Consider the following 56,585-nt stretch of genomic DNA (forward strand, 5'->3'; position numbering starts at 1 on the left):
TCCTCCAATCGTTACCACGATCTTGCCGAACTGCTCGTTTGACTCCAGATAGCGATGCGCTTCGACGATCTCCTCAAACTGAAACGTTTTGGCGATGATCGGCTGCAATGCACCGTCCCGCAGCCCGTCGAGGATGAAGGTCTTCGCCTTAGCAAGCCGCGCGGGATCGCGGATGATCTCGTGCACGAGATAGCCGCGTAGCGTCAGGCTTTTGGTCAGGACGCTGAAAAGCGGAAATGGCGTCGGCTCGGGGCTCAGGCCGCCATATTCGATGAGAACGCCACCCGGCGACATCGCGGCGGTGAGCGGCTCAAATATGGGGCCGCCGACCGCATCGAACACCACGCGAACGCCGTTTGAGCCGACGATGTCCTCCAGGCGCGACCGGATGTCCTCTTCCACCGAGGCGATGACGTCGGCGGCGCCAGCATCGCGCAAGGCCTGCCGCTTGATCGAGGTTCGCGTCACTGCAATCGGGATCGCACCGATCCGGTTCGCGATCTGAATTGCTGCAAGCCCGACACTGCTCGACGCCGCCGTAATAACCACCGCCTCCCCTCGCTTTAGCCCAGCAATATCGACCAGAGCGCCGAACGCCGTTAGATATTGCATCCATACCGCGGCCGCCGCGTCGAAGCCGAGCTCGGGCGGGTGCTTCACGACGAACTCCGCCGGAAACGTTATGAGCTCGCCATAAGCGGGCCATCGCACCATCGACACGGGCGGCACGATGCTGACGGCCTCGCCCGGCAAAAAGCCGCTCACGGCTTCGCCGATCGCCTCGACGATGCCCGCGGCCTCGAGACCAAGGCCGGACGGAAACGTCGCGGTCTCGATATAGGTCCCCTTCCGCAAGAGCGCTTCCGCACGATTGAGCCCAAGGGCCTTGACCCTGATCTGCACCTCGCGCCTCCCTGGCGGCGCAACGTCGACGGTCTCGATGCGCAGCACCTCGGGGCCACCATGTCTGTGGAAGCGAACGACGCGCGCCATGAACACACTCCAAAACAATTGAATTGAATGGAGCTATGGCAACCGGGCGGCACTGGATAAAGGGTTCAGAGGGGCGAACAGTCGAAACCAGGAGTTTGCAATCATGGACCGCCTGACCAGCATGGCCGTCTTCGTCAAGGCGGTCGATGTGGGTTCGTTCGCCGCCGCCGCCGATGCGCTCGAAATGTCGGGGCCAATGGTCGGCAAGCACGTTCGTTTCCTCGAGGAGCGCCTGAGCGTCCGCCTCCTCAACCGCACCACACGGCGCCAGAGCTTGACCGAGACGGGCCAAGCCTATTACGAGCGCTGCCGCACTGTGCTCGCTGAAGCCGAGGCCGCCGACGCCGTCGCTTCCGACGAATTGTCCGAGCCGCGTGGCCGGCTCCGCGTGACCATGCCCGCCCTGCTCGGCCGGCACTGCATCGCCCCCTTGCTGATGAAGCTTGCGCGACGATATCCCGATCTGGAGCTCGATCTCTCGTTCGGCGACCCGATCGCTGACATCATCGAGGGCCGCTATGATCTTGCGATCCGGACCGGCGATCTGCACGATCAATCCGGCCTGAAGACGCGGCGCATCGCAAGCCAGCGCATGGTGGTGTGCGGCGCGCGCTCGTATTTGCGCGCCAACGGCAAGCCGAAATCGCTCGACGATCTTGCCCAGCATCAGGCGATCATCTATCGCCGCTCCGGACGCGTCCGGCCGTGGCTGTTTCCCCGCAAGGGCCAGCCTCCGAGCGAAATCATGCCGGCGGGAAGGCTCAGGTTCGACGATCTCGATGCGATTGCGGATGCCGCGACACAGGGGATGGGACTGGCCTGGCTGCCATACTGGCTGGTCCGCGAACGCCTACGCGCCGGTACACTCATCAATCTGTTGAGCGGTCAGCCGGGATTCCTCTACGACTGCCATGCGCTCTGGCCCCGCTCGCCCCGGATGCCGCCGAAAGTTCGCGCCGCCGTGGACGCCTTGGCGGCCGCCCTGCCGAAGCTCATGACCTGACGCCGGATGCCACGACGCTGCACGGCATGGCGCGCCCGTTAACCCCGCGTCCACCATCCGGCCCGGCCTTCCGCCGGTAACCACGAGAATTAACAGACCCTCAATTCGCCCCAGACAAGTTTAGCAATGTTTCTGAGGGGTTTTGCTGTGGATCTGTTGGTTTTCGAGTTCCTGGGACTGGCCTTGGTCGCCATGTGCGTGGTCGTGGTGGCCCTGCCTTGTACGCGCAAACCCTCCCGGCGGGTCCGCTACGAATAGGATTTTCGTCGGTAAATGCGATTCCGGCCCAAATGCAAGGCTCGAATTCGCTTCGAGCCCCTTGACATCACAGCGCTTTCGGCAGAACGGCTGATGGACTTGTCATGGGCCGTTCATGGATCTGATTACCACCACCGCTGACCTTGCGGCTGCCTGCAGCCGGTTGGCCAAGCACCCCGTCATTACCGTCGATACCGAGTTCCTGCGCGAGACCACCTATTACCCGCTGCTGTGCGTGGTGCAGATGGCCAGCGCCGAGGAAGCGATCGTCATCGACACCCTGGCGGCGGGCATCGACCTCAAGCCGTTCTTCGAGCTGATGGCCAATGAGGCCGTGCTGAAGGTGTTCCACGCCGCCCGGCAGGACATCGAGATCATCTGGCATCAGGCGGGCATCATCCCGCATCCGGTGTTCGACACCCAGGTCGCGGCCATGGTGCTCGGCTACGGCGACAGCATCGCCTACGACGCGCTGGTCGAGAAGGTCACCGGACACCGCCCGGACAAGACTCACCGCTTCACCGACTGGTCGCGCCGGCCGCTGACCAAGGAGCAGATGCACTACGCCGTGTCCGACGTCACGCATCTGCGCGACGTGTTCGCAGCCCTCGATGCCGACCTCAAGAAGCGCCGCCGCAGCGAATGGGTCTCGATCGAGATGGAGGTCCTGACCTCGCCCAAGACCTACGACTTCCACCCCGAGCGCGCCTGGGAACGGCTCAAGACGCGGGTGCGCAAGCCCAAGGACCTCGCGGTCCTGATGGAGGTCGCCGCCTGGCGCGAGCAGGAGGCGCAAAGCCGCGACGTGCCGCGAGGCCGCGTGCTGCGCGATGAGGCCGTCAGCGACATCGCGACCCACGCGCCAAACACGATCGAGAAGCTCGCGAACCTGCGCTCGGTGCCGAAGGGTTTTGAGAAATCCAAATGGGGCGCCGACATCGTCGCCGCCGTCGAGCGCGGCCTGGCGCGCGATCACGCCACGCTGCCGAAGCTGGAAAAGCCGCGCAACAATAACAATGGCGCCGCGATCGTCGAGCTGTTGAAGGTGCTGTTGCGCATGACCGCGGAGCGCCATGCGGTCGCCAGCAAGGTGATTGCGACCGTCGACGATCTCGAGGAGATCGCGGCCGACGACGAGGCCGACGTGCCGGCATTACGCGGCTGGCGCCGCGAGCTGTTCGGCGAGGCCGCACTGAAACTGAAGCGCGGCGAGCTGGCGCTGGCGGTCGAGAAAGGCCGCGTGATCGGGGTTCAGCGGGCGGAATAGGCCGCCATCTCTCCCCAGCGTCGTCCTGGCGAAAGCCAGGACCCATCACCCCAGGGAAGAGTTTGGCGAAGACTCGTCGTTCGGGGCTCCTACCATCCCCATCGAGAGACCTCGCGGTATGGGTCCCGGCCTTCGCCGGGACAACAGGGTGGGTGCGGCGGAACGCTCCGCCTGCATTGACGCTTCCCTTACGCCGGCGTCAGCTTCGCCACTTCCGGCTTCATGTCATCAAGCACACCTGAAATCGCCGCGACCAGCTCGTCGATCTGAGCTTTGGTGACGATCAGCGGCGGGCAGATAGCGATGGCGTCGAGCATGTTGCGCGAGATCACGCCGCGCTCCTGCAGCATGCGGCTGGCCATGCCGCCGACGGCGCCCGGCGTTGCCGCCGCGGTCTTGCGCGCCTTATCCAGCACCAGTTCGATCGCTGCGATCATGCCGACACCGCGGACCTCGCCGACCAGCGGATGACTGGTGAGTTCACGCAGCTTGCCTTGCATGTAGCCACCGAGCTCGGCGGCGTGCGCAACCAGTCCCCGCTCCTCGATGATCTTCAAATTCTCCAGCGCAATCGCCGAGCCGACCGGATGGCCGCCCGCGGTGAAGCCGTGGCCGAGCACGCCGATCTTGTTGCTCTCATCGGCGATCGGCTCGAACATGCGATCGTTCATCATGATGGCCGACAGCGGGAAATAGCTCGAGGTGATCTGTTTGGAGACCACGATCGCGTCGGGCTTGATGCCGTAGGTTTCGCAGCCGAACATCTTACCGGTGCGACCGAAGCCGCAGATGACCTCGTCCGCGACCAACAGGATGTCGTATTTGTTCAGCACCTTCTGGATTTTGTCCCAATAGGTCGCCGGCGGCACGATGACGCCGCCCGCGCCCATCACCGGCTCGCCGAAGAACGCCGCGATCGTGTCCGGGCCTTCCTTCTGAATCAACGCATCGAGCTCCTCGGCTCGCCGCGTCGCGAAGGCTTCCTCGCTCTCCCCGGGCGCGCCGTCCTTGTAGAAATGCGGCGAGCCCGTGTGCAGGATGTTCGGGAGCGGCAAGTCGAAAGAGCGGTGGTTGTTCGGCAGGCCGGTGAGGCTGGCGGACGCAATGGTAACGCCGTGATAGGCGCGCATCCGGCTGATCACCTTCTTGCGCTGTGGCTGGCCGAGCGCATTGGAGCGATAGGCAATCAACTTCAGAACGGTGTCGTTGGCCTCCGAGCCGGAGTTGGTGAAGAACACTTTGCTCATCGGCACAGGCGCAAGCGCGACCAGCTTCTCGGCGAGATCGATCGAGGGCCCGTGCGATTTGGCGGAGAAGGTATGATAGAATGGCAGCGCCAGCATCTGCTTGTGCGCGGCGTCGACCAGCCGCTTCTCGTTGAAGCCGAGCCCGACGCTCCACAGGCCTGCCATCGCCTCGAAATAGCGCTTGCCCGACGCATCGAACACGTAGGGGCCCTCGCCGCGCTCGATCACCAGGGGACCGGCCTGCTGATGGGCGCGCGCGTTCGTGTAGGGATGGAGCTGATAGGCCACATCCCGGGCCTCTTGCGAATTGGGCAACATGGACATTTGCGGGCATCCTTGAAAGCGTCACGTCGCCGGCGCGGCCAGCGTCATCACTCGATGATCCAGCTCCTTGGCTATTGCCACCGCGCAAAACTTGCAACGTCAATTCGTCGGCAGCAAGCGCTCACCAGCGTTGCACAAAGCCGCACATCGGGCAGCTGTCACGCCGCGCCGTCGTCATTCCCATCGCCATCGGCCGCAGCGGCCTCCCGCACCTCCACCAGCGCCATCGAGAGCAGATACACCGTCGTGGGCAGACCAAGACGGCGCGCCGCCTCGGCGGCACGCGACAGGTCGCTTGCCAGCTCCTCGAGCTGATCTCCCCGTGACAATGTCCCACTCCATCCGTCGATCGCGGCCGCCTACACCGCAACGGCGCCGCTAGTTCTGATCAGCTCGGCGCTGGACTGGATTGTAGCAAAATTCCCGATCACATTCACTACTGCATGCTTGTAGGCGGCAGCATCGCCTGTCCCCGGCTGCCGGCAGGCCACCGCGTCGGCCACCACCTGGAAGCGATGGCTGCGGTGAAACCCGTCGATAGCGGTGGCCAAGACAGTTTCGTCCAGGGAAAAGCCAGCGAGCACGCAACGGACATTGCGGATATTGGACATGTAGTCCACAAACCGCGACGAACTGTAGGCTGACGGCAGCGGGTGCTCGAACGTCATTTCTCCCGGCCGCGGCTTCGCCTCCGCGATCCAATCGGTCAGCCTGGATGCCGGATTGAACCAGGCCGCCTGCGCGATGCGCTTCAGATGCATCACCGGCCAGAGATTGTCGCGCCACAGCGTCAGCAGTTCCACGCAGCGCGCCGTGGCGGCATCGCCGTCGAGGATGACGTGGCGACGTCCGGGGGTCAGATATTCGACCTGGAGATCCGCGCAGACCAGGATCGGCGGATCGTCTGTGACGGAAACCAGCATGGGTTTGCGCGCAGCTGCAGCAGTTTCAACGGCCAGCGAGCGCGACGTCCCGCAGCGGCGACGTCACGGCCCGTCCTGCCGAGGCGTCGAGCACGCCCGGCCGGTCCCAATCGCCCTCGGGGCGGATGATCACGTACGGATCGCTGTCCAGCGTAATGGCATCCGGGCCCGGTTCGATCTCCAGCAGCATTTCCGTGTAGGAGAAGTCGGAAAAGGTGATCTTGCGATTGTGACCGAGCGGCTTGGCCCCGAAATGAGCCCAGAAATCGACCAGCCGGTCCTGCGCCTGGCCGTAGATCTTGCGAAAGCCCTTGCGCTTCACATAGTCGACGCTCGCCTGTACCAGCTTGAATGAGACCCGCGAGCGCCGATATTGGTGCCGCACCGCAAGCCGTTCCACCTTGGCGAAATCGCCGAAGAACCGCACCCGTAGACAGCCCGCAGGCTCGTTGCCGACATAGCCGATGAAATGCGCGGCGACCATGTCGTTCCCGTCGAACTCCTCGTCGAACGGGCAATCCTGCTCGGCGAGATAGACGGCTGAGCGGATCGAGGTGACCAGCATGAGATCGCTGAGATCGCGTGCGAGGCGAATGGTGATGGCGCGGGAATCGGGCTTCGCGAGAGGAATCCTAGTACCGTGCATCTGCAAAACTCCTTGCTTGGATGATCGCGCCCGGCATGCGCATCGGCTGCCGATGCCAGGGCCGCTCGTAGCACCAGAGGTCGGGTTGGAAGCTTGGAACAGGCTCGAAGCCTGTCGCCTTCATGATATCGCGTCCGGCCACGGTTGACGGCTGCGCATAGCAATCCGCGTTGCGAAACCTTAGCTGTCTAAGATGAGCCGCGGCCTTGCCGAGACCGGCGACGCCGCGCCCCGTCGCCGCGATCGCCCAGATGTAGATGGCGGAAACGTCTTCCTTCGCGGACGCGAGATGGCACGTCTCGGGCGCGGTGAGGCAGATCTCGTCGAGCAGCAGCGCATCATGCCCGCGATCGTTGAGAAACAGGAAGGCCATGCCGCCGACGAGCTTGCCCTTCCGGCTGAAAGTCAGGATGCTCTCGGGATCGAAGGCGAAATATTTTGCAAGCTCAGTCGCCCCGATCCGAACGCCCGGCACCAGCCGGTGCGCCAGCTGCGAAAGCGCGGCGATTTCGGAAAATTGGGCACGACGGACGTCGACATCCGGACTGAGCGGCAGCGCGTCGAAATCATGCCTTTCGGCAAACGAGCCCCTTTCCATACCCATGTCACCCCTCTATCGTTCGCGGCTTTCGTGCCCCGCTATGACCAAGAGCTTAGCGGCTGGGGATCAGGCGTATGCAGCAGTTATTGCACCGGGGTGCTGCGATAATGCAGCACCGTGAAGAAGCCCTGGACATGTCCTGGGACGATTTGAAACTGTTTTTAGCTTGCGCAAAATATAAAAGTTTCCGCAACGCCGCCGAGGAGCTCGGGCTCACCTCCACCACCTTGATGCGCAGGATCGATCGGCTCGAAGAGAGCATCGACTGCAAGCTGTTCCTGCGCGACCAGAGCGGGCTCACGCTCAGCGACGAAGGCAGCGCGATGATCGCCGACGTCGCGCACATGGAGCGTCATGCCTTCAACGTGTTCCGGCGAGCCTCGCGATCGTCGAACGATATGTCAGGCACCGTGCGGGTCGCGGTGACCGAAGGTCCCGGCAATTTCTGGATCCTGCCGCGACTGATCGACTTCCAGAAGACCTATCGCAAGATCACCGTCGACCTGCGCTGCGCGATGGAACAGGCCGACGTCGCGCGGCTCGAATCCGATATCGCGATCCAGCTCGAGCCGCCGACCAATCCCGATCTGATCGTCGCCAAGCTCGGCCGGCTGCACATCTATCCCTTCGTGTCCAAGGAGTACGAAAACCTCTACGGCGTGCCGGCGAGCCTGGCCGAGCTGAAGAACCACCGCATCATCAAGCAGAGCGCTCCGCAGGTCGACGACGGCGCTTATGCCCGCGTGCTCGGACTTAAGTCGCTCGAGGGCATCGTCGGGATCAAGACCAATTCCTCGGTCGGCGTGCTCTACGCGGTGGAGCGCGGCGCCGGCATCGGATTCCTGCCGACAGTTTCGATCGCGCTCGGCGCCCCGCTCGTCGCCGTCGATCTCGGCGTCAGCCACCACGCCGATCTCTGGCTCACCTATCACAAGGAGTTCCGCGCCTCCGAGCGCCACAAGATCGTGGTCGATTGGTTGAAGAAAATCTTCGATCCAAAGATCCATCCCTGTTTCCGCGACGAGTTCATCCACCCGAACGCGCTGGCGCCGATGATGACGGCCGCGCGCGAGGGTTTTGGATTGACGGGCTATGTCGCGGCAATGCCGACTTAAAACTCGAGCATGATCCTTTCGTAAAACCGCGTCGCAGTTTTCCGGATCCTCCTCTGGGCCGACGCGGGCAGGCTTCGCCTCACCATCGATGTTCGAAGCCGACCGTGCCCTGGTGCGACGTCAGCTCGTTGCGGAACTTGCCGTCGTAATTGACGTAGAGCCGCGCCGTGTTGGTCAGGCTGAGCGAGGCCGAGGCGCCGGCATCCGTGCCGTAGCGGCTCTCGCCGATGCCGGGCACGACGATGCTCTGGGTCCCGAGGCTGACCTGCACCGATCCCAGGTTCTGATGGAAATTGTCGACGAACTTGCCATAAGCGGACAGGTCCAGGATCTTCTGGTCGAAGATGAAGTAGCGTCCAATCTCGGCTCCGATCATGACGCGCGCGCGCGAGAGCGCAGTCGAGCCGACATTGAGTGGATCGAGGCCGCCAACCTCCTGGAACGCGACGCTAGTGGCGCGGACATATTCCAGTGCACCCTTGGGCACGATGCGCATCTGATCCTTGGTCCAGTAATAGCTGATCTCGGTCAGCGCGCCGTCGACTGCGGCGCGATAACCCGCGGTCGCAAGTCCCAGGCCGGTGTCCCGGCTGGAGCGGACCTTGCCGAAGCCGTGCACCACCGCGAACGCCCAGGTCCAGGGACCCTTGTCGACCGAGCCGCTGAAGCCGAGTTGCGTCAGGTCCAGCGTCGCGGACTGAAGTGCGAGCGGCACGTCGATGTCGGTGTGGCTCTGGTCGACGGAGAAGCCGAGATTGACACCCGGCGCGAGCCGCGCGCCGAAACCTGCGACACCGCCAAACGTCTTGCGCTTGTCGCCGACAAAGTCTCCTTGCGCATCCGTCCGGACCGAGATGCCGTAGCCCTCGAACCAGGTACGGTAGCGCGGATCTTCCGCGCCCGCCGATGCGCCGCCGCCGCCGGGATTGGTCCGGAACGCCCGGTTGACGCCGCCAGAAGCCTGGCTGCCGAGCCGCTCCAGGAAATTCGAGCCGAGATTGAGCGCGCTGTTGCCGGCCGACTGGTCGTAATTGGTCGCGGTCGGCATCGGAATCGGCGTCGGTGACGGCGTGGGTGTCGGGGTCGGCGTAGGCGTAGGCGTAGGCGTAGGCGTCGGACTTTGCGCAAAGCCTGATGTCGTCGACAGTACCATGATGAGCGCAAACGCCGCGGCAGCCGCGATCCAACGGACGCGGTTCAGCCTGATCGCCTGCCGTGTCTCTGAGGGCTGCGACGTGCAGCACATGGCGACAAATCCCGAAGCAAAGGGCGGCGCGCAAAAATGCAACAGGAGCGGCGCACGCGTGCCGCGATTTGTGCCGAACTGTTACTGAGGGTCAACCGGCTGGCGCGTCCAGGCAAAGGCATTGCTTCCGATTGTGGTTCCGCGGCCACAGGTCGCAAATTGCGGACGGGCGCTCCGGTCGGGCTCTTGAAATTCGCGCGCGGCTTGCTAACGGGCGATTTTCATGTTGCAATATCGGACACAATCGGAATTGGCCGCTCGACTGTGCGTTTCGCGACATTGAACTCAAGACTCGAACAGACTACCGGAGGCCCGTTTGTGGCGTGGCACGCGAAAAGCGGCCGCGTCGTTTTTGTATCTAGCGGAGGAGACTGAGGATGCCGCAAAAGGGCACCGTCAAATGGTTCAACCCGACCAAGGGCTATGGGTTCATCAAGCCGAACGGCAGTGATAAGGACGTCTTCGTCCACATCTCCGCCGTCGAGCGCGCCGGACTCTCGACCCTTAATGAAAATCAAGTGGTCGAATACGACCTCGTGGAGAACCGCGGCAAGGCATCCGCGGAGAACCTCAAGGTTTCCTGATTGCTCTCGCGGTCTGCGCAAGAGATCATGACGTTGCCCCCGGCTCTGCCGGGGGTTTTTGTTTGGGATGAAAGTATTCCGAGTGCGACGGCGCTTCACCGCACCAACGGCGCAACCAGAAAGTTCTCCGACGGCCCGCTGCCCGCGGTCTTGCACACATCGCCCTCGATCCGGACCTTGCCCGTCGCGAGCAGGCTCAGTGCTGCGGGATAGATGCGGTGCTCGACTTCGAGGATACGCTCCGACAGCGTGTCCGCCGTGTCGTGGTCGCTGACGGGAACGGCGCCCTGCATCACGATTGGACCGGCGTCGGTCTCGGGGATCACGAAGTGCACTGTCGCTCCGGACAGCTTGACGCCGGCGCGCAACGCCTGGCCGTGCGGGTCGAGACCGGGGAACGATGGCAGCAGCGAGGGATGGATGTTGAGCATCCGCCCGTACCAGGCCTTGGTGAATTCGGCCGTGAACAGGCGCATGAAGCCGCCGAGGCAAATCAGCTCGATGCCGTGCTGATCGAGCGCTGCTTGCAGCACCTTCTCGAAGCCGGCGCGGTCCTTGCCGAACGGCTTGCTTTCGATCACCAGCGTCTTCACGCCGCTCGCTTTGGCCCTTTCCAACCCCTGCGCATCGGCCTTGTTCGAGATGACGAGCGAAATCTCCGCCGGAAAATCCGGCGCGGCCGCGCCCTTGATCAGCGCAGCCATGTTGGAGCCACGGCCGGAAATCAGGATGGCGACGCGGCGTTTCATCACAGCGCCAGATCGAGATGGCCGTTATAGACGACGCGGTGCTCGCCCTCAGCCGGGATCACAGTGCCGAGCTGTGCCACGGTCTCACCGGCATCGGCGAAGACCTCGACGACCTCTTCGACCTTGTCCGGCTCGACGATTGCGATCATGCCGATCCCGCAATTGAAGGTCCGCAACATTTCGAGCTCGGCGATGCCGGCCTGCGCGGCCAGCCATTTGAACACCGGCAGCACTGGCAGGCGCGCCAGATCGATACCGACGCCGAGATGCTTCGGCAGCACGCGCGGAATGTTGTCGGTGAAGCCGCCTCCGGTGATGTGGGCAAGCCCCTTCACCGCGCCGGTCTCGCGGATCGCGCGCAGGCAGGATTTGACGTAGAGACGCGTCGGCGTCAGCAACGCGCCGCCGAGCGTCATGACGGGCGCAAACGGCGCCTGCGCCCCGAAGCCGAGGCCGGATTGTTCCACGATCTTGCGCACCAGCGAGAAACCGTTGGAGTGCACGCCCGACGAAGCGAGCCCGATCACGGCATCGCCGGCGGCGATGTCCTTGCGCGGCAGGAGCGTGCCCCGCTCGGCGGCGCCGACGGCAAAGCCGCCGAGGTCGTAGTCGCCGTCCTTGTAGAGGCCGGGCATCTCGGCCGTCTCGCCGCCGATCAGGGCGCAGCCGGATTCGCGGCAGCCTTCGGCGACGCCGGCGACAATCGACGCGGTCGCCTCCGGATCGAGCTTGCCGCAGGCAAAATAGTCCAGGAAGAACAGCGGCTCGGCGCCCTGCACCACGAGGTCGTTGACGCTCATGGCGACGAGGTCGATGCCGATCCCGCCATGCAGGCCGGTCTCGATCGCGATCTTGAGCTTGGTGCCGACGCCATCGGTCGCGGCCACCAGGATGGGATCCTTGAAACCGGCGGCCTTGAGATCGAATAGGCCGCCGAATCCCCCGATTTCGGCGTCGGCGCCGGGCCGTGCGGTGGCGCGCACCATCGGCTTGATCAGGTCGACCAAGCGGTTGCCCGCATCGATATCGACGCCTGAATCGGCGTAAGTGAGGCCGTTTTTGCGGTCGGTCATGCCCGATTTCCAGTGGGTTTGCGGCTGGTTACGTCGAATTCCGGGGACGCGCAATGGCTCGCATGGCGCGCCGCCGTATACTATGTAGAGATATCAACCGGTTCAGCCTGCAAAGGGCCGAATTCGAGGTCAGGCCGGGTGCCGGGAAGCGCCGTGTGAGTATACCGAACATCATTACTTTGGGCCGCATCATGCTGGTCCCGATCATCGTCTGGGCCATCGTGTCGAGCCAAATGGAGGTGGCGTTCGCCGTCTTCCTGATCGCCGGTATCAGCGACGCGGTCGACGGCTTCCTTGCCAAGCGCTTCAACATGACGAGCGAGCTCGGCGCCTTGCTCGACCCGCTCGCCGACAAGGCGCTGCTGGTCTCGATCTACATGGCCTTGGGCATCTGGGGCGCGATTCCGCGCTGGATCGTCATCCTGGTGGTCTCGCGCGACATCATGATCGTCGCCGCCGTGATCATATCGTGGCTGTTCGACCGCCCTGTGGAGATGAAGCCCTCGAAGGTATCCAAGCTCAACACTGTGGCCCAGGTGGCGTTCGCAGCGCTGGTGCTGGCCGCCCTCGCCTTCGGCTTCAAAGCCGGTCCTTATGATATAATCCTGATGGGCCTCGTCACGATCTTCACGCTCTCCTCCGTGTCGCTCTATCTCGTCGAATGGTTGCGGCACATGAGCACGATCGAGGCCAAGTAGCAGCACGATCGAGGCCAAATGAGTTGGGAAGCGGCCCCGCAAAAGGCCAACTCCCGCTCGATTAAGTGGCATCTCTTCTAACGAAGCCGGCACGCCGGCACGGAGCAAAGCAAGCGTGCCAGGCCGCGTTCATCCCCGACAATTGGCGTTTTCGCTTCCGCATGCGGAGAGCCTGAGCCGGGACAATTTCCTTGAGGGCCCCGTCAACGCCGCCGGTCTTGCCCTCATCGACGCCTGGCCGGAATGGCCGAACCGGATCATGTGGCTGGCCGGCCCGGAAGGAAGCGGCAAGAGCCATCTCGCCGCGATCTGGGCCGAGGCCTCAGGCGCCCGCTCGACCACGGCCAATGGGCTGACCGCCGAAGCCGTCCCGGCTGCGCTCGCCACCGGCGCGCTGGTGGTCGAGGATCCCAAGGCGAGGGAATGCGATGAGCGCGCCCTGTTCCATCTGATGAATCTGGCCCGCGAGGACGGCGCCTACGTCCTCTTCACCGGACGCGAGGCGCCCGCCTCTCTCGAGATCGAGCTCGCCGACCTGCGCTCGCGGCTCCGCGCTGTCCCCGTTATCTCGCTGCTGCCGCCTGACGACCAGCTCTTCCGCGGCCTGATCGTCAAATTCTGCGCCGACCGCCAGCTCGCCATGGACGAGAGCGTGGTCAGCTACCTCGCCACTCGCCTGGAGCGGTCCTCGGCCGCCGCCCGACGGGCTGTGGACCTGCTGGACAGCGAGGCCCTGCGCCTCGGCCGCCCCGTCACCCGGGCCCTGGCGGCCGAGCTGCTCCGGGATGTCTGACCAAGGCGGCTTGACGCGGCCGGGCCGCGGAACATCAATGTCATCGAAACGTCATCGCTCTAACACATGCTCCCGCGGGTTTTGCGCGTAAGTCGCAAATTGGGGCGAACTGGATGGATCGACTTCTGATGGATTCTGCGCAAGCTGTTGAAGTTAAAGAGAAAGCCCCGGAAGCCGAAGGCCCGCCGGCGATCGCATCGAGCCCCGAGCGGTTCATCAATCGCGAGCTCTCCTGGCTGCACTTCAACCGCCGCGTCCTGGAGGAATCGGTCAATCCCAGCCACCCCATGCTGGAGCGGGTGCGATTCCTGTCGATTTCAGCGAATAACCTCGACGAGTTCTTCATGGTCCGCGTCGCCGGCATCAAGGCCCAGGTGCGCGAGGGCATTGCCGAGCGCAGCCCCGACGGTCTGACGCCGTCCGAGCAGCTCGCGCTCATCAACCGGACCGTTTCGCAGCTTGCCTCCGACCAGCAGGCAATCTGGCGCGACCTGCGCGGCACGCTCGCCGACGAGGGCATCGTGCTGGTCGAGGGCAAGGAAGTCACCAAAGCGGAACGAACCTGGGTCGAGGACTACTTCCTCAGCAACGTGTTCCCGCTGCTGACACCGCTCGCGATCGACCCGGCCCACCCCTTCCCGTTCATTCCGAGCCTCGGCTTCACCATCGCGCTCCAGCTCACGCGCGCCGCCGACGGCAAGCAGATGAACGCGCTGATCCGCATGCCCGGCAAGATCGACCGCTTCATCCGCCTGCCGGCCGAGGGCAAGATAGTCCGGCTGATCTCGCTGGAGCAGGCCACCGCGCTATTCATCAACCGCCTGTTCCCCGGCTACAATCTTCACGGCCAGGGCGCCTTCCGTGTCATCCGCGACTCCGAACTCGAAATCGAGGAAGAGGCCGAGGATCTCGTCCGCTTGTTCGAGACCGCGCTGAAGCGCCGCCGCCGCGGCTCGGTGATCCGGCTCGAGATCGATGCCAAGATGCCGGAGCAGCTGCGCAGCTTCGTACAGCACGCGCTGTCGACCGCCGACGACGAGGTGTTTTTGGTCGATGGCGTGCTCGCCATGAACGAGCTCTCGCAGCTCACCCGCCTCGACCGGCCCGATCTGGAATTCACCCCTTACGTGCCCCGCCATCCCGAGCGCGTGCGCGAGCAAGGCGGCGACATCTTCGCTGCGATCCGGCAGAAGGATCTCGTCGTTCATCACCCCTATGAATCCTTCGACGTCGTGGTGCAGTTTCTCCAGCAGGCGACGCGCGACCCCGACGTCGTCGCCATCAAGCAGACGCTCTACCGCACCTCGAGCAACTCGCCGATCGTGCGGGCGCTCGTGGAAGCTGCCGAAGCCGGCAAATCCGTCACCGCGCTGATCGAGCTGAAGGCCCGCTTCGACGAGGAGGCCAACATCCGCTGGGCACGCGACCTCGAGCGCGCCGGCGTGCAGGTCGTCTATGGCTTCCTCGAACTGAAGACCCACGCGAAATTGTCGATGGTGGTGCGCCGCGAGGGCGGCAGCCTCACGACTTACGTCCACACCGGCACCGGCAATTACCACCCGGTGACCGCGCGCATCTACACCGACCTCTCCTACTTCACCTCGGACCCGACCATCGGCCGCGATGCCGCCCGCGTGTTCAACTTCATCACCGGCTATGCCGCGCCGAGCGATCTTGAAAAGATGGCGGTCTCGCCGCTGACCTTGCGCAAGCGCATCATCGAGCACATCCAGGGCGAGACCGCGCATGCGCGCCACGGCCGGCCCGGTGCGGTCTGGATGAAGATGAACGCGCTGGTCGACCCCGACATTATCGACGCGCTCTACGAGGCCTCACAGGCCGGCGTGCAGGTCGAGCTTGTGGTGCGCGGTATCTGCTGCCTGCGGCCCGGCATTCCCGGCCTGTCGGAGAACATCCGCGTCAAGTCGATCATCGGACGATTCCTCGAACACGGCCGAATTTACTGCTTCGGCATGGGCCAGGGCCTGCCGAGCGCGAAAGCGGCTGTGTATATCTCCTCGGCCGACATGATGCCGCGCAATCTCGACCGCCGCGTCGAGGTGCTGTGTCCGCTGCAAAATCCCACGGTGCATCAGCAGGTTCTCGAACAGATCATGGTCGCCAATCTCAAGGACAATGAACAGAGCTGGCAATTGTTGCCGGACGGGTCCTCAACGCGTATGAAGACCGCGAAGGGCGAGGAGCCTTTCAACGTCCACAACTACTTCATGACCAATCCGAGTCTGTCTGGCCGTGGTAAGTCGCTCAAGGAATCCTCGCCGCGCCGCCTCACGCGCCGTAATGAACGTCATCAATCCTGATCCGGGATCGTCGACGTGAAGCGGCCGCGCAAGCGCGGCTCGAGCGTCGCGGTCATCGACATCGGCTCCAACTCGGTCCGTCTCGTCGTCTACGAGGGACTGACGCGGAGCCTGATTCCGATCTTCAACGAGAAGACGCTGTGCGGGCTCGGGCGCGAGGTGCAGAGCACGGGCCTGCTAGCGCCCGACGCCGTCGACAAGGCACTGACCTCGCTCAAGCGCTTCCGTGCGCTGTGCCGGGTGATGCAGGTCGGGCGGGTGTTTGCGATTGCGACCGCCGCTTGCCGCGACGCCTCCAACGGCCCCGACTTCATCGCGAAAGCCGAGCGCATCTGCGCGGTGAAGATCGAGATCCTGTCGGGCCCGCGCGAGGCGCGGCTGTCGGCGCTTGGCGTGATCTCCGGCATCCATCATCCCGACGGCATCGTCGGCGACCTCGGCGGCGGCTCGCTCGAACTGATCGACGTGCGCAAAAACACGGTGCGCAGCGGCGTGACGCTGCCACTCGGCGGCCTCGCGCTGCAGGACCTCGCGCATAAATCCCTGAAACGCGCCGACCGCATCGTGCGCGAAGCGCTCGACGGGGTGCCGCAGCTCAAGGCCGGGAGCGGCCGCAGCTTCTACGCCGTCGGCGGTACCTGGCGCGCGCTGGCGCGCATCCACATCATCCAGAGCGGCTACCCGCTCCAGGTGATGCACGGCTATTCGATTTCGGCTGCCGAGGCGCTCGATTTTTCCCGACGTCTCCGCCGGCTTGCGGCCGCCGGCATGCTTGCAGACATCGAGATCGTCGCCGACGCCCGGCGCCCGCTCCTCACCTATGCGGCACTGGTGCTCGAGCACATCATCCGGGTGGCGAAGCCGAAGACCATCGTGTTCTCGACCTTCGGCGTGCGCGAGGGCCTGCTGCACGAGAAGCTGCCGGAGTCCGAACGCAACAAGGACGGACTGATCTGCGCGGCCGAGGAGCTGAACCAGCTGCTGTCTCGTTCGGCAAAGCACGCGCGCGAGTTGATCGCCTGGACCGACCGCCTCGCGCGCGTGGTGAAGCTGCGCGAGACCGAGGAGGACCGCCGTCTGCGCCACGCCGCGTGCCTGTTGTCCGACATCGGCTGGCGGGTGCATCCCGATCATCGCGGCGAGCAGACGCTGAGCCTCGTCGTCAACGGCAATTTCGGCGCGATCACCCACACCGAGCGCGCCTTCGTCGGCCTGTCCGTGTTCTATCGCTATGCGGGGCTCAGCGAGGAGAACCAGCCGCCGGTCGCCATGCAGGAGCTGCTGACGCCGGCGCAACTCGAACGCGCCCGCCTACTCGGCGCGGCCTTCCGCGTTGCGCATCTGATCTCGGCGGCGCGTCCGGGCGTCTTGCCCGCGACGCATTTCCGCAGCGTGGGCCGCAAGCTGTTGCTGGTGTTCGAGCACCGCCTCGGCGATCTCGTCGCGGATCGCGTCGGCAGCCGCTTCCGCGCGCTCGCCCGCCTGATCAACCGCGCCGGCTCGATCGTGCGGCGCTAGCGCATGATCCGGAAAAGCCTGAAGCGCTTTTCCGAAAAGATTATGCTCGAAAGATAAGCCTATTCCGCCGAGGCCTTGGCGTGGCGCTCGGAGGACTCCAGCGCGGCCGCGCTCATGCTGCGCCGGCGCCAGATGGAGCCGACGGCCAGCACGACGACGACGCCGAGAGCTGCGCACAGATATTCGCCGCCTCCGCCGCCATGGGCGAATTGCGGCGGGATGCGCAAGGCGCTGAGCACGTTGTCGAGCGAGGCGCCGAACGGACCGTCGAACAGCGTGTGCAGCCTCGGCGCGATGCCGGGATCGGTAGCGATCACCTCGCCCGCAATCCAGCCGAGCAGCGCCGCGCCGGCCCACACCAGAACCGGCAGCTTTGCGAGCAGCGCCATGATCAGCGCCGCACCGGCGACGATCAAGGGCACGCTGATGGCAAGACCGAGCACCAGCAAGGGCGCGCTGCCATTGGCGGCCGCGGCCACCGCAATGACGTTGTCCAGGCTCATGACGATGTCGGCGACGACGACGATCTGCACGGCCTGCCACAGATGCGAAGCCGACTCCACGCCGTCCTCGTCCTCCTGTTCCGGCACCAGCAGCTTTGCCGCAATCACGATCAGCGCAAGACCGCCGACCAGCTTGAGGTACGGCAGCTCCATCAGGCTCGCGACGATGCCCGTGAAGATGATCCGCAGCACCACCGCGGCGCCGGCACCCAGGATCATGCCCCACAGCCGATGCCGCGGCTTGAGGCCGCGGCAGGCGAGCGCGATCACCAGCGCATTGTCGCCGGACAAGAGGATGTTGATCCAGATGATCTTGCCGACCGCGACCCAGAAGGTCGGTTCGGCCATCTCAACGCGGAACTGGGTGAAGAATGCCCCGATCGTAGCGGGATCGAAGATCTGCCAGAGCCAGTTCACACTACGTCCTTTCGCCGCGTCTCGTTACCTGATCGGCTGACGGATCAGCCGACGATCTCGTTGCCCGAGAAGAATTGCGCGATCTCGATCGCGGCGGTCTCCGGCGCATCCGAACCGTGCGCGGAGTTCTCACCGATCGACTTGGCGTAGAGCTTGCGGATGGTGCCGTCAGCCGCCTTGGACGGATCGGTCGCCCCCATCACGTCGCGATACTTGGAGACGGCACCCTCGCCTTCCAGCACCTGGACCACCACGGGGCCCGACGTCATGAAGTCCACGAGCTCACCGAAGAAGGGGCGCGCCTTGTGGACCGCATAGAAGGTCTCGGCCTGTTCCTTGGTCATGCGGATGCGCTTCTGCGCGACGATGCGCAGGCCCGCCTTCTCGATCACGGCGTTAACCGCACCGGTGAGGTTACGCGCTGTGGCGTCGGGCTTGATGATCGAGAAGGTGCGTTCGATGGCCATGATCTTGTCCTTGAAGAGAAAACGGTGGTTCGGAGTTGCCGGGCTTATATCGGCGCCTTCGCCATACGGCAAGCGACCGCCAAAACCGCCTCGCGGGCGCTTGGCCGCAGGCCAGGAGTCAGAATGCCAACATGGATTACGACGATTTCACCTAAATGAACCCAATCTGAAGGCCTCGTCAGGGTTTGGTTCAGCCTCGCTCGGATAACCTCAGGTCCATCGAAACCAAAGCCTCCTCCCGAGGCGGACCGTTTCGGCGGCCTTTCCATCGACGCGATAGCCCCGCGTCGGCAGTTTTGAGGAGATCACCATGTTGAGGAAACTTTCGCTCGCCGCCGTTGCCGCGGTTGCGCTTGGTGCCGCGCTGGCACCGACCTCCGCCTCTGCGCACTGGCATGGTGGCGGCTGGGGCTGGCACGGCGGCGGCGGCTGGCATCACGGTTACGGCTGGGGTGGCCCGCGCTTCTATGCCCCCGTCTCCTACGGCTATGGCGGCTGCTATGTGCGCCGGCTGGTCCCGACCCCCTGGGGACCCCGCTGGCGGATGATCAACCGCTGCTACTGAGCCCGACAGCACCTTTCCAAAGGTACCTGAGCCCCCCAAGGTACCTTCCAAGCGAAGCCCCGGCGTCCCCCAGCGCCGGGGCTTTGTATTCGGAGGGGGACATTGCGCGGCTTCACACAATTTTTGCTAGAATGCCGCGCAATCGCCGCGAGTGGCGAAACCATTTGGGGGCCAAGGACTTGGTACCGTGTTGCTTCTTTGAGAACACGGAACCCTGCGATGGCTGGCCCTTTTGCCAATGACAGCGAGCAAATCGACCGGCGCACCAGCCGCTCGATCTCCGATGCCGTGGCCGAACGGCTCCAGCAGAGCCTGCGGCCCGAAGCCAGGCTGCCGACGCACCTCGAGCAACTCCTCAATGAGCTGAAGCAGCGCGAGCGCGATTCGCACTGAGTTGACACGCACCGGCTTGCGGACACGGAAAAACGGGTTGCGTTTGATCGCGGGTGCGGTGACAAGGCCGCATGCTCTCCATCACCGACCTCTCCATCCGCCTCGCCGGACGCCTTCTGATTGACCAGAGTTCCGTGCAGATCACGCCCGGATCGCGCGTCGGCATGGTCGGTCGCAACGGCACCGGCAAATCGACCCTGTTCAAGGTGATCCGCGGCGAGCTCGCGGCCGAGCACGGCACGGTGACCCTGCCGCCTCGTTGGCGCGTCGGCAGCCTCGCGCAGGAAGCGCCGAACGGCCCCGAGAGCCTGATCTCGGTCGTGCTCAAGGCCGACCTCGAACGCGACGCGCTGCTCACCGAGGCCGAGAGCGCGACCGATCCGCATCGGATCGCCGAGATCCAGACCCGGCTGGTCGACATCGACGCGCATTCGGCACCGAGCCGTGCCGCCGCCATCCTTTCCGGCCTCGGCTTCTCCGCCGCCGACCAGCTCCGCCCCTGCGCCGAATTCTCCGGCGGCTGGCGCATGCGCGTCGCGCTTGCCGCAACGCTGTTCGCGGCGCCCGACCTGTTGCTGCTCGACGAGCCCACCAACTATCTCGACCTCGAGGGCACGCTGTGGCTCGAGGATCACCTCGCCCATTATCCGCGCACGGTGATCGTGATCAGCCACGACCGCGACCTGCTGGAAAGCTCGGTCGACCAGATCCTGCATCTGGAGCGCGGCAAGCTCACGCTTTACAAAGGCACCTACTCCTCGTTCGAAGAGCAACGCGCCATGCGCGAGATGCTCGATGCCAAAGCGGTCAAGCGCCAGGAAGCCGAACGCGCGCGCCTGCAAGCCTTTGTCGACCGCTTCAAGGCCAAAGCCTCGAAAGCCCGCCAGGCGCAGTCCCGTGTGAAAATGCTGGAACGGCTGAAGCCGATCACGGCGCTGGTCACCCAGGACGTGCGCGAGATCAGCTTTCCCGCGCCCGAGAAGATCCTGTCGCCGCCGATCATCGCCGCCGACAACGTCGTGGTCGGCTACGATCCGAACACGCCCGTGCTGAACCGCGTCACCTTGCGCGTCGACAATGACGACCGCATCGCGCTGCTCGGCTCCAATGGCAACGGCAAGTCGACGTTGGTGAAACTGCTCGCCGGGCGCCTCGCTCCATTCTCGGGCAAAGTGACCCGCGCCGACAAGCTCTCGATTGCCTATTTCGCGCAGCACCAGCTCGACGAATTGAACGAGGATGCCTCGACCTACGACCACGTCCGCAAGCTGATGGGCGAGGCGCCCGAAGCGAAAGTACGCGCCCGCGCCGGCGCCATCGGATTCTCCGGCAAGGCGGCCGACACCAAGGTCGGAAAATTGTCGGGCGGCGAGAAGGCGCGGCTCCTGCTGGGACTTGCGACCTTCTTCGGCCCCAACATGATCATCCTGGACGAGCCGACCAACCATCTCGACATCGACAGCCGCGCAGCGCTTGCGGAAGCGATCAACGAATTCCCCGGCGCGGTCATCATGGTCTCGCACGACCGCTATCTGATCGAGTCCTGCGCCGATCAACTCTGGATCGTCGCCGACCGCACCGTGACCAATTACGACGGCGACCTCGACGAATATCGCCGCCTGGTGCTGTCCGCGCGCAATGGCGAGCCCGCGCCGCGCGAACGCAGCGCGGTGAGCGAGAAGCCGCAGCGTCCGAGATCGGACAATCGCGGCTCGCTGAAGAAACGCATCGCGGAAGCAGAAACCGAGATCGCCCGCGTCAGCGAGATCATCAGCAAGATCGACACCGCGCTCGCCCTGCCCGACATCTTCAGCCGCGACCCCAAGCAGGCCGCCCAACTGTCGAAAGCACGCGCCAATGCGGCCGACGCGCTGGCACGTGCCGAGGAGCAGTGGCTCGAGGCGAGCACGCAGTTCGACGAGGCGGCGGGCTGACGCCTCCGCGACCGGGCCGACATCAAAATCGCAAAAACAACCCCATGCACAGTACCGGTATTTTGCTACCTGGTGATTAGCCGTTCAATAACCTGTTCTTTGCCGCACCGACTGAGCCGGCGCGTCTCGCGAAGCTTCGTCAGCATCATGTGGGAACTAGCGCTCCCGCATGATCTCGTGCCGGTAACGCTGCAGCGGCGATAGCAGGTAGCTCAGGATGGTGCGCGAACCGGTCCTGATCTCGACGGTCACCGCCATTCCCGGCGACAGGGTGACGAGGCGGTCGTCCACCTGCATCCGGGTGCGATCGAGCGAGATACGGGCGCTGTAACTCAACTCCTGCCCGCTGGGCTCGCTGCTGTCGCGTTGCGTCGCGAGCGCACGGTCGCTCCCGCGCTCCTGCGGCCGGTCGCGGATGATGGCGTCCTGCGAGACGCTCACGACCCGGCCTGCGAGAAGCCCGTAGCGGGTGAAATTGAAAGTGTCGATCTTGATGGCGGCGCCCTGCCCGGCCTCGACAAATCCGATATCGCGGTTGGAGATCATCGCCTCGATCTCGAGCCGCGTATCGGTCGGCACGATCACCAGCAGCGACTGCGCGGGCGTGACCACGCCGCCCACAGTGTGGACCGCGAGCTGCTGCACGACGCCGTCGACCGGCGACGTCAGTTGCTGAAGCCTCGTCCTCTGCTGCGCCTTGATCAGATCGCGTGCGACGCCATTGGCCTTCTGTTCGCTCTTGGCAAGCTCGTCGGAGAGACTTTTCCTGTACTCGGCCAAGGCCTGGATGCGAGTCTCCCGGATCGCGGCGACGGCCGCCTCGGCCTCCTTCAAGCGGCTGCTCTGGACGCGAAGCTCCTCCTGCTGCTCGATCTGGAGCTGGAGGGTCTCATAGTAGGTCAGCTTCGAGCCGATCTCCTTCTCCATCAGCGTCTTGCGAATCTCGACACGCTGCTGGGTGACCGGCAGCAACGCATCAAGCTTGTGAATCGTCGCCGCAATCGTCTGATGTTCGGCCTCCTTCTGCGCTTCCTGACGCGCCAGCGCCGCGAGCTTGGCCCTGTTCTCGCTGACCTGATTGGCGAGGAGCTGTCGCTGCGTCGCGACCAGCATGGGATCGGCGTCCTCTGGTACGACGAGATCGGCGGACACCTCTTCGCCGCCTGCCAATGCGGCGCGGAGGCGCGCGACGTTGAGCCGCTCGGCCATGAGATCGTCGTGCAGACGATCGCGCTCCGCGGCGTTCACGGTCGGATCGAGCTCGATCAGCAGGTCGCCCGATTTGACCGATTGGCCGTCCTGCACGTGAATGGCGCGCACCACGCCGGTCTCGAACGGCTGGACCACCTTGCTTCGCCCGCTCGACACGACCTTGCCGGTTGCGGAGGCCACGATGTCGATCGTGCCCCAGGCCGACCAGGCCATCGCCGCGCAGACAAGCAGCATCAGGACCATGGCGATGGCGCGGCCGATCGGCGATGGCGGTGTTTCCGTGATTTCCAGCGCCGCCGGCAGGAAGGCGACTTCCTCGGCGCCCCGCCCCTTTCCATTCCGGAACGGGATCACGGTCTGCTCCGGCCGAGCGGCCGGCACAGCGCTAGCCGACCTCATAAATGCCTCCCTGGAGACGATGCAGGGCGGCATAGCGCCCGCCGGTCTTGATCAGCGCATCATGCGTGCCGTCCTCGACCAGACGGCCGCGTTCCAGGGTGAAGATGCGATCGGCGCCGCGGACGGTGGACAGACGGTGCGCGATGATCAGGACCGTGCGGCCTTTCGCGATCTCCTTCATGTTGTCATGGATGATCCGCTCGCTTTCATAGTCGAGCGCGCTGGTGGCTTCGTCGAAGATCAGGATCCGGGGATTGCCCACCAGCGCGCGGGCGATCGCGATGCGCTGGCGCTGCCCGCCCGAGAGCGTTGAGCCGCGCTCGCCGACCACCGTATCGTAGCCCTCGGGGAGCTCCAGAATGAAATCATGCGCGCCCGCCAGCTTCGCCGCGTCGATAATGCGGTCCATCGGCAGGCTCGGATCGGCCAGCGCGATGTTGTCGCGCACCGACCGGTTGAACAGCATGTTGTCCTGGAGCACGATTCCGATCTGCCGACGGAGCCCGGCCGGGTCGGTCGTCATCAGATCCATTCCGTCGACCAGCACGCGGCCGCCTTGCGGAACGTAGAGCCGCTGCACCAGCTTGGCGAAGGTGCTTTTGCCCGAGCCGGACGATCCGACGATGCCGACGGTTTGTCCGGCTGGAATGTCGAATGAGACATCGTGCAGGATCTCCGGCCCATCGAGGCGGTAGCGGAAGGAGACGTGCTCGAAGCGGATGTTGCCCCGGATCGGCGGCAGCCCCGCGCGGGCGGCGGAGTAAGCCGGCTCCGCCGCGCTGTTGAGGATGTCGCCGAGCCGCGCGATCGACAGCCGCGCCTGATGAAAATCCTGCCAGACTTGCGCGAGCCGCAGCACCGGGGCTGACACCCGCCCCGCGAAGATGTTGAAGGCCACGAGCTCGCCGACGGTCAAGGCGTCACCGATCACCAGCCTGGCGCCGACATAGAGAATGCCGGCAGTGACGACTTTGCTGACGAGCTGCACGAGCTGGCTTGCCGTGTTGCCGAGGCTGGTGACACCGAAGCTCGCCGAGACATAACCGGCGAGCTGCTCTTCCCAGCGACGCTGCATCTGCGGCTCGACCGCCATCGCCTTCAGCGTTTCGATACCACTGACGCTCTCGACCAGGAAAGCCTGGTTCTCGGCGCCGCGGCGGAATTTCTCGTCCAGCCTGCGGCGAAACAGCGGCGTCGCCACGGCCGAGATCGCGATGTAAAACGGGAACGACGCCAGCACGATGAAGCTCATCTGCGCCGAATAGGCGAACATCACCGCGAGGAACACCGAGGTGAAGACCATGTCGATGAGAAGCGTCAACGACGAGCTGGTGATGAAATTGCGGATGTTCTCGAGCTCACGGACCCGCGCCACGGAATCGCCGACGCGCCTGGCCTGAAACCAGGCCATCGGCAGCGCCAGCAGATGATGAAACAGACGTGCCCCGAGCTCCACGTCGATGCGGTTGGTCGTGTGCGCAAACAGGTAATTGCGCAGGATCCCGAGCACGGTGTCGAACAGGGAGACGACGACGAGGCCGATGACGAGAACGTCGAGCGTAGACAGCGAGCGGTGTACCAGCACCTTGTCAATCACGACCTGGAAGAACAGCGGCGAGACCAGCGCAAAAAGCTGGAGGAAGAACGAAGCCGCCAGCACCTCGCCCAGCAGCCGCCGGTATTTGCCGATCGCGCCGATGAACCAGGTGATATCGAAATGCCGTCCGAGGTCTGACAGCCCGGCGCGCCGGACCATCAGGATCAAGCCGCCGTCCCAGATCGCGCACAGCTCGTCGCGATCCATCAGCACCGGGCGCTGCGCCTCCGGAGACTGCACCAGCACCTTGTCGGCGGAGGCCTTTGCGATGACCATGAAGCCGCCGTCCCGCAGCATTGCGATCGCAGGCAGCGGAGTGTCCGACAGATGGCTCCACTGTGTGCGATAGGTTCTGGCTTTAAGTCCGAGAGACCTGGCGCAGCGGACGATATCCGCTGCGCCGAAGCTTGCCGCGCCCAGCCGGTGCCTGAGCTGCGCGCGATCGGCCGCAACACCTTGCAGATGCAGCAGCGTCAGCAACGCATCGAGCCCCGTATCGGAGGAGACCGCGTTGGTCATCATGAGCGTTCTCCGGGCCGATGCCGCCGGCTTCAGGCGTGCTGGGGCGGTGCGAGCACCTGGCTCTGCGTCGCGTGCGGATCGGGCAGCGGCATCTCGCCGTTCCCCTCACCTGCCGGGACGAAGCTGGCCGCCATGGCCTGGTTGAGCAGCATCGCGGCCGCAAACGCTCCGCCCTGGATGACGACGTTGTTGCCGGTGCCGCCGTCCAGGATGTCGAGGCCGCCGCCGCCGATCAGCACGTCATCACCGGCACCACCCGCCAGCGTGTCGTTGCCGGGGCTGCCGATCAGCACGTCGTCGCCGTTGCCGCCATTGGCGACGAGCTGGATGCCGCCGTGCAGCCCGGAGGCCGTGATGACGTCGTCGCCATCGAGGCCGTTGATGACGATCCTGTCGCCCGCGCCGGCATCAGTGATGTTGATGTCCTGGCCAAGCCCCGACACCGTGATGATGCCGTCGTGCTCGGTCACCGCGATGACGTCGTTGCCGCCGGTTGCGTTGATGGTCACGGTATCCGCGGCGCCGTCATTGGCGCCGAGATCGAGGTCGACCTGGCTCACGCCGGTGCCGGAGAGGTCGCCGACGGTAATGTTGTCGGCACCGCCGAGGGCATTGAAGTCGACATGTTCGACCCCGTTCAGGTCCATCGCAATGGCCGCGACATCTCGCGTGAACAGCACCCGGCCGCCATTGGCCGAAATGTTGATGTTCTCGCTGATATTGGCGCCGTTGAATGCCAGCGTGTCGGTGCCCTTGCCGCCTTCGACGGTGTCGCTGCCGTCGCCGGGATTCCAGACGAAGGTGTCGTCGCCCGCACCGAGATTGGCGAAATCGTTGCCGCGTCCCCCGTTCACCACGTCATTGCCGGCACTGCCGATGATGGTGTCGTTGCCGTCGCCGCCATTGATGTTGAGGCTGAACGACTGTCCCGCCTTGATGGAAGACGCATCGATGACGTCATTGCCTTGTCCGCCGTTGATGCCGAGCACATCACCGGCGTCCGCGTGCGCAATCGTCACCTGCGCAGCGAGGCCGTTGACCACGATCGATCCGCCGGAGGTCACGACCGATATGTTGTCGTCACCAGTCGTGCCGTTCACGGTCACGCGGTCCGCCGCGCCATCACCGCCCTGGCTGCCGGGGCCGGCGCTGAGGTCGATGGCAACCTGCGTGATTCCTGTCCCGGTCAGATCGCTGACGGTGATGTTATCGGCGCCGCCTGCTGCCGCGATCTGCACGTGCTCGACGCCAGCGAGGTCCATGACGATAGCACCGACGTCACGGGTGAGAAGCGCACGGCCTCCGTTCGCCGAGACCGACATGTTCTCGGCCACGTTGGCGCCGTTGAACACCAGCGTATCGGTTCCCGCGCCGCCTTCGACGACGTCGCTGCCGTCACCGGGATTCCACGTGAAGATGTCGTCGCCTGCGCCAAGAAGCGCGACGTCATTGCCGCGGCCGCCGATGACCTTGTCGTTGCCGTCGCCGCCGATCAGGGTGTCGGCGCCCTGGCTGCCGGTGATGGTGTCGTTGCCCGCGCCGCCGTCGATGGTCAGCCCGATCGCCGCGCCGAGCGTGGATGCATCGATGACGTCGTTGCCGCCGAGCGCCTGAACGACCAGCCGGTCGTTGCCGGCCTCTGCATTTGCGATCGTCACGAGCTCCGGCAGCCCCGTGACCGTGACCGTTGTGCCCGTGGCTGTGACCTCGATGTGCTGATTGCCGTTGCTGCCGTTGACGGTCACCGTGTCAGCTGCGCCGTCGCCTTGCGTCCCTCCCGGAACGGCTCCGAGATCAACCAGCACCTGCTTGACGCCGGTCCCGGTGAGGTCGCCGACGGTGATGTTGTCGGCCCCGCCCCGCGCATCGAATTCGATCTGCTCGACGCTGTTGAGATCCATCGTGATGTTGGCGACATCGCGGGTGAAGCGCACCCGGCCGCCATTGGCCGAGATGTCGATGGTCTCGTTGATGTTGGCGCCATTGAAAAGCAGCTTGTCGCTGCCCGAGCCGCCTTCGACCGTGTCGCTGCCGTCACCGGGATTCCAGATGAAAGTGTCGTCGCCACTCCCGAGCTGGGCGACGTCGTTGCCGCGTCCGCCATTGACGATGTCGTCCCCGCTGCCGCCGATGATGAGGTCGTTGCCATCGCCGCCGGTAATCCTGTCGTTGCCGGCGCCGCCATCGAGCGTCAGCGAGATCAGGCTGCCGAGCCCGTTGCCCGCGGTGATGACATCGTCGCCGCCCCCACCGTGCAGGACGAGATTTTCCGTCGTGCCGATGTCGAGCGAGAACGGCACCGCGCCCGTCCCGTCGAGCCGCACACGGGTGCCGTTCGCCGTGATCGTGAACGTCTCGGCGGCGTTGCTTCCGTTGACCTGAGCCGTATCGTTGCCCTCACCACCCTCGAACAGGTTGGTGCCGCCGCCCGGATTCCAGACCATGACATCGTCGCCGGCCTCGCCGAACAGCTGATTGTCGCCGCTACCGCCGTCCAGGACGTCGTTACCCGCTCCGCCGAACAGCAGATCGTTACCGCCGCCTCCCTTGATCAAATCGTTGCCGGCCTGACCAAACAGGAGATCGGCTCCCGAGCCGCCCGTGATCCTGTCATTGCCGTCGCCGCCGAAGATGTGCACCGCCGGCATCGGGCCGTGGCATTCGTCGACGGTGATCGTGTCGTCACCGCCTTGACCGAAGATGTCGATCGCAGTGGTGTTGTCGACGGTGGGTTCGCCACCAACCGTTTTCACGTGCCCGTTATTGACCAGGATGCGGCCGGACTTGTCGCGACTTATCACAAGGCCGTTATTCGCGCTGTCGCCGAAAATGGTGAGCTGCCCCGTAACCGGGGAAAACACAGAGGTAATGGACATCCAAATGATCCTTCCGACCTAGCCCCTCCCTTCGATGCGTAGCAGCCGCGCACATGAGATTCTTGAACCGTTGCTTGAGACGCGCGTGATTATTCTGGAGATTTCCTCCAGTTTTGCTTCGGGGCAGTTTTCGAAAGCGAATGCGAAGGCTCTCTCATCACGAATCGCGTGATCACGGATCACGCGTAACGCCCCCGTGACTTTCAACGCGCGCGGAAAAACGCGGCTCGAGGCAATGAAGGCGCTTTGGGCGAAGGTCGGCATCCGCGATGTCGAAACTCGCGAACAAGATCGCCGGCGAGCGAGAACGGAGAGATCACGATTCACGCCCGCCCATCGCAATCAATGGATGCAAAATCGCTTGACAATAGGGGGAAGCATGCGCGGCCGATCGCAGCGACAGCCGCAACCAGCATCAGGGCAAAAGGCCAACCCGTTACGCCGCCGACTTCTTCTTCGGCTTCGGCTTGGTCGCCTTCGGCATGACCGGGGCTTCCGGCGTGCCCTCGATCGAGGACAGGCGACCGGCCGTGAAGGTGTAGATGCCGGCGCGCGGACCGGTCGTCCAGGTCACGACCGCAACGCGCCTGCCGGCGGCATCACCGGAGAGGTTGACGCTCGAGGGCGCGCCGATGCCGCGCACCACATCGCATTCGGTGTGGCCGAGCGCGACGGTGCCGCCCATGGGAGCCGGCGCGGTCGTGGACGCATTCGCATCAGCCGGCCCGGGCGGCGGCGCCATGCCGGCACAAGCCCCGTCGGCGCTGACCAGATCCTCGGCCCCAACCGGCTTGTCGGGGGTCAGCGGCGGCGACTCGATCGAGATGCTTTTGATGAACAGGCGGCTGGGCGTGTTGAACCACTGGGCATCCCTGGACAACAGATCGGTCCCGCCCGAACAGCCCGCGACCAGCGGGGCTATGGCCGCCAACGCAACTATGAGCGAGCTGGGAAGCTTTTGATGTCGCACGATAAACTAATTTCCCCGAGTGAAGGATCGGCCCTAAGCAATTGTACCAACACCACTTTGCGGCACGAAGGTGACAAAAGCCATCATCCCCCGAAAAGTGCAAATTATCATTAATTGCGAGCGACCGCTAATTCCGCTTCTGCCATCGGCCCCGCTCGTCGGCCTGCCAATAGGTGACATCAAATCCCCGCGCCTTGCAATCCGTCCAGGCGCTGCGGGCGAACGCAAGTGCGTCCGGATCGTCCCCGTCGAACAGCAGCACCATGCGCTCATAGCCCTGCGCGTCCTGCGGCAGCGCGGCGTTGTCGACGAGGAAGCGGACATTGGCACCGTTCGGATTGTCATCCTCGACCGCCAGCACGATCGGCTGTTCGGCGGCGTCGCTCACCCGCCAGGTCGCGTGCGGCAGGAAGGAATCGTCGCGATAGGTCCACAAATGGGCGTCGAGCGCATCGGCGCGCTCCGGCGAAGTCGACTGCACCACGACGCGCCAGCCGCGCTCGAGCGATTTCTCGAGAAGCGGCGGCAACACGTTCTCCACCGTCATGTTTTGCAGATGGTAGAAAAGGACTTCAGTCATCTCGGGTCATTTGCGCTCGTAATGGTCGGCGACCAGACGGTCGAGCAAGCGAACGCCATAGCCACTTCCCCAGCTGTGGTTGATGTCGGTCTTCGGCGCGCCCATGGCGGTCCCGGCGATATCGAGATGCGCCCAGGGCGTGCCGTCCACGAATCGCTGGAGGAACTGCGCCGCGGTGATCGAGCCGCCATGGCGGCCGCCGGTGTTCTTCATGTCGGCGAACTGGGAATCGATCAGCTTGTCGTATTCAGGGCCAAGCGGCAGGCGCCAGACCTTCTCGCCGCTCTCGATGCCGGCTGCCAGCAGCCGCTCGGCAAGCTCGTCATTGTTGGAGAACATGCCGGCATGCTCGGTGCCGAGCGCGACCACGATGGCACCGGTCAACGTCGCCAGATCCACCATGAATTTCGGCTTGGTTTTCTTGGCGACGTACCAGAGCACATCGGCGAGCACCAGGCGGCCTTCCGCGTCGGTGTTGATGATCTCGATGGTCTGGCCCGACATCGAGGTGACGATGTCGCCGGGGCGCTGCGCGTTGCCGTCCGGCATGTTTTCGACGAGGCCGATGGCGCCGACGACGTTGACCTTGGCCTTGCGTGCGGCGAGAGCATGCATCAGGCCGACGACGCAGGCCGCGCCTCCCATGTCGCCCTTCATGTCCTCCATGCTGCCGGCCGGCTTGATCGAAATGCCGCCGGTGTCGAAGCAGACGCCCTTGCCGACGAAGGCAACCGGCGCCTCACCCTTCTTGCCGCCGTCCCAACGCATGATCACGGTGCGGCTCGGCCGCGCCGAGCCCTGGCCGACGCCGAGCAGCGCGCCCATGCCGAGCTTGTCCATCGCCTTGACGTCGAGCACCTCGATCTTGACGCCGAGCTTGCGGAGCAGGCCTGCGCGGCGCGCGAACTCCTCGGGAAAAAGCACGTTCGGCGGCTCGTTGACGAGGTCGCGCGCAATGATCACGCCGTCCACGATCGCAGCCGCCGATGCAAACGCCTTCTTCGCGACGACCACGTCGCCGACCGCAAACGAGACGTCGGCGCGCGTGCCGCCCTCCTCGCCGTCCTTCTTCTTGGTCTTGTAGCGGTCGAATTTGTAGGTGCGCAGCCGCAGGCCCGAGGCGATCGCGACCGCCTGCTCGCTCGTCATGGCGCCATTGGGCAGTTCCGCCATGATGGTCATGGCCGCCACCCCGGCCGGAAGCTTGCTCGCCGCCACGCCGCCGAATTTGAGAAAGTCGTTCGCCTTCAGGCCGGCCGCCTTGCCGGCGCCGATCACGATCAGGCGGGTGGCCTTCACGCCCTCCGGCGCAAGGATGTCGAGCGCAGCGCCGCTTTTGCCCTTGAAGGCGGCGGCGGTGGCCGCCCGCTTCACGAGTTCGGTGGCCCCGCCGAGGGCCTTGGCGGTCGCCGGGCCGAGCTTCAGGCTGTCGTCGCAGAACACGACCATGATGCCACGGACGGCGGCAGATAATGGAACGAAGCCGACCTTGATGGCATCGGACATGAGTAACTCCTCAAAAACGTTGCGCTTTTACCGATCGGCAGTCCCGGCCACGGGCCGGAGCTGAACGGCGATTCACTGGGCGTAACGCACTATGGGCCACTGGCCCGGTCGATGCCAAGCACCCCCCGTGGCCGAGGGGCCACAACGAGGGAAATATTAACCATATATTGAGGGTGCCACGGGGCAGCCATTTTGTTGACGGATCAAAGGGATGGTACTGAGAGAGTAAGCCGGCGGATGAGATGGTTGACCGACCTTGGGGATCCCCTTGCGGGGATTGGTTGGACAGCCGGAATTCCGGCCGGCATTGGGGACTTGGTGGGATTCGTGCGGTAGCGCATGGGGTCAATCGATAGGTATATCTTCCGCACGACGCTCGCGTCGTTTGCGCTGGTCCTGGTCAGCCTCACGGGCGTGATCTGGATTACGCAAGCGTTGCGCGGCATCGACTTGATGACGAGCCAGGGTCAGACCATCCTGACCTTCCTCGGCATCACCAGCCTCGTCGTGCCCGCGCTGGTCCTGATCATTTCGCCGATCGCGCTGATGATCGCGATCTCGCATACGCTGAACAAGCTTGCGACCGATTCCGAGATCATCGTGATGAATGCCGCCGGCTTCTCGCCGTTCCGGCTGTTCTATCCGTTCTTCTACGCCACCTGCGTGGTGGCGCTGCTGGTCGCCTTCATCGCGGCCTATCTCGCTCCCGATGGCATGCGGCGGATCAAGCAGTGGGACGCCGAGATCACCGCCGACGTGCTTACCAACATCCTGCAGCCCGGCCGCTTCGCCCAGCTCGACAAGAACCTGACGATCAGGATTCGCGAACGCCAGCCCGGCGGCATCCTCGCCGGCATCTTCATCGACGACCGCCGCGATCCGAACGAGCGGGTCTCGATCGTCGCCGAGCACGGCGAAGTCATGAAGAACGAGAACGGATCGTTCCTGGTGCTGGAGACCGGCAATCTCCAGCGCTTCGAGGCCGGCAAGCGCGATCCCGCGCTGGTGGCGTTCGGCCGCTACGGCTTCGACATGTCCAAGTTCTCGGGCCAGGGCCGCGACGTCACCCTCGGCATCCGCGAGCGTTATCTCTGGGAGCTGCTCTCGCCGTCCGAGGACGACCCCGTCTACAAGCAGATTCCCGGCCAGTTCCGCTCGGCATTGCATGACAGCCTGCTGGCGCCGATCTATCCCTTCGCCTTTGCCGTGCTGACCTTCGCGTTTCTGGGTGCGCCTCGCACCACGCGCCAGAGCCGCAATTTCTCGATGGGCTCATCGATCTTCGCCGTGTTCGGCCTGCGCATGGCCGGCTTTGCCTGCTCGGTGATGGCGGTGAAATCGCCCGGCGCGGTGCTGGTCCAATATGCGATGGTCATTGGTGCCATCGGCATCGGGATGGCGATCATCATCGGCGGCCTTGTGGTCGAACCGCCGCCGCGCCTCATGGAGGCCATCAACAGGTCGAACGCACGCATCGCGCGGCTGTTCAGACGGCCGGCCACCGCATGAGCATGCTCACCAACACACTCGGGCGCTATTTCGCCGGCCGTTTCGTGGTCGCGGCGCTCGGCGTGTTCGCCAGCATTTTTTTGTTGCTGGTGCTGGTCGATTACATCGAGATGGTGCGCAAGACTTCGGGCCTCGCATCCGCCTCCGCGGTCATGGTGGCCGAGACCTCGCTGTTCCGCGTGCCGCAGCTGCTGGAGAAGCTGACGCCGTTCTGCATGCTGATCGGCGCCATGACCTGCTATCTCGCCCTCTCCCGCCGGCTCGAGCTCGTGGTCGCGCGCGCCGCCGGCGTCTCCGCATGGCAATTCATCTCGCCGGCGCTCGGCAGCGCGCTCCTGATCGGAGTGATCGCCACCGTCGCCTACAATCCGATGTCGGCCAATCTGCGCGAGCTCTCCAAGCGCATGGAAGCCGAGCTGTTCGGCTCGGCGCCCGGCGGCGGCATTCAGGACGCCTCCGGCTTCTGGCTCAATCAGGTCACCAATGACGGCCAGACCATCATCAACGCGGCGCGCAGCGAGCAGCAGGGTATCCGGCTCACGGGACTCACGCTGTTCCGGTTTGACACAGAGCAGCACTTCAAGGAGCGCATCGAGGCGCGAGAGGCGACACTCGAGGCCGGCCGTTGGCTGTTCAAGGGCGTCCGCCGCTTCTCGCTGGATTCGCCCCCGGTCGATCAGGCCAGCCTGGAGATTCCGACGACGCTGACCGAGGCGCAGGTCCGCAACAGCTTTTCCACACCCGAGACTGTGTCCTTTTGGCAACTACCGAGCTACATCCGCTCTTCCGAAAGCTCGGGCTTCGCGACAGCCGGATACCGACTCCAGTATCAGAAGCTTCTGGCACAGCCGTTTTTGCTTGCGGCCATGGTGATGCTCGCGGCTTCCGTGTCGTTGCGCTTCTTCCGGATGGGCGGCGTGCAGAAGATGGTTTTGAGTGGCGTGGGCGCAGGCTTTCTGCTCTACGTTCTGTCGAAAGTGACTGAAGATTTGAGCAAGGCTGAGTTGATGCATCCGATCGCTGCGGCGTGGTTGCCCGTGGTGGTGGGCGGCCTCACCGGCTTTTTGGCCTTGCTGTATCAGGAGGACGGATAGTGACGGCCGTCCACCGAGGACCCGTGTCTCGTTTGACGCGGCGCACATTGGTGCGCGCGAACGGGTGTGGCTTGTCCATTCGCAGGTTCCTGCTTGCTGTCGCCGCCGTGGCATCGCTCGGTGGCCTGATGGACGTTGCCGCCGTGGCGCCGGCCTCCGCCCAGAGCTTCACCTACAATCCGCTGCCGCCGCGTGCGAAGCCGCCGAAGGCCGTCAACGACAACCAGATGCTGGTTCAGGCGACCGAGGTCGACTACGACTACAACAATTCGCGCGTCTCCGCGGTCGGTAACGTCCAGCTGTTCTACAACGGCACCAGCGTCGAGGCCGACAAGGTCATCTACGACCAGAAGACCAAGCGGCTCCATGCCGAAGGCAACATCCGGATGACGGATGCCGACGGCAAGATCACCTATGCCGAGATCCTGGACCTTTCCGACGACTACCGCGACGGCTTCGTCGATTCGCTGCGCGTTGACACGGCCGACCAGACCCGCATGGCGGCGAGCCGCTCCGATCGTTCCAGCGGCAACTACACAGTGTTCGAGAACGGCGTCTACACGGCCTGTGCGCCATGCAAGGACGACCCGAAGAAGCCGCCGCTATGGCAGGTCAAGGGTGCGCGCATCATCCACGACCAGCAGGAGAAGATGCTGTATTTCGAGACGGCGCAGCTCGAATTCTTCGGCGTGCCGATCGCCTATATGCCCTATTTCTCGACGCCCGACCCGACCGTGAAGCGCAAGACGGGCTTCCTGATGCCGGGCTTCACGTCGAATACGCCGTTCGGCTACGGCGTCGAGGTTCCGTTCTACTGGGCGATCGCACCCGACATGGACGCGACCTTCAGCCCGCGCATCACGTCCAAGCAGGGCGTGCTGTTCCAGGCCGAATTCCGCCAGCGCCTGATGGACGGCGCCTATCAGATCCGCGTCTACGGCATCGACCAGCTCGATCGGAACGCGCTCGCCGGCCAGCCCGGCGACAAGCAGTTCCGCGGCGCCGTCGACACCAAGGGTCAGTTCGCGCTGAACGACAAATGGGTCTGGGGTTGGGACGGTGTCCTGATGTCCGACTACTATTTCTTCTCGGACTATCGGTTGTCGCAATATCGCGATCCGCTGGGCTCGTTCCTGTATCTGCCGACGGATGCACTCTCGCAGCTTTACCTGACCGGTGTCGGCAATCGCAGCTTCTTCGACGCGCGCACGATGTACTGGCTGAGTTACTCGGGCAACCAGAGCCAGGTGCCGGTCGTCTACCCCGTGATCGACTATTCGAACGTGCTGAACTATCCGGTCTTCGGCGGCGAGTTCAGCTACAAGACCAATTTCGTGAACCTGTCGCGTGACACCGCGGTGTTCGATCCGATCACGACGCTCGCCAACACCAATGGCCTGTGCACGACGGTGTCGGCCGATCCGCTCGCGCGCACGCCGTCGCAGTGCCTGCTGCGCGGCTTCCCCGGCACCTACACCCGCCTGACGGCCGAAGCGCAGTGGCGCAAGTCCTTCACCGATCCGTTCGGTGAAATCTGGACCCCGTTCGCCATTCTCCGCGCCGACGCGATCAACTCCTCGGTCTCCAACCAGCCGGGCGTGTCGAACTATCTTCCTGTCGGCGACACCCAGGCGTTCCGCCTGATGCCGACCGTGGGCCTCGAATACCGCTACCCCTTCATCAACGTTCAGCCTTGGGGCTCGACCACCATCGAGCCGATCGCGCAGATCATCATCCGGCCGAACGAGACCTATGCCGGCAAGCTCCCCAACGAGGACGCGCAGAGCATGGTGTTCGACGCCTCGAATCTGTTCAGCGTCGACAAGTTCTCCGGTTACGACCGTGTCGAGGGCGGCGGCCGCGCCAATGTCGGCGTGCAGTCCACCACGCAATTCGACAGGGGCGGCGCCATCAAGACGCTGTTCGGCCAGTCCTACCAGCTGTTCGGCATGAACTCCTTCGCGGTCCAGGACTCCATCAATACTGGCGTGGATTCCGGTCTGCAGAGGCCGCGCTCCGACTATGTGGCGAGCGCCGCCTATTCGCCCAACAGCACCTATACGTTCAGCGTTCGCTCGCGCATGGACGAGCAGACCTGGAACATCCAGCGCTTCGAGGCGGAAGGCCGCGCCAACTTCAACCGCTGGTCCGTCAGCATGCTGTACGGCAATTACGCGGCGCAGCCGGAACTCGGCTATCTGACCCGCCGCGAGGGCATCCTGACGTCGGGCTCGATCAAGGTCGCGGCCAACTGGGTGGTCACGGGCTCGGCGCGCTGGGACCTGGAGGCCAACAAGATCAATCAGTATGTGCTCGGTGCCGGCTACGTCGACGATTGCTTTGTGCTCGGCTTGAACTATGTAACTGCGTATAGCTATTCCGCAGGCGCGGCGCCGCCCGTGCTGAACCACGCGATCATGTTCCAGATCGGCCTGCGCACGCTGGCGAACACAGCGACGACCAGCAGTTCCGGCGGCGGTCTCCAGTGAACGGTTTGAAGGTGCCGGCCGCGTGTTCCCGATCGCAGGTTCACCGCGGCTGACATGCGAGCGACAAATATGACGATCTCATTGCCTGTCTTCCGCCTCTTCCTCGTCCTCGCCGCCCTGCTCCTGGCCGGCGCGCCGTCGCGCGCGCAGAACATCGTCGTGATGGTCAACGGCGATCCCATCACCGACTTCGACGTCGAGCAGCGCTCCAAGCTCGACCAGCTGACGACGCAGAAGACACCGGCCCGTCAGGAGGTCATCAACGAGCTGATCGACGACCGGGTGAAGATGAAGGAAGGCAAGAAATACGGGGTCGACCCCGGTGTCTCCGACATCAACCAGTCCTACGAGGGCATGGCGCAGCGCATGCGCATCTCGCCGGACCAGCTCACCAAGTCGCTCGAGGTCAAGGGCGTCCGCCCCGAAACCCTGAAGAACCGCATGAAGGCCGAGATGGTCTGGACCAGCCTCGTGCGCGGCCGCTTCAAGGAGAAGTTGTTGGTCGGCGAGAAGGACGTCGCGCAGGCCGTGCAGGCGCAGACCGGCGACAAGCTGCAGATCGAGGGGACCGAATACAAGATGCAGCCGATCGTGCTGCTCGTGCCGCGCGGCTCGTCGCCGGCGTTCCTGGAGACGCGGCATAAGGAAGCCGAGCAATATCGCTCGCGCGTCGGAAGCTGCGAAGAAGCCAATTCGTTGTTCCGCTCCACGCCGAACGCCACGATCCGCGACACCGTCACCAAGACCACGGCGGAATTGCCCGAGGCGCTGCGCAAGGTGCTCGACGACACGCCGATCGGCCACCTGACCGCCCCCGAGACGACCAAGGCGGGCATCGAGATGGTGGTGCTGTGCTCGCGCAAGCCGACCATGATCGACACGCCGAAGAAGCGCGAGGTCCGCGAGAAGATGTATCAGGAGAAGTACGAGAAGACCCAGAAGGCCTATCTCGAGGAGCTCCGCAAGGCGGCGATGATCGAGTATCGCAACCGCTGATGGCCCCGCAGCCTGCCAAGCCCCTCGCCTTGACGCTGGGAGAGCCTGCCGGCATCGGCCCCGACATCACCATCGCAGCCTGGCTCAAGCGCCGCGAACTGGACCTGCCCGCCTTCTATCTGCTCGGCGACGAGGCGCTGATTGCCCGCCGTGCCAAGGCGCTCGGCGCCAATATCAGGATTGCTTCGGTGAGCGCCGGCGAGGCCGGGGCCGCCTTCCCCGAGGCCCTGCCCGTGGTTGCGACCGGCGAGCCCGTGAGCGCCAAGCCCGGCAAGCCCGACGCATCGAGCGCGCCCGCCGCCCTCGCCTCGATCCGCCAGGCGGTCACGGATGTCCGCGAGGGCCGCGCCGGTGCCGTCGTCACCAATCCGATCGCCAAGAGCGTGCTCTATCGCGCCGGCTTCCGCCATCCCGGCCATACCGAATTCCTCGCCGAGCTCGCCGCGGAAGACGGCCGCGTGCCGCAGCCGGTGATGATGCTGTGGTCGCCGCGGCTCGCCGTGGTGCCCGTGACCATCCACGTCTCCTTGCGCGATGCACTGGCCCAGCTCACCAGCGAGCTGATCGTCTCGACCGTGCGCATCGTCGCGACCGAACTCAAATCCCGCTTCGGCATCGCGAATCCGCGCATCGCGATTTCCGGCCTCAATCCGCACGCGGGCGAGGACGGCTCGCTCGGCCACGAGGAGCAGACCGTGATCGCGCCGGCGATCAAGACGTTGCGCAGCGACGGGATCGAGGCGAAGGGACCGCTCCCCGCCGACACCATGTTCCACGAAGCCGCGCGAAACAGCTATGACTGCGCCGTCTGCATGTACCACGACCAGGCGCTGATCCCGATCAAGACGGTGGCCTTCGACGACGCGGTCAACGTCACGCTCGGCCTGCCCTTCATCCGCACCTCGCCCGATCACGGCACCGCCTTCGACATCGCCGGCACCGGCAAGGCCAATCCGGCAAGCCTGATCGCTGCGTTGAGGCTCGCGAGCCGGATGGCGGCTGCGAAAACCCGATGAGCGCGATCGACGACCTCCCGCCGCTTCGCGAGGTCATTCGCCAGCACGCCTTGTCGGCGCGCAAATCGCTCGGCCAGAACTTCCTCCTCGACCTCAATCTCACCGCGCGCATCGCGCGTGCGGCGGCTCCGCTCGAGGATTCCACCATCATCGAGATCGGCCCCGGCCCGGGCGGGTTGACGCGCGCCTTGCTCGCGCTCGGCGCCAGACGCGTCATCGCCGTCGAGCACGACGAGCGGGCGATCCCTGCCTTGCAGGAAATTTCAGCGCGCTATCCCGGCCGTCTCGATATCGTGCATGGCGACGCCATGAGCTTCGACCCGCGCCCGCTGCTATCCGGCGAAAGAGCAAAAATCGTCGCGAACCTGCCCTACAACATCGCGACCCACCTCCTCGTCGGCTGGCTCACCACCGAGCCCTGGCCGCCCTGGTACGACATGATGGTCCTGATGTTCCAGCGCGAGGTCGGCGAGCGTATCGTGGCGCGCGAGGACGAGGAGGCCTTCGGCCGGCTCGGCGTGCTCGCCAACTGGCGCTGCGAGACCAAGATCCTGTTCGACATCGCGCCGTCCGCCTTCGTGCCGCCGCCGAAGGTCACGTCTTCCGTCGTGCGACTGATCCCGCGCGAAAACCCTCTCGCCTGCGATCGCAAGCTGCTCGAACAGGTCGCCGCCGCCGCGTTCGGCCAGCGCCGCAAGATGCTGCGACAAAGTCTGAAGTCGCTCGGCGCCGATCCCGCGCGGCTCGCCGCAGCTGCCGGCGTCGATGCGACGCGGCGCGCCGAGACCGTTCCGATTTCCGGCTTTGTTGCCATGGCCCGTGAATTGGCCAATATACGCAGCGAAACAGAGAGATAATTTCGGAGGAAGAAATATGGCGTTGATGCGTCGGCAGTCCCTCGTCAAGTTCGATGCGCCGCTCTGCGAGACCATCGTCGACACGCCGAAGCCGCAAGGACGCGAGGTGCTGGTGCGCATCGAGCGCTGCGGCCTCTGCCACTCCGATCTGCACATCCAGGACGGCTACGCCGATCTCGGCGGCGGCAAGAAGCTCGACACCACGCGCGGCATGACGCTGCCCTTCACGCTCGGCCACGAGATCGCAGGCGTGGTCGACGAAGTCGGCCCCGAAGTGTTCGCCGGTCTCGTCGGTAGCAAGAAGGCGGTGTTTCCGTGGATCGGTTGCGGCCAGTGTCGCGACTGCGCCAATGGCGACGAGAACCTCTGCGCCAGGCAGCGCTTTCTTGGCGTCTCCATCGACGGCGGCTTCGCCACCCACGTGCTGGTGCCTGACGCGAAATATCTGCTCGACTACGATCCCCTGCCCGTCAACCAGGCCGCGACGCTGATGTGCTCCGGCGTCACCGCCTATGGCGCGCTCAAGCGCCTGGTCGACCGACCGCGCCAGCGCAATCTCCTGCTGATCGGCCTCGGCGGTGTCGGCATGATGGGCCTTTCCTTCGCGGCGGCCATGTTCAAGCAGCCGATCACGGTCGCCGACCTCAGCGGTGCCGCGCGGGAAACCGCGCTGAAGAACGGCGCGGCGGCGGCCTACAATCCGGCCGAGCCCGACGTGATCAAGCGCATCCTCAAGGAAACCGATGGCGGCTTCGACGAGATCGTCGATTTCGCGGGCAACGAGAAGTCCATGGCTTTCGCGGTCGCCGTCGCCGCGCGCGGCGGCAAGATCGTGGTCTCCGGCCTGATGGGCGGCCAGTTCACGTTGCCGATGGTGCAATGGGTCTACAAGCGCATGACCATCGAGGGCTTCATGGTCGGCACGCTCACCGAGGCTCACGAGCTGATGGCGCTCGCCCGCGCCGGCAAGATCAAGCCGACGCCGATGCGCGAGGAGCCGATGGGCGACGTGCAGACCTGGATCGACGAGCTTCGCGCCGGCAAGGTCGTCGGCCGCATCGTGCTCAAGAATTAGCATGCGCGAGAAGCGCGAGGCGGCGGGGTCATCTCGCCGCCGGCTTCAATCATCGCGATTCACTCGAAATTGACGCAAGCCGGTGTTCCAAATTGGGGAACCTGATCTCTGCGGATTATGGCCCTCGCCAGCTCTCTTTTGGAATTCTGGCAAGACCATGCAGACCATCCGCCGCTTCCTTGCCGACGAGTCCGGCGCCACCGCGATCGACTACGGCCTGATCGCCGCAGGCATCGCACTGGCGATCATCGCCGTCGTCAACAATCTCGGCGCAGAAGTTCACCTCGATCAGCAGCTCACTGAAGTAACGCGGGCAGGCGCGCTAATTCACGGCATTCGTCTGTCCCGCGGAACGGCAATGGCCGCGCCGCGTTGGCAGCCATGTCCATTCGCTGCACCGTCGAGAACGCATTCTTCATCGCCTGGAGCTTCCTGGAGCAGAGCGGACAGCTCGGCTCTCCGGACGAGACGGCGAACGTCCTGCTCGACGCCATTGAGGCCCAGCTCAGGACCGGTGAACGCCGGCAACTGATGCTCGCCAACAGGGCGATCGATGCCTATCGCGCCCACGCGGAAAAAAGCCGGCCCGCGCACGATTGCGAAGCACGCTTCGGGTGACGAACGTCGGGTGATGAACATCCTGGCCGCCCTCGGGCCCGCCGGCCCGGCGGCGTTTGAGATATAGGCCGGCGGTCCGTCGGGCAGAGCGCACGGGCTGCGGCGCTCCGCGACGAGCACGCTACGCTGATCCGCGCTCCTGCTGTGTGCACTCCTGCACAGAGCTCGTAAAGTTGAAGGCAGCTGGGTTCGGCTGCGCCATTTGCCTCGCGTGCCATGCGCCGCGCCAGAATTTTCCGGAATTCCGTAAGCCGGAGGCCATCTTTTCAACGCTTGAAAAACGCCTTGTGTGCACTTTGGAACCGTCGGCTCCGTCACGGAAACGTAGGGTTCTGGCCGGCGCCGATTCCCGGCCAGAGCAAGACATGTGACCGGTCGGCCCCAGAACGATCTTCTCCAGCGGCTCAGCCGCACGGATTTCGAACTGTTCGCACCGCACCTCCAGCCGGTCGAACTCGAGGCGAACCACATCCTGTATCACGCCGGCGACGAGGTCGCGGCGGTCCATTTTCCCTGCCGCTCCACGCTCGTGTCGTTCGCCGTGCCAGTCGAGGACGATCGCGAGGTTGAAAGCCTGCTGGTCGGGCGCGAGGGCGCGGTGGGCATTGCCGCCGGCCGCAGCGCCTCGCTGGCCTATTCGCGCATCGTCGTGAAGCTGGGCGGGACCCTGATGCGGTTGCCGCACCGCGCGCTCGAGCAGGCCCAGCAGAGGTCGGCCACGCTCCACCAGGTCTTCTCGCGCTATGGCGACTGCCAGTTCGCACAGCTGCTCCAGATCGCGGCCTGCAATGCCGCGCATTCGATCGAGCAGCGCGCCGCCAAGTGGATCATCTCCGCGCAGGAGCACGTCGGCGGCCCCGAGATCCCCCTCACCCATGAGCAGCTTGCCGGCATGCTCGGCGTCTCCCGCAGCTATGCCAGCCGCGTCATCCAGATGTTCAAGGCGAGGCAGATCCTCGCGACACGCCGTGGCGCCATCCTGATCCTGGATGCGCCGGCGCTCGAAGCCAGAGCCTGCTCCTGCAACGACTGGGTGAAGAAGCACTTTGACGAGGTGATGGGGCGCACGGCCGCGGACGGTTCGCTTTAGGTCTCACGCATGCGGCGGCGATTGGCGCTTCAAGTGCAGATAGGTCGGACTGAAGCCTCCGAGCCGCTGCAGTTCGCGCCATTTCAGGACGATCAGCTCGCCGTCGCGCATGTCCATGGTCCCGCTCCGCCTGAGCTCGGCGAGCGTCCGGTTCACCGTCGCGATCGCCATGCCCAGCGTCTCGCCGAGCTGCGCCAGGCTGATCGGCAGACGGCAGCGATTGCCGCGGACGAGCTGCGCGGCGCGGGCGCGGTAGAACAGCTCGCAGAACAGGTGCGCCATGCGCGCGTGCATCGGCCGGGCGCTATTGTTGGTGATGGCCTCGCGAAAGATAGCGGCATCGAGCAGCGTCTCGCGCCAGACCGACAGTGCGAAGGTCGGTCGTCGCCGAAAGGCAATGAACAATTCGCGATGCGGGATGAACGCCACCGAGGCAGGCCCGAGCGCACACAGCCCATGGTCCATCTGGTCGATGAACAGTCCCTGGGAGTCCGGCAGGTCTCCAGACAAATGGAACGCGAGATATTGCCGCCTGCCGCTGTCGAGCAGATGGTAGCGGGCGATCATGCCGGAGACGACCAGCGCCGAATGCTCGGGTTCGTCGCCCTGACGGATGAAATCCTCATTCGGCGCGAACTCGCGCTGCACAAAAGTCAGCCCGCGAATTTCGGCGACATCCTCCTGTGCAAGCGCGGTGTGCTCGCCGAGGTTCCGGATCAGCACGTCATGGGCTTTTTCCATGTGTCCCGTTCCATGCGCCCCGCCAAAAATCCTGCCGGTTCGATCAAATGATACATCTGGCCCGAATCCAGCGGACTAGAACGCGAGACGGAAGCACAGGTTGCTACCGGTTTGCGACGGTACAGGGTCGCAGCCCCACCATCCCTCGATCGCTGACTGCCCCCGCCCTTCGCATGAGCCCTACGACGATCCTGAAACGCATTCGCCACCTGTTCGCTACGGATTCGGGCGAGCACCTGGACAGTATCAGCGCTGCCTTCCTGCAAGGCAGGTTGAAGCAGCCGGCGCGGCCGATGTCGGATCAGGAGCTTGCGCACGCCATCCGCGAGTTCCAGGCGGTTCCCGTGTCCGATTGGACCATCGCAAAACTCTCCCAACGCCTGCTCGAACCGGCCGTGCCGCGTGACGACTGAAACCCCTCCTCCTCACCATGCCGCACCCGAAGTTCATCGCGCATCTCCAGGCGATTGAAGGCCTCTCAGAAGACGAACGCCACCAGATCGCGGGTCTGCCGTCCACGCTGCGCCAGGTCTCCGACGGCGAGATCGTGCTGCGCCAGGGTGAAGATGCCTCCCGCTGCGTTTTCATCGTCAGCGGCTTCCTCTACCAGGCTCGCATCGTCGGCGATCGCAGCCAGATCCTCGCCTTCCACGTTCCCGGCGACATGCCGTGCCTGCACACGCTGCTGGTGTCGCCGATGGATGCGGACCTCGTCGGTCTTGGACCCTCGATCGTCGGCTACGTCGCACACAGCCAACTCAAGCAGCTGCTCGACAGCTCCATTCACCTGACCCGCGCGTTCTGGCGCGAGACGCTGATCGATGCGGCGATCTCGCGACAATGGATCGCGCGCCTCGGCGCACAGGCGGCGTTGCCGAAGGTGGCGCATCTGATCTGCGAACTCGCCGCAAGGCTGGAGGTCGTGGGCCTCGTCAAGAACGGCCGCTTCCAAATGCCGATGACGCAGCGGCATGTCGCCGATGCCTGCGGACTGTCGATCGTCCACGTCAATCGCACCATCCAGGAGCTGAGAGGGCGCCGATTGATTGCCTGGGAGGGAAGCGAGATCGAGCTGTTGCAACCCGACGAACTCCGCGCGCTCGCGGATTTCACGCCGGATTATCTGACCTGACCGAGACGGCCGGCGTTCCAACGAACGACACCTCGAACCGGCACAGCGAAAGCGATCCCCCGCGTCACGATCGCGATGGCTTTATCCGCCATGATTTGAGCAACGGGCCGCCGGCACCCAGCACGGGATCGGTCTTCGGCTTACGGACCTTGGCGATGCGTTTGCTGGCGTCAGGACGCTCTCGCGTGTCGGTGCACTCGTCATACGTCCCCTCCTGCGGATACGCTCCGACGACCAGGAAGTCCCGGCTGGACTCGATCAGCCGGTGTCCGGTCCCTGCGGGAAGAACCAGAACGTCTCCGGCCTTCACGCTCAGGATTCGCCCCTTGATCCCGCCGCACTCGATCCTAGCCGTGCCGCGTGCCACGCCCATCACTTCGTGGATCTGCGAATGGTAGTGGACAAAGTCATACACCGTATCGCGCCAGGAGCGGCCCCAGCCATGACTATCGAACAGCGAGTCGACGATGACCTCTGGAGCAAAACGCCGGGTCTTCAGATTCACCGCGCCGCGATAGAGCAACACTGGAAAATGCGGGTTATTCGGCACGATGCCATCGTCCTGGAAGCGGATGGCTGTCGGCTTCCGAGCCCGCACGAGCGCCCGCAGCGTTGCCGCGTCGGGGTGATCCTCGACGAGCTTCTTGGCGAGATTTTTGATCTGGTCCTTGATCGGCATGGCGTCTCCTCAGCCGCAATTAAACGGCGGCCGAGGTGATAAGTTTCCCGAGGTGATCCGGTTGGACCGCGCTATCTCCTCGGCGTCACTTCCGGCGAAGACAAGCATTCCAGAAATCGTTCCGCGGCAGCTCTCTGGAATGCTCGCTGCGCTCGCACGGCCACCGCCTTACCCCGGTAGCCGACGTTGGCCGCGCAGGAGCGGAACGACGCGATGTGGCAGAAGCAGAAGAACGATCAGTTTCAATTTCGCCGATTGGGCGAGGCGTTTCGCTTACCTGCGAGCGGCTTCGCGACCTCCCGGGCGCACTCGACGAGCAGCCGCTGAGCAGGGTTTGGCGTTCTGCCCTTCAGCGCAATGATCCCGATCGGCCACATCTGAATAGGCATTTCGACGGGTAAGACCTTCATCGACAGCCGCTTCGCGCTGAAGTGCAACATCGATGCCGGAAGGAAACTCAGGAATCGTTCCGACGAAAGCAACGCCGACTGCATAAGGACCGAATACACGGTTACGCTGGCACGTGGCACCTCCAGCCCGGAGGCGTGAAATGCGTTGGCAATCCAGCCGCCCGGAAAGCTTTCGCGCGGCGGCAGGCACCAACGCTCGTTGACCAGCTCGTCGAGGCGGATCTTGCGCCGCCGCACCCACGGACTGTGCAAGCCTGCAACAACGACACCGCTTTCGTGCAACAGCACTTCAACATCGGTATCGGCAGCCGGCGTCGAGCTCGGCAGGCGCCCTATCATGAGGTCGATGTCGTGATTGCGCAGATGGCGATCCTGAAGCTCAGGCGGTTCGCCCTCGATGATGTGAAGCGCGAGCCTCGGATATTGCCGTGATAGCCGGTCGATGATGGCGGGCAGTAATCCGGCCATCACGGGCTCGGTGCTGCCAATGCGCAATTCACCCACCGCGGGATCAGCGAGCGATTGCAACTCGTCCACGCCGCTCCGTAAATCGTTGCACAAAGCAATGCCGCGCTTGAGCAAGGCCTTGCCATAAAGCGTGGGCTCAACGCCGAGCCGGCTGCGCTCCAGAAGCGGAAGGCCGATCGTTTGCTCCAGGTTCGCGAGCATCTTGGATATGACAGGCTGAGAAATGGCGAGGTGCTCGGCCGCCTTCGCCATGCTCCCGTATTCCACGACGGCGATAAACACGCTCAGCTGCCGCAGCTTGATCCGACGGCTGATTTGGGATGCATCGAGCATGCGACCCTTTCCGAAATGGAATAGAACTATTGAGAAATAGAACTTTTCTTATATAGGTCCGCGGGACAAGCTGCAATTCGCGTTACCCTCCACCGCCAAGGTTTGGAGCAGCCATGTCGACCATTTATCTTCCCCGTCGCACTTTCCTGCTGGGAAGCCTCGCCGGATTGTTGCTGCCCGGCAAGGTCGTCGCGCAACCTTATCCGTCCAATCTCATACGGATTGTCGTCCCTACCGGTGCGGGCACACCGCCCGACATTATCAGCCGCATGGTCGCGGACGGGCTCGCGGCCAATGAAGGCTGGCGGCTCGTGGTGGAAGATCGCCCGGGTGCGCTGCAGACCATTGCCATGAACGACGTGGCCGGCCGTCCGGCGGACGGCTATACACTGCTGACCATGAGCCTTCCGATGACGGTCACTCCGTCTCTGCTTCCGAAAGCGGAGGTACGGCCGGACGTGGATTTCGATCCGGTGATCAAGATATCGAAGTCCTACACTGTGCTCGTTACAACGCCTTCCTTGCCGGTCGGCTCGCTGTCCGATCTGGTGGCGCTGCTCAAGAGCAAGCCGGGGAAGCTCAACTTCTCTTCCGCCGGCTTCGGCACTCCCTCGCATCTGATCGGCGAAATGTTTGCATTGCAGGCCGGAGTGCACGCCACCCACGTGCCCTACCAGCAATTCTCCCAAGCAATCACCGATCTGATCAGCGGCAACGTCCAATACATGTTCGTCACCACGCTTCCGGTTATTGATCTCATCGCGACCGGCAAGTTGCGAGCGCTTGCCGTCACCGCCCCCACCAGGATTGCTGCCCTGGGGGACGTTCCCACTGTGATCGAGGCAGGCCTCCCCGATCTGGTGACAGCCGATTGGATCGGCTTTGCGGCCAAGCGTGGAACGGCTGCAGAAATAAAGTCGCAGCTTAACAAGGCAATTAACAAGGTACTTGTCGAACCGAAGATCCACGCTTCGCTCGATAAGATAGGAGCGGTAGCCGTGGGTGGCACCGCTGCAGAATTTGGTGAGGGAATCCAGACTGACATCGCCCACTGGGCCAAGGTCGTCAAGGATGCGGATATCAAGCTACCTTGATGAGCCAGACCACATCCAAAGCCCAGACGAGTGGCCGCGATGCAGCAGCATTGGCGATTACGCCCCCACAAATTGTCGGCCCGTTCTACCCGGTCTCGGAGCACCCCGATCTGGCAACCGATCTGGCGCGTCCAAGCGGCAGCACCGTTGAGGCGCTGGGTCAGCTCATCCATATCAGCGGACGCGTGCTCACGCGTTCGGGAGCGCCGGTGCCGCATGCACGCATTGACATCTGGCAAGCCAACGCGGCGGGGAAATATCGTCATCCAAGCGACAACAACCCGGCGCCGCTCGACCCCAATTTCAAAGGCTTCGCGCGTCTCACAACGGATGCGGCTGGGCGCTACAGCTTTCGTACGGTCAAACCCGGCCGCTATCCGACAGCAGAAGGCGACGTCAGGCCGCCGCACATTCACCTCGCCGTCGAGGGGCGGTTCGATCGCCTGGTAACCCAGCTGTATTTCGCTGGCGAAGGAGAAAATGTGACCGACCGCTGGCTCAATGCGGCTCCGCATCCGGAAAGGTTGATCATTGTTCTGCAAGATTCGCCATCACGCCTTGAGAGGCATGCGTTGGTCGCGAATTTTGACATTGTTCTTGCCAGCGGATGACAAGCTGTTTGAGGTGGCACCAAACCCGATTTGGGTCATTCGCCACTGGGCAGACGCGTCGGGCAAAACACCCCGTCAAGCCATCGGCGCAAAAACATTTCGCTTTTCCGAATTTCGGATTTGTGGCATACAGCCCGCATCCTGGCCCTGCCAAAGGGGCGTTCGCGACCGTCACGACATGCGGGCCGGGTGGCGGTGGACGCGGCAGCGACGGCGCGGGCGGCGTGATGACCGGGCGGGCAACCGTGAGTCCTCACGCGACGCGTACGACACGGCGCTGGAGAGCGGGCTTGTCGGTCATCGGGGGTGAGCACACGCAAGCCCTCGACGATTTCGGCGGGACCGTCCGCGGACGGAGAAGTCGTGTGGTCCTGACGCCCGGGGTCTGTGCGTCAAGCCTCGCGGTGATGTGGCGGCCCAACCGGGCGCGCGCATCAGCGATCGGCGGGGCGACGGGGGCAATAGTGCATCGCTCCCCGGGGAGAGCACGAAGGACACCGTTAAAACCATCCGCGCAGGGAAGGCCGGGCGATCGGCCACCCAATCGGTCCACCCCGTGTGCATTCCTGTAGCGCACGGACCAACGGGTGCCGCCGGCGCCCGGCCTTCCCTGCGCCCTTTGGCTTCCATTGGGCGATCAACGGCAGCAAGGCTCGGGCAGAACCTGCCGCGGGAACGCGCGGCCATGGCCCCTCGCCTGCGAAATACGCAACGCGGCCTATCCGCGTCATGGCCGGGCTTGTCCCGGCCATCCACGCCTTGCCACGCGGCACGAAGAACGTGGATGGCCGGGACGAGCCCGGGCATGACGGACAGTACGCATGTGGCGCCGCTTTTCGCCGGCGCGCCGGACTGTTAGACTGGCGTCATTATTTTTGGGGAATTTTGATGCGCGCGAGGATTTTCAATCGCGTCCCGGGGCTGGCGACGCTGGTCGCAGCCCTGCTCGTCGTCGCCACGCAACCTGCATCGGCCGAGAAGCGCATCGCGCTCGTGGTCGGCAACTCCGCCTACAAGAACATCACGCCGCTCGACAATCCATCCAAGGACGCGAGCCTGATGGCGGACACGCTTGGCTTGCTCGGCTTCACGCTGGTCGGAGGCCGCGCCCAGCTCGATCTCGACAAGGGCGCTATGGATCTGGCGGTGCAGAGCTTTGGCCGGCAGGTGCAGGGCGCCGACGTCGCGCTGTTCTATTATGCCGGCCATGGCGTGCAGGTCTCGGGCGCCAACTATCTCGTGCCAGTCGGCGCGAACCCGACGCGCGAAGCCGACGTCGACTTCCAGATGACCGATGTCAACCTCGTGCTGCGCCAGATGCAGGGATCGGGCACCCGCCTCAACCTCGTGATCCTGGACGCCTGCCGCAACAACCCGTTCGGCTCGCGCGGCCTGCGCGCCTCCGATGGCGGTCTCGCGCAGATGCGCGCGCCCGAGGGCACGCTGATCTCCTACGCAACGCAACCCGGCAATGTCGCCCAGGACGGCAGCGACGGCCACAGCCCCTACACCAAGGCGTTGGCCGCGACGGTCCGGACCGCGGGCCTCGACGTGTTCCAGACCTTCAACCAGGTCGGCCTCGCGGTGAAGCGCGCCACCTCCGGCGCGCAGCAGCCCTGGGTGTCGTCCTCGCCGATCGACGGCACCTTCTATTTTGTAGCCCCGACGCAAACCGCCCCGCCGCAGGTCGCAGCGATGCAGCCTGATCCGTTGCCGGCGGATCGGCTGCGCGCCGATCCAGACCGCGTCCCCTTGCGCGATGCCGCCCTGCTGAGCGAGCTCAGCGAGCGGCTCTACGAGCTCAATTTCGATCCTGACAGCCCTGACGGAATGACCCGCGCGATCACAAAGCTCCAGCAGCGGATTTCCATGGCGCCGACGGGCGAAGCGACCGAAGGCCTGCTGCTGCGGATGCGCAAGATGGAGGACCTGAAACCATGGGGCTCGATCGTCTACGGGCCCGACGGCAGCAAATGGGGCATCTCCTGGAACCACGCCTCGCGGCGCGCGGCGGTGGCGGATGCGCGCGGCAATTGCGCCGGCGCCAAATGTCCGATCGAGCTGTCCTTCTATGGCAACCGCTGCGGCGCGTTCGCGATCTCCGACAAATCCTGGTCGCTGGTCCAGCGCGACAGCGTGCAGCGCGCGAAAGACGCCGCGCTTGACGAATGCGGCAAGGCTGGCAAAGCTTGCCGCATTATCGGTTCCGTCTGTGCCGACGGCTCCGGCCGTTGATACGATTTTTCATTTTGGATTTTTGCTCATGCGCAATGCCGTCATCCCTGCGATTGCCCTGGCCCTCTTCCTGTCCGTCACCGTCGCTCCACCGTCCGCCGTCGCGCAGTCCGGCAGCGCCGGCGGCTCGATCGGCAATGACGAGAAGTCGCTGTCCGGCTCGCGATCGGATCGTTCCGCCGAGCCGGCGCCCTCGGCGCGCCGCAGCAAGCCGGCCGAGGAGCCGCGCAGTTCCTCGCGACGCGGTGGTGGAGGTGGCGGGAGTTTCGACGGCGCCTGGATGGTCGTCAGCGTCGGCTGCGGCGGCACCACGTCCGGCGCGGTCGTGGTCTCCTCGGGCAAGGTCATAGGCCAAGGCGTCACGGGTACCGTCAGCGCGAGCGGCGCGGTCAGCACGTTCGGTCAAGGCGATGGCGTGACCTTCACCGGCTCCGGCCGCCTCGCTGCCCGCAGCGGTTCCGGATCCTTCCGTCGCTCCGACGGCTGCGGCGGAACCTGGACTTCGACCAAGCAGTAGCGCGAAAAAGTCTGATTTCGCGGGGGAACCAACGCCGCGCAGGCCCGATTCAGGCCACATCCTCTCCGGATTTGCGGCTCATTGCCACCCAAGTCTTTGACGAGAAAGGGAAGGTAACGAGTTGCGTCATGCGTAATCGGGAGACCAGGATGGGCAACCGCACCGCGAAATTCTTATCGGCCCTCGTAGGCAGCATCATTGCCGGTGCGCCATTGGCCGCCGTGTCGCAGAATGCATCGACGCCACCGAGCACGGCAAATGCCGCGAACGACTGCCTTGGCTCGCCAAAGGGCGCCGCCCCGCAGGGCCAGCATTGGCATTATCGCCTTGAGCGCGCGACCAAGCGGCAGTGCTGGTATCTGCGCGCCGAAGGCGGCAAGGCCACTCAAACCGCACAGGCTGCGCCCGATACGACTACAGCGGATTCAGCCCTGCCGCAGCAGCACTCCGTCCAGGACGCGCGCGCCGAATATCTGACGCCGCAGAGCATTGCCGCTGTTAAGACGCCTGCACAGGTGGGACCCGGACCAACGCAACAGGCTGCGAGCCCCTCCGCTGACGCCAACGCACAGCAGCCCGCCGTCGCCGGGCGCTGGCCCGACGCCTCCACGGCGTCCGCCGCGCCCACAGAGCAGCCGTCGCCTGCACCTGTCGCGGTCGCCGCGCAGCCGACCGCGAAGCCGGCGAAGTCCCCTGCTCCGATGGCTCTGGCTGCGGCAGACAGCACCACCGACAAGCAGACCGGCTCGCTCCAGATGCTGCTGCTGGTGATCGGAGGCGCGCTGGCGCTTGCCGGCATCCTCGCCAGCGTCATCTACCGCTTCGCCGGTGGACGTATCCGCGTCCAGGCCGGCGACCAGCGCCGCGTCAACTGGGACAATTTTGAGCCGCACGATCACGACGATGGCCGTGCACCCTGGCTCAACGCAGCGCCCGCCGACGCGCCGCACACTCGGCAGCCGCGCCCGGTGGATTTCGATGCCCTGCGTCCGCAGACAGTCCAGCTCAAGACCGCGCAGCTCGCCGCGATCGATCGCGAGATTGATGTGATCGACAAGCGCGTCCCGCAAGCGCACCAAGATGCCGCAGAGCTCGACGATGCCGATGTCTTCAACGGAGAATTCCAGATCGAGGCCGCACCGCAGCTCGCGGCCAACGACGTCGATGACGAAGAGCCGGCCGATCGCGATGACGATGCGGGAGTCGAGGACGGCATCGACATCGACGTGATCACGACGATGCTGGAACGGCTCGCGAAGGACGGGCCGAGGCTGACGCAGCCTAGCCTTGAAGCTGGTCTTGCAGACCTCGCACGAAGCCCACGAGGCCGGTCTGCCGCTCGCGCTTGAGGCGTTCGGCCTTCAGGATCGACTGGACCTCGGCGAAGGCGTCGTCGACGTCATGGTTGATGACGATGTAGTCGTACTCGGCCCAGTGGCTCATCTCGTGGCTGGCGCGGCTCATGCGCTTGCGGATCACCTCGTCGGAATCCTGCGCGCGCGAATGCAGCCGCTTCTCGAGATCGGCAGCCGAGGGCGGCAGGATGAACACGCTGACGACGTCGGCGCGTGCTTTTTCTCGGAGCTGCTGCGTGCCCTGCCAGTCGATGTCGAACAGCACGTCCTGCCCAGCTGACAGCGCCGCCTCAACCGGCGCACGCGGCGTGCCGTAGCTGTTGTCGAACACGGTCGCCCATTCCAGCAGCTGGTCGGCCTTCACCATCGCGTGGAAGGTGGCCTTGTCGACGAACGAATAATCCCTGCCGTCGACCTCGCCCGGCCGCATCGCCCGCGTGGTTGCCGACACCGACATTCGAAGGCCGGGCATGCGGTCGATCAACATACGCGATAGCGTCGTCTTGCCCGCGCCCGACGGCGAGGACAGCACGAACATCAATCCGCGCCGCTCGACACCATCAGTTACGTGACCGCCAATCGTCATCGATCACTCCAGATTCTGGACCTGCTCGCGGAACTGCTCGACCACGTTCTTCATGGCGAGCCCCGTATTGGTGAGCTCGATGTCGTTCGACTTCGAGCAACAGGTGTTGACCTCGCGGTGAAACTCCTGCGCCAGGAAGTCGAGCTTGCGCCCGACCGGGCCGCCCTTGCCGATCAGCTCGCGCGCCTGCGCGATGTGCGAGGCGATGCGGTCGAGCTCCTCGCGGATGTCGGCCCTGGTCGCGATCAGGATCGCTTCCTGCATCAGGCGGTCAGAATCGAAACGGTCGGAGGTGTCGAGCAGGGTTGCGATCTGCTCGGCGAGCCTGGCCTTGATCGCCTCGGGCTTGCGACCGGGCGCAGCCTCGGCCTTCTTCGCCAGCTGCTCGACCTCGTCCACGCGCTGGATCAGGATCTGCCCGAGCGAGGTGCCCTCACGCTTGCGCATCTCGACGAGTTCGGCGAGCGCCTTGTCGAAGGCATCCGCGGCGGCGGCGCGCGCGGCCTTGTCCTCTTCCTCGTCGCCCTCGGGCTCGGCGACCTCAATGACACCCTTGATGGCCAAAAGCCCGTCGACGCTCGGCGCGACCGCATCGACCTTGCCGGCGATCACGGCGGCGGCCTTGAGGACGGCGTTGAGCACGTCCTCGTTGACGCGGACGCTGGCGGCCGCATTGGCGCGCTTCACGGTCAGATTGGCGTAGACGGTGCCTCGCGAGAGCAGCTCGGCGGCGCGCTTCTTGGCATGAGCCTCGAGCTCGTCGAACCCCTGCGGCAGCCGTACCCTGAGATCAAAGCCCTTGGCGTTGACCGACTTTAATTCCCATTCGAACGTATACGGCCCACTCGCGCCGTGGCTTCGGGCAAAGCCGGTCATGGACGACAACGCCATCAGGTCAATTTCTCCAGAAGCACGGGATTCGCGCGGCCATCAAGCCACGCGAATCTTAAGACTATTTTGCAGGAAAATGTAATCCGCAAAGTCCCGCGGGGCAGGTCTGCGCGCAGCCTAGCGCTGGACCACCGGGGGCGAGGGCTGCACCGCGCCTTGGCGGGCCGGCGGCGGACCCGCGGGGCGAGCGGCCGGCGGCTTTTTCTGCTGGTTGGGCCGCGCCGGCGTGGTCGCCGTCGGCGTATCGGCGGCACCGGGCGCGGCGGCGGCCGGCGGCTGCGCGTCCTCGGCCGGCTCGACCGTGTCGTTCTGGATCTGCTTTTCCATCGCGCGCAGCTTGGCTACATTCTTCTGGTGCGCGTCGTAGGTCTCGGTGAAGGAATGCCCGCCGGTGCCGTCTGCGACGAAATAGAGGTCGCGGGTGCGGGCCGGGTTGGCGGCAGCCTCGAGCGAAGCGCGGCCGGGGTTCGAGATCGGGCCCGGCGGCAGGCCCTCGATCACATAGGTGTTGTAGGGCGAAGGCTGCGTGATCTCGCTGCGCTTGATCGGACGGCCGAGCGTGCCCTTGCCGCCGACGAGGCCATAGATGATCGTGGGATCGGACTGCAGCTTGATCCTCTGCTTCAGGCGATTGACGAACACCGCGGCGACGCGGCTGCGCTCGTCCGGCTTGCCGGTCTCTTTCTCGACGATCGAGGCCAGCGTCACCAATTGCTCCGGACTCTTGACCGGAATGTCCTGACTGCGGCGCTCCCAGATCTCGGTCAGTACGCGCTTGTGCGCCTGCTGCATGCGCTGGATCACCTGATCGCGCGGGGTGCCACGCGGGAACTTGTAGGTCTCGGGCAGCAGCGTGCCCTCGCGCGGCAGCTCACGCACGCTGCCGGTGAAGATATCGTTGTCGGACAGGCGCGCCACGATCTGCTCGGAGGTCAGGCCCTCCGGGATTGTCACGGCATGCTGTACCACCTTGCCCTCGACCATGGTGGCAATGACGTCGCGCAAGGATGCGTTCTTCTGGAACGAGTATTCACCGGGCTTGAGGTCCGAGCTCGCCTTTAGCGCAGCGACGCTGGCAATGAACGCCCACGGATTGACGTCGGTCACGCCTTCCCGGTTCAGCGTCTCGGCGATGTCGCGCTTGCCGGCGCGCTGCGGGATGTTGACTATCTTGTCTTCCTTCAGCGGTCCCGGCGCCTCGAGCACCTGCCGGCCGTAATAGTACACGCCGCCCGCGCCGATCATCGCAATCAGCAGCAGGGTGATGATGGCGTTGCCGACGATCACGAACGGATTGCGCGCGCGGTCCGATCGCCTCGGCGGCGGCGGGACCTGCTCGGGCTCGAGCGCTGCCCGCGGACTCCGGGGCGAAATGGGCGGCCTTTCACTCATCGAAGCAACCTGAATCCTGCCGGTTCAATCGCGACCTGACAATCGCTTGCCGAGCCAATGCACGCGCCCGCTTCCATGACTATCGCCGAATACGGCAAAACGGTGGATTCGTCGCAACGACAAACTAATGGACCAGACGCCGGAAGATGACCGATGCGTTGGTACCGCCAAAACCAAAAGAATTCGACAACGCGACGTTGACCTCGCGCTTCTTCGCCTGATGCGGCACGAGATCAATCGCAGTTTCGACCGACGGACTGTCCAGGTTGATGGTCGGCGGCACGACATTATCGCGAATCGCGAGAATGGCGAAGATCGCCTCGATCGCGCCGGCCGCGCCCAAGAGGTGACCGGTCGACGACTTGGTCGAAGACATCGCGACCTTCGAAGCGGCATTGCCGAGCAGGCGTTCAACCGCACCGAGCTCGATCTCGTCACCGAGCGGTGTCGAGGTGCCGTGCGCGTTGATGTAGTCGAGATCGGACGCGGTGAGGCCGGCGCGCTTGAGCGCCGCCGCCATGCTGCGGAAGCCGCCGTCGCCGTCGGGTGACGGCGAGGTGATGTGGTAGGCATCGCCCGAGAGACCGTAGCCGATCACCTCGGCATAGATCTTCGCGCCGCGGCGCTTGGCATGTTCGAGCTCTTCAAGGACGAGGACGCCGGCGCCCTCGCCCATCACGAAGCCGTCCCGGTCCTTGTCGTAGGGACGCGAGGCCTTCTCAGGCGTTTCGTTGAAGGCTGTCGAGAGCGCACGCGCGGCGTTGAAGCCGGCAATGCCGATGCGGCCGATCGGCGATTCCGCGCCGCCGGCAACCATGACGTCGGCATCGCCGAGCGCGATCAGGCGGGCGGCATCGCCGACCGCGTGAGCACCCGTCGAGCAGGCCGTGACCACCGAATGGTTCGGCCCCTTCAGTCCGTGCTTGATCGAGACATAGCCGGAGGCGAGATTGATTAGGCGCCCCGGAATGAAGAACGGCGAGACCCGGCGTGGCCCGCGCTCCTTCAGCAGGACCGCAGTCTCGGCGATGCCGTTGAGGCCGCCGATGCCGGATCCGATCATGGTGCCGGTCGCGCATTTGTCCTCTTCGGTCTCGGGGTGCCAGTTGGCATCGTCGAGTGCCTGGCCGGCCGCGGCCATGCCGAAGATGATGAAGTCGTCGACCTTGCGCTGGTCCTTCGGCTCCATCCAGATGTCGGGATTGAAAGTGTCGTTGGTGCCGTCGCCGCGCACGACCGTGCAGCCGATCTTGGTCTGGAGATCGGAGACATCGAAGCTCTCGATTTTGCGTGCGCCGCTTTGGCCGTCGAGGATGCGTTTCCAGGTCGGCTCGACACCGCAGCCGAGTGGCGAAACCATGCCAAGACCCGTGACGACAACCCGTCTCATATCCGAAAACTCCGCATCGAAATATTCACGGCCAATAACAAGAAACCGGCTGACCGCTGTTGGGCGGTCCGTCCGGTTTCAATGTTGTCCCCGCGAAAATGAAGAGCCTTAGCTCTTCGCGTTCTTCTCGAGAAACTTGGTGGCATCGCCGACGGTAAGAATCGTTTCCGCGGCATCGTCCGGAATCTCGCAACCGAATTCCTCTTCGAACGCCATCACCAGCTCGACGGTGTCCAGACTGTCGGCGCCGAGGTCGTCGATGAAGCTCGCAGCATCGACAACCTTCTCGGGTTCAACACCAAGGTGTTCGACCACGATCTTCTTAACCCGCTCGCCAATCTCACTCATTGCATAACCTCGTGTTGTTCCCTGTAGACCCGACCCCCCGGGACGATACGAGCCGTCGTGGTCGTTGACTGCCTTCGCTTACGAACTTTGATTTGGCCCCATCCTAACCGATGCAGGCCCGGCGAATGACGGCCAAGGCTCCGCATCGCCAATATACAGGGTTTCAAAAACCTGCAATGGCGTTCTTTGCCCATCCGTTGAAGGTCCGGTTATCATACTTCAATTGCGTTGACTACAAGCCTCATTTCGCTCCGGAAACGGCCGTTTGCCGCATTCGGCTGCCCAAGGGGGCGGTGCGGCATGAGGCGTCAGATCATGGCCATGCCGCCGTTGACGTGGATGGTTTGGCCGGTGACATA

Annotated in this window: 53 protein-coding genes and 1 pseudogene (1 of these 54 running past the window's edge); 28 read left to right on the plus strand and 26 right to left on the minus strand. The window is 64.5% G+C overall.

Annotated features, from left to right (window positions below):
• Positions 1–993 (minus strand): zinc-dependent alcohol dehydrogenase family protein (locus ABIB80_RS34075; RefSeq protein WP_354129080.1); only part of this gene is annotated, 993 nt, incomplete at its 3' end.
• Positions 994–1,096: 103 nt separating this feature from the next.
• On the opposite strand from ABIB80_RS34075, the gene ABIB80_RS34080 reads away from it, so the two are divergent.
• The gene (locus ABIB80_RS34080) at positions 1,097–1,996 is read left to right on the plus strand and encodes a LysR family transcriptional regulator (protein WP_007591906.1); all 900 of its coding nucleotides are present in this window, start codon (positions 1,097–1,099) and stop codon (positions 1,994–1,996) included.
• Between the two features lie 373 nt (positions 1,997–2,369).
• Positions 2,370–3,521, plus strand: coding sequence for a ribonuclease D (gene rnd, locus ABIB80_RS34085; RefSeq protein WP_007591909.1), 1,152 nt, complete (start codon positions 2,370–2,372; stop codon positions 3,519–3,521).
• 188 nt (positions 3,522–3,709) lie between these two features.
• Here the strand turns inward: rnd and ABIB80_RS34090 are convergent, their stop codons facing one another.
• From ABIB80_RS34090 to ABIB80_RS34110, 5 genes are all read right to left on the minus strand, one after another.
• On the minus strand, positions 3,710–5,092 hold the full coding sequence (locus tag ABIB80_RS34090; RefSeq protein WP_007591914.1) for an aspartate aminotransferase family protein: 1,383 nt from the start codon (positions 5,090–5,092) through the stop codon (positions 3,710–3,712).
• A 158-nt stretch (positions 5,093–5,250) separates the two neighbouring features.
• Positions 5,251–5,421: a hypothetical protein gene (locus ABIB80_RS34095; RefSeq protein ID WP_007591915.1), complete on the minus strand. Its 171-nt coding sequence runs from the start codon at positions 5,419–5,421 to the stop codon at positions 5,251–5,253.
• Between the two features lie 30 nt (positions 5,422–5,451).
• Positions 5,452–6,015 carry an isochorismatase family protein gene (locus ABIB80_RS34100; protein ID WP_007591916.1) on the minus strand — a complete coding sequence of 188 codons (564 nt, stop codon included), beginning with the start codon at positions 6,013–6,015 and terminating at the stop codon, positions 5,452–5,454.
• 25 nt (positions 6,016–6,040) lie between these two features.
• Positions 6,041–6,661: a GNAT family N-acetyltransferase gene (locus ABIB80_RS34105; protein ID WP_007591919.1), complete on the minus strand. Its 621-nt coding sequence runs from the start codon at positions 6,659–6,661 to the stop codon at positions 6,041–6,043.
• A complete protein-coding gene (locus tag ABIB80_RS34110; RefSeq protein ID WP_007591921.1) occupies positions 6,648–7,265 on the minus strand; it encodes a hypothetical protein in 618 nt (205 codons plus the stop codon). The genes ABIB80_RS34105 and ABIB80_RS34110 overlap by 14 nt, the downstream gene beginning before the upstream one ends.
• A 71-nt stretch (positions 7,266–7,336) precedes the next feature.
• Here ABIB80_RS34110 and ABIB80_RS34115 point away from each other — a divergent pair, with 71 nt between their 5' ends.
• Positions 7,337–8,377: a LysR family transcriptional regulator gene (locus tag ABIB80_RS34115; protein WP_007591923.1), complete on the plus strand. Its 1,041-nt coding sequence runs from the start codon at positions 7,337–7,339 to the stop codon at positions 8,375–8,377.
• A 79-nt stretch (positions 8,378–8,456) separates the two neighbouring features.
• Here the strand turns inward: ABIB80_RS34115 and ABIB80_RS34120 are convergent, their stop codons facing one another.
• Positions 8,457–9,623 carry an autotransporter outer membrane beta-barrel domain-containing protein gene (locus tag ABIB80_RS34120; protein ID WP_007591933.1) on the minus strand — a complete coding sequence of 389 codons (1,167 nt, stop codon included), beginning with the start codon at positions 9,621–9,623 and terminating at the stop codon, positions 8,457–8,459.
• Between the two features lie 377 nt (positions 9,624–10,000).
• Here ABIB80_RS34120 and ABIB80_RS34125 point away from each other — a divergent pair, with 377 nt between their 5' ends.
• Positions 10,001–10,207 carry a cold-shock protein gene (locus ABIB80_RS34125; protein ID WP_007591938.1) on the plus strand — a complete coding sequence of 69 codons (207 nt, stop codon included), beginning with the start codon at positions 10,001–10,003 and terminating at the stop codon, positions 10,205–10,207.
• Positions 10,208–10,302: 95 nt separating this feature from the next.
• On the opposite strand, the gene purN is transcribed toward ABIB80_RS34125, so the two are convergent.
• Both purN and purM read right to left on the minus strand, forming a co-directional pair.
• A complete protein-coding gene (gene purN, locus ABIB80_RS34130) occupies positions 10,303–10,956 on the minus strand; it encodes a phosphoribosylglycinamide formyltransferase (RefSeq protein ID WP_007591940.1) in 654 nt (217 codons plus the stop codon).
• Positions 10,956–12,029 (minus strand): phosphoribosylformylglycinamidine cyclo-ligase, encoded by a 1,074-nt coding sequence (gene purM / locus ABIB80_RS34135; protein ID WP_007591942.1) that lies wholly within the window; start codon positions 12,027–12,029, stop codon positions 10,956–10,958. Before purM ends, purN begins: the two co-directional genes overlap by 1 nt.
• Before the next feature lie 155 nt (positions 12,030–12,184).
• Between purM and ABIB80_RS34140 the strand changes: the two genes are divergently transcribed.
• The 4 genes from ABIB80_RS34140 (at position 12,185) to ppx (ending at position 17,359) form a co-directional block, all read left to right on the plus strand.
• Positions 12,185–12,727 (plus strand): CDP-alcohol phosphatidyltransferase family protein, encoded by a 543-nt coding sequence (locus tag ABIB80_RS34140; RefSeq protein WP_027517558.1) that lies wholly within the window; start codon positions 12,185–12,187, stop codon positions 12,725–12,727.
• A 115-nt stretch (positions 12,728–12,842) separates the two neighbouring features.
• Positions 12,843–13,520 carry a P-loop NTPase family protein gene (locus ABIB80_RS34145; RefSeq protein WP_007591946.1) on the plus strand — a complete coding sequence of 226 codons (678 nt, stop codon included), beginning with the start codon at positions 12,843–12,845 and terminating at the stop codon, positions 13,518–13,520.
• A 128-nt stretch (positions 13,521–13,648) separates the two neighbouring features.
• The gene (locus ABIB80_RS34150) at positions 13,649–15,841 is read left to right on the plus strand and encodes an RNA degradosome polyphosphate kinase (RefSeq protein ID WP_007591948.1); all 2,193 of its coding nucleotides are present in this window, start codon (positions 13,649–13,651) and stop codon (positions 15,839–15,841) included.
• A gap of 15 nt (positions 15,842–15,856) precedes the next feature.
• Entirely contained in the window at positions 15,857–17,359 is a 1,503-nt protein-coding gene (ppx, locus tag ABIB80_RS34155) for an exopolyphosphatase (RefSeq protein ID WP_007591950.1), read from the plus strand.
• Positions 17,360–17,418: 59 nt separating this feature from the next.
• Here the strand turns inward: ppx and ABIB80_RS34160 are convergent, their stop codons facing one another.
• Positions 17,419–18,279 (minus strand): TerC family protein, encoded by an 861-nt coding sequence (locus tag ABIB80_RS34160; protein ID WP_007591952.1) that lies wholly within the window; start codon positions 18,277–18,279, stop codon positions 17,419–17,421.
• Positions 18,280–18,323: 44 nt separating this feature from the next.
• Positions 18,324–18,746, minus strand: a complete 423-nt coding sequence (gene ndk / locus ABIB80_RS34165; RefSeq protein ID WP_007591953.1) for a nucleoside-diphosphate kinase — start codon at positions 18,744–18,746, stop codon at positions 18,324–18,326.
• Between the two features lie 310 nt (positions 18,747–19,056).
• Here ndk and ABIB80_RS34170 point away from each other — a divergent pair, with 310 nt between their 5' ends.
• From ABIB80_RS34170 to ABIB80_RS34180, 3 genes are all read left to right on the plus strand, one after another.
• Positions 19,057–19,311, plus strand: a complete 255-nt coding sequence (locus ABIB80_RS34170; RefSeq protein ID WP_007591954.1) for a hypothetical protein — start codon at positions 19,057–19,059, stop codon at positions 19,309–19,311.
• A 219-nt stretch (positions 19,312–19,530) separates the two neighbouring features.
• Positions 19,531–19,704, plus strand: coding sequence for a hypothetical protein (locus ABIB80_RS34175; RefSeq protein ID WP_007591955.1), 174 nt, complete (start codon positions 19,531–19,533; stop codon positions 19,702–19,704).
• 71 nt (positions 19,705–19,775) lie between these two features.
• Entirely contained in the window at positions 19,776–21,638 is a 1,863-nt protein-coding gene (locus ABIB80_RS34180) for an ABC-F family ATP-binding cassette domain-containing protein (RefSeq protein ID WP_007591956.1), read from the plus strand.
• A gap of 156 nt (positions 21,639–21,794) precedes the next feature.
• Here ABIB80_RS34180 and ABIB80_RS34185 read toward each other — a convergent pair whose 3' ends face one another.
• The 6 genes from ABIB80_RS34185 to ABIB80_RS34210 all read right to left on the minus strand — a co-directional run bounded on the left by ABIB80_RS34185 (position 21,795) and on the right by ABIB80_RS34210 (position 31,300).
• Entirely contained in the window at positions 21,795–23,249 is a 1,455-nt protein-coding gene (locus ABIB80_RS34185; RefSeq protein WP_007591957.1) for an HlyD family type I secretion periplasmic adaptor subunit, read from the minus strand.
• Positions 23,236–25,368, minus strand: coding sequence for a type I secretion system permease/ATPase (locus ABIB80_RS34190; RefSeq protein WP_007591959.1), 2,133 nt, complete (start codon positions 25,366–25,368; stop codon positions 23,236–23,238). Before ABIB80_RS34190 ends, ABIB80_RS34185 begins: the two co-directional genes overlap by 14 nt.
• 29 nt (positions 25,369–25,397) lie before the next feature.
• Positions 25,398–28,244, minus strand: a complete 2,847-nt coding sequence (locus tag ABIB80_RS34195; protein ID WP_354129081.1) for a beta strand repeat-containing protein — start codon at positions 28,242–28,244, stop codon at positions 25,398–25,400.
• A 436-nt stretch (positions 28,245–28,680) separates the two neighbouring features.
• Entirely contained in the window at positions 28,681–29,175 is a 495-nt protein-coding gene (locus tag ABIB80_RS34200; protein WP_198288228.1) for a hypothetical protein, read from the minus strand.
• A 166-nt stretch (positions 29,176–29,341) separates the two neighbouring features.
• A complete protein-coding gene (locus ABIB80_RS34205; RefSeq protein WP_007591963.1) occupies positions 29,342–29,794 on the minus strand; it encodes a DNA polymerase III subunit chi in 453 nt (150 codons plus the stop codon).
• Between the two features lie 6 nt (positions 29,795–29,800).
• The gene (locus ABIB80_RS34210; protein WP_007591964.1) at positions 29,801–31,300 is read right to left on the minus strand and encodes a leucyl aminopeptidase; all 1,500 of its coding nucleotides are present in this window, start codon (positions 31,298–31,300) and stop codon (positions 29,801–29,803) included.
• A gap of 339 nt (positions 31,301–31,639) precedes the next feature.
• Here ABIB80_RS34210 and lptF point away from each other — a divergent pair, with 339 nt between their 5' ends.
• The 10 genes and pseudogenes from lptF to ABIB80_RS34260 all read left to right on the plus strand — a co-directional run bounded on the left by lptF (position 31,640) and on the right by ABIB80_RS34260 (position 42,044).
• Complete coding sequence (gene lptF, locus ABIB80_RS34215; protein WP_007591970.1) at positions 31,640–32,809, plus strand: LPS export ABC transporter permease LptF; 1,170 nt, start codon at positions 31,640–31,642, stop codon at positions 32,807–32,809.
• Entirely contained in the window at positions 32,806–33,903 is a 1,098-nt protein-coding gene (lptG, locus tag ABIB80_RS34220) for an LPS export ABC transporter permease LptG (protein ID WP_007591971.1), read from the plus strand. Before lptF ends, lptG begins: the two co-directional genes overlap by 4 nt.
• Entirely contained in the window at positions 33,903–36,392 is a 2,490-nt protein-coding gene (locus ABIB80_RS34225; RefSeq protein ID WP_007591972.1) for an LPS-assembly protein LptD, read from the plus strand. Before lptG ends, ABIB80_RS34225 begins: the two co-directional genes overlap by 1 nt.
• 69 nt (positions 36,393–36,461) lie before the next feature.
• A complete protein-coding gene (locus tag ABIB80_RS34230; RefSeq protein WP_007591973.1) occupies positions 36,462–37,388 on the plus strand; it encodes a peptidylprolyl isomerase family protein in 927 nt (308 codons plus the stop codon).
• Complete coding sequence (gene pdxA, locus ABIB80_RS34235) at positions 37,388–38,404, plus strand: 4-hydroxythreonine-4-phosphate dehydrogenase PdxA (RefSeq protein WP_007591974.1); 1,017 nt, start codon at positions 37,388–37,390, stop codon at positions 38,402–38,404. Before ABIB80_RS34230 ends, pdxA begins: the two co-directional genes overlap by 1 nt.
• Positions 38,401–39,261, plus strand: a complete 861-nt coding sequence (gene rsmA, locus ABIB80_RS34240) for a 16S rRNA (adenine(1518)-N(6)/adenine(1519)-N(6))-dimethyltransferase RsmA (protein WP_007591975.1) — start codon at positions 38,401–38,403, stop codon at positions 39,259–39,261. Before pdxA ends, rsmA begins: the two co-directional genes overlap by 4 nt.
• A gap of 16 nt (positions 39,262–39,277) precedes the next feature.
• Complete coding sequence (locus ABIB80_RS34245; RefSeq protein ID WP_007591976.1) at positions 39,278–40,336, plus strand: alcohol dehydrogenase; 1,059 nt, start codon at positions 39,278–39,280, stop codon at positions 40,334–40,336.
• A gap of 157 nt (positions 40,337–40,493) precedes the next feature.
• Positions 40,494–40,644 (plus strand): annotated as a pseudogene (locus tag ABIB80_RS34250) (Flp family type IVb pilin).
• A 73-nt stretch (positions 40,645–40,717) separates the two neighbouring features.
• On the plus strand, positions 40,718–40,954 hold the full coding sequence (locus ABIB80_RS34255) for a hypothetical protein (protein WP_007591977.1): 237 nt from the start codon (positions 40,718–40,720) through the stop codon (positions 40,952–40,954).
• Positions 40,955–41,321: 367 nt separating this feature from the next.
• Positions 41,322–42,044, plus strand: a complete 723-nt coding sequence (locus tag ABIB80_RS34260) for a Crp/Fnr family transcriptional regulator (protein ID WP_007591979.1) — start codon at positions 41,322–41,324, stop codon at positions 42,042–42,044.
• Between the two features lie 3 nt (positions 42,045–42,047).
• Here ABIB80_RS34260 and ABIB80_RS34265 read toward each other — a convergent pair whose 3' ends face one another.
• On the minus strand, positions 42,048–42,785 hold the full coding sequence (locus tag ABIB80_RS34265) for a Crp/Fnr family transcriptional regulator (RefSeq protein ID WP_007591982.1): 738 nt from the start codon (positions 42,783–42,785) through the stop codon (positions 42,048–42,050).
• A 173-nt stretch (positions 42,786–42,958) separates the two neighbouring features.
• On the opposite strand from ABIB80_RS34265, the gene ABIB80_RS34270 reads away from it, so the two are divergent.
• A complete protein-coding gene (locus tag ABIB80_RS34270) occupies positions 42,959–43,198 on the plus strand; it encodes a hypothetical protein (RefSeq protein ID WP_007591988.1) in 240 nt (79 codons plus the stop codon).
• Between the two features lie 17 nt (positions 43,199–43,215).
• Positions 43,216–43,917: a Crp/Fnr family transcriptional regulator gene (locus ABIB80_RS34275; RefSeq protein WP_354129082.1), complete on the plus strand. Its 702-nt coding sequence runs from the start codon at positions 43,216–43,218 to the stop codon at positions 43,915–43,917.
• A gap of 64 nt (positions 43,918–43,981) precedes the next feature.
• On the opposite strand, the gene ABIB80_RS34280 is transcribed toward ABIB80_RS34275, so the two are convergent.
• Positions 43,982–44,596, minus strand: a complete 615-nt coding sequence (locus ABIB80_RS34280) for a cupin (protein WP_354129083.1) — start codon at positions 44,594–44,596, stop codon at positions 43,982–43,984.
• Positions 44,597–44,838: 242 nt separating this feature from the next.
• On the minus strand, positions 44,839–45,807 hold the full coding sequence (locus ABIB80_RS34285; protein WP_007591994.1) for a LysR family transcriptional regulator: 969 nt from the start codon (positions 45,805–45,807) through the stop codon (positions 44,839–44,841).
• Positions 45,808–45,920: 113 nt separating this feature from the next.
• On the opposite strand from ABIB80_RS34285, the gene ABIB80_RS34290 reads away from it, so the two are divergent.
• From ABIB80_RS34290 to ABIB80_RS34310, 5 genes are all read left to right on the plus strand, one after another.
• Complete coding sequence (locus tag ABIB80_RS34290; protein ID WP_007591995.1) at positions 45,921–46,901, plus strand: Bug family tripartite tricarboxylate transporter substrate binding protein; 981 nt, start codon at positions 45,921–45,923, stop codon at positions 46,899–46,901.
• The gene (locus tag ABIB80_RS34295) at positions 46,901–47,512 is read left to right on the plus strand and encodes a dioxygenase family protein (protein WP_007591996.1); all 612 of its coding nucleotides are present in this window, start codon (positions 46,901–46,903) and stop codon (positions 47,510–47,512) included. The genes ABIB80_RS34290 and ABIB80_RS34295 overlap by 1 nt, the downstream gene beginning before the upstream one ends.
• Before the next feature lie 888 nt (positions 47,513–48,400).
• A complete protein-coding gene (locus ABIB80_RS34300) occupies positions 48,401–49,747 on the plus strand; it encodes a caspase family protein (protein WP_007591998.1) in 1,347 nt (448 codons plus the stop codon).
• A 28-nt stretch (positions 49,748–49,775) separates the two neighbouring features.
• On the plus strand, positions 49,776–50,264 hold the full coding sequence (locus tag ABIB80_RS34305) for a hypothetical protein (RefSeq protein WP_007591999.1): 489 nt from the start codon (positions 49,776–49,778) through the stop codon (positions 50,262–50,264).
• Positions 50,265–50,413: 149 nt separating this feature from the next.
• Positions 50,414–51,613, plus strand: coding sequence for a hypothetical protein (locus tag ABIB80_RS34310; protein WP_007592000.1), 1,200 nt, complete (start codon positions 50,414–50,416; stop codon positions 51,611–51,613).
• Here the strand turns inward: ABIB80_RS34310 and gmk are convergent.
• The 6 genes from gmk to fabG form a co-directional block, all read right to left on the minus strand.
• Complete coding sequence (gene gmk, locus ABIB80_RS34315; protein WP_007592001.1) at positions 51,546–52,205, minus strand: guanylate kinase; 660 nt, start codon at positions 52,203–52,205, stop codon at positions 51,546–51,548. The genes ABIB80_RS34310 and gmk overlap by 68 nt on opposite strands.
• 3 nt (positions 52,206–52,208) lie before the next feature.
• The gene (locus tag ABIB80_RS34320; RefSeq protein WP_007592002.1) at positions 52,209–53,096 is read right to left on the minus strand and encodes a YicC/YloC family endoribonuclease; all 888 of its coding nucleotides are present in this window, start codon (positions 53,094–53,096) and stop codon (positions 52,209–52,211) included.
• Positions 53,097–53,213: 117 nt separating this feature from the next.
• Positions 53,214–54,488 (minus strand): endolytic transglycosylase MltG, encoded by a 1,275-nt coding sequence (gene mltG / locus ABIB80_RS34325; RefSeq protein WP_007592003.1) that lies wholly within the window; start codon positions 54,486–54,488, stop codon positions 53,214–53,216.
• Between the two features lie 124 nt (positions 54,489–54,612).
• Entirely contained in the window at positions 54,613–55,878 is a 1,266-nt protein-coding gene (gene fabF, locus ABIB80_RS34330) for a beta-ketoacyl-ACP synthase II (protein WP_354129084.1), read from the minus strand.
• A gap of 108 nt (positions 55,879–55,986) precedes the next feature.
• Positions 55,987–56,226: an acyl carrier protein gene (locus ABIB80_RS34335; protein WP_006020277.1), complete on the minus strand. Its 240-nt coding sequence runs from the start codon at positions 56,224–56,226 to the stop codon at positions 55,987–55,989.
• Positions 56,227–56,534: 308 nt separating this feature from the next.
• Positions 56,535–56,585, minus strand: partial view of a 3-oxoacyl-[acyl-carrier-protein] reductase gene (gene fabG, locus ABIB80_RS34340; RefSeq protein ID WP_007592006.1) — the end only. Its footprint extends 687 nt past the window's final position; the window shows 51 of its 738 coding nt (coding positions 688–738); its start codon lies off the right edge, out of view; it ends in the stop codon at positions 56,535–56,537.

The sequence above is a fragment of the Bradyrhizobium sp. i1.15.2 genome, assembly GCF_040548425.1.
Taxonomy (GTDB): Bacteria; Pseudomonadota; Alphaproteobacteria; order Rhizobiales; family Xanthobacteraceae; genus Bradyrhizobium; species Bradyrhizobium canariense.

Bases quoted from the DNA above. Each gene is read 5' to 3' on its own strand.
- ABIB80_RS34190 (WP_007591959.1), bottom strand. From the start codon at position 25,368: ATGATGACCAACGCGGTCTCCTCCGATACGGGGCTCGATGCGTTGCTG.
- purM (WP_007591942.1), bottom strand. From the start codon at position 12,029: ATGACCGACCGCAAAAACGGCCTCACTTACGCCGATTCAGGCGTCGAT.
- lptG (WP_007591971.1), top strand. From the start codon at position 32,806: ATGAGCATGCTCACCAACACACTCGGGCGCTATTTCGCCGGCCGTTTC.
- ABIB80_RS34310 (WP_007592000.1), top strand. From the start codon at position 50,414: ATGGGCAACCGCACCGCGAAATTCTTATCGGCCCTCGTAGGCAGCATC.
- ABIB80_RS34185 (WP_007591957.1), bottom strand. From the start codon at position 23,249: ATGAGGTCGGCTAGCGCTGTGCCGGCCGCTCGGCCGGAGCAGACCGTG.
- ABIB80_RS34180 (WP_007591956.1), top strand. From the start codon at position 19,776: ATGCTCTCCATCACCGACCTCTCCATCCGCCTCGCCGGACGCCTTCTG.
- ABIB80_RS34195 (WP_354129081.1), bottom strand. From the start codon at position 28,244: ATGTCCATTACCTCTGTGTTTTCCCCGGTTACGGGGCAGCTCACCATT.
- rnd (WP_007591909.1), top strand. From the start codon at position 2,370: ATGGATCTGATTACCACCACCGCTGACCTTGCGGCTGCCTGCAGCCGG.
- ABIB80_RS34290 (WP_007591995.1), top strand. From the start codon at position 45,921: ATGTCGACCATTTATCTTCCCCGTCGCACTTTCCTGCTGGGAAGCCTC.
- ABIB80_RS34110 (WP_007591921.1), bottom strand. From the start codon at position 7,265: ATGGGTATGGAAAGGGGCTCGTTTGCCGAAAGGCATGATTTCGACGCG.
- ABIB80_RS34090 (WP_007591914.1), bottom strand. From the start codon at position 5,092: ATGTCCATGTTGCCCAATTCGCAAGAGGCCCGGGATGTGGCCTATCAG.
- ABIB80_RS34320 (WP_007592002.1), bottom strand. From the start codon at position 53,096: ATGGCGTTGTCGTCCATGACCGGCTTTGCCCGAAGCCACGGCGCGAGT.
- ABIB80_RS34210 (WP_007591964.1), bottom strand. From the start codon at position 31,300: ATGTCCGATGCCATCAAGGTCGGCTTCGTTCCATTATCTGCCGCCGTC.
- ABIB80_RS34120 (WP_007591933.1), bottom strand. From the start codon at position 9,623: ATGTGCTGCACGTCGCAGCCCTCAGAGACACGGCAGGCGATCAGGCTG.
- ABIB80_RS34300 (WP_007591998.1), top strand. From the start codon at position 48,401: ATGCGCGCGAGGATTTTCAATCGCGTCCCGGGGCTGGCGACGCTGGTC.
- ABIB80_RS34265 (WP_007591982.1), bottom strand. From the start codon at position 42,785: ATGGAAAAAGCCCATGACGTGCTGATCCGGAACCTCGGCGAGCACACC.
- fabF (WP_354129084.1), bottom strand. From the start codon at position 55,878: ATGAGACGGGTTGTCGTCACGGGTCTTGGCATGGTTTCGCCACTCGGC.
- ABIB80_RS34305 (WP_007591999.1), top strand. From the start codon at position 49,776: ATGCGCAATGCCGTCATCCCTGCGATTGCCCTGGCCCTCTTCCTGTCC.
- ABIB80_RS34205 (WP_007591963.1), bottom strand. From the start codon at position 29,794: ATGACTGAAGTCCTTTTCTACCATCTGCAAAACATGACGGTGGAGAAC.
- ndk (WP_007591953.1), bottom strand. From the start codon at position 18,746: ATGGCCATCGAACGCACCTTCTCGATCATCAAGCCCGACGCCACAGCG.
- ABIB80_RS34335 (WP_006020277.1), bottom strand. From the start codon at position 56,226: ATGAGTGAGATTGGCGAGCGGGTTAAGAAGATCGTGGTCGAACACCTT.
- pdxA (WP_007591974.1), top strand. From the start codon at position 37,388: ATGGCCCCGCAGCCTGCCAAGCCCCTCGCCTTGACGCTGGGAGAGCCT.
- ABIB80_RS34100 (WP_007591916.1), bottom strand. From the start codon at position 6,015: ATGCTGGTTTCCGTCACAGACGATCCGCCGATCCTGGTCTGCGCGGAT.
- ABIB80_RS34115 (WP_007591923.1), top strand. From the start codon at position 7,337: ATGCAGCAGTTATTGCACCGGGGTGCTGCGATAATGCAGCACCGTGAA.
- ABIB80_RS34105 (WP_007591919.1), bottom strand. From the start codon at position 6,661: ATGCACGGTACTAGGATTCCTCTCGCGAAGCCCGATTCCCGCGCCATC.
- lptF (WP_007591970.1), top strand. From the start codon at position 31,640: ATGGGGTCAATCGATAGGTATATCTTCCGCACGACGCTCGCGTCGTTT.
- ABIB80_RS34170 (WP_007591954.1), top strand. From the start codon at position 19,057: ATGTTGAGGAAACTTTCGCTCGCCGCCGTTGCCGCGGTTGCGCTTGGT.
- ABIB80_RS34275 (WP_354129082.1), top strand. From the start codon at position 43,216: ATGCCGCACCCGAAGTTCATCGCGCATCTCCAGGCGATTGAAGGCCTC.
- ABIB80_RS34080 (WP_007591906.1), top strand. From the start codon at position 1,097: ATGGACCGCCTGACCAGCATGGCCGTCTTCGTCAAGGCGGTCGATGTG.
- ABIB80_RS34150 (WP_007591948.1), top strand. From the start codon at position 13,649: ATGGATTCTGCGCAAGCTGTTGAAGTTAAAGAGAAAGCCCCGGAAGCC.
- ABIB80_RS34295 (WP_007591996.1), top strand. From the start codon at position 46,901: ATGAGCCAGACCACATCCAAAGCCCAGACGAGTGGCCGCGATGCAGCA.
- gmk (WP_007592001.1), bottom strand. From the start codon at position 52,205: ATGACGATTGGCGGTCACGTAACTGATGGTGTCGAGCGGCGCGGATTG.
- ABIB80_RS34255 (WP_007591977.1), top strand. From the start codon at position 40,718: ATGTCCATTCGCTGCACCGTCGAGAACGCATTCTTCATCGCCTGGAGC.
- ABIB80_RS34285 (WP_007591994.1), bottom strand. From the start codon at position 45,807: ATGCTCGATGCATCCCAAATCAGCCGTCGGATCAAGCTGCGGCAGCTG.
- ABIB80_RS34230 (WP_007591973.1), top strand. From the start codon at position 36,462: ATGACGATCTCATTGCCTGTCTTCCGCCTCTTCCTCGTCCTCGCCGCC.
- purN (WP_007591940.1), bottom strand. From the start codon at position 10,956: ATGAAACGCCGCGTCGCCATCCTGATTTCCGGCCGTGGCTCCAACATG.
- ABIB80_RS34270 (WP_007591988.1), top strand. From the start codon at position 42,959: ATGAGCCCTACGACGATCCTGAAACGCATTCGCCACCTGTTCGCTACG.
- ABIB80_RS34175 (WP_007591955.1), top strand. From the start codon at position 19,531: ATGGCTGGCCCTTTTGCCAATGACAGCGAGCAAATCGACCGGCGCACC.
- mltG (WP_007592003.1), bottom strand. From the start codon at position 54,488: ATGAGTGAAAGGCCGCCCATTTCGCCCCGGAGTCCGCGGGCAGCGCTC.
- ABIB80_RS34280 (WP_354129083.1), bottom strand. From the start codon at position 44,596: ATGCCGATCAAGGACCAGATCAAAAATCTCGCCAAGAAGCTCGTCGAG.
- ABIB80_RS34245 (WP_007591976.1), top strand. From the start codon at position 39,278: ATGGCGTTGATGCGTCGGCAGTCCCTCGTCAAGTTCGATGCGCCGCTC.
- ABIB80_RS34125 (WP_007591938.1), top strand. From the start codon at position 10,001: ATGCCGCAAAAGGGCACCGTCAAATGGTTCAACCCGACCAAGGGCTAT.
- rsmA (WP_007591975.1), top strand. From the start codon at position 38,401: ATGAGCGCGATCGACGACCTCCCGCCGCTTCGCGAGGTCATTCGCCAG.